At 59.8% G+C, this 56896-nt stretch carries 50 protein-coding genes (1 of these 50 cut by a window edge); 30 read left to right on the top strand and 20 right to left on the bottom strand.

Annotation, left to right across the window (positions count from 1 at the left end; genetic code table 11):
- Positions 1-138 precede the first annotated feature (138 nt).
- Complete coding sequence (locus AC1RPZ_RS03125) at positions 139-2394, top strand: Orn/Lys/Arg family decarboxylase (RefSeq protein WP_493134725.1); 2256 nt, start codon at positions 139-141, stop codon at positions 2392-2394.
- A gap of 14 nt (positions 2395-2408) precedes the next feature.
- Entirely contained in the window at positions 2409-3023 is a 615-nt protein-coding gene (locus tag AC1RPZ_RS03120; protein WP_493134723.1) for a GNAT family N-acetyltransferase, read from the top strand.
- On the opposite strand, the gene AC1RPZ_RS03115 is transcribed toward AC1RPZ_RS03120, so the two are convergent.
- A complete protein-coding gene (locus tag AC1RPZ_RS03115) occupies positions 2989-3882 on the bottom strand; it encodes a LysR substrate-binding domain-containing protein (RefSeq protein ID WP_493134721.1) in 894 nt (297 codons plus the stop codon). The two genes, AC1RPZ_RS03120 and AC1RPZ_RS03115, sit on opposite strands and share 35 nt — an antisense overlap.
- A gap of 88 nt (positions 3883-3970) precedes the next feature.
- Positions 3971-4207, bottom strand: coding sequence for a hypothetical protein (locus AC1RPZ_RS03110; protein ID WP_493134719.1), 237 nt, complete (start codon positions 4205-4207; stop codon positions 3971-3973).
- A 183-nt stretch (positions 4208-4390) separates the two neighbouring features.
- Here AC1RPZ_RS03110 and AC1RPZ_RS03105 point away from each other — a divergent pair, with 183 nt between their 5' ends.
- The 3 genes from AC1RPZ_RS03105 (at position 4391) to AC1RPZ_RS03095 (ending at position 6607) form a co-directional block, all read left to right on the top strand.
- On the top strand, positions 4391-4948 hold the full coding sequence (locus tag AC1RPZ_RS03105) for an NADPH-dependent FMN reductase (protein WP_493134717.1): 558 nt from the start codon (positions 4391-4393) through the stop codon (positions 4946-4948).
- 99 nt (positions 4949-5047) lie between these two features.
- A complete protein-coding gene (locus AC1RPZ_RS03100; RefSeq protein ID WP_493134715.1) occupies positions 5048-5212 on the top strand; it encodes a hypothetical protein in 165 nt (54 codons plus the stop codon).
- Between the two features lie 111 nt (positions 5213-5323).
- Positions 5324-6607 carry an arsenic transporter gene (locus AC1RPZ_RS03095; RefSeq protein WP_493134713.1) on the top strand — a complete coding sequence of 428 codons (1284 nt, stop codon included), beginning with the start codon at positions 5324-5326 and terminating at the stop codon, positions 6605-6607.
- A 118-nt stretch (positions 6608-6725) separates the two neighbouring features.
- Here the strand turns inward: AC1RPZ_RS03095 and AC1RPZ_RS03090 are convergent, their stop codons facing one another.
- Positions 6726-7676 carry a DUF1853 family protein gene (locus AC1RPZ_RS03090; RefSeq protein WP_493134712.1) on the bottom strand — a complete coding sequence of 317 codons (951 nt, stop codon included), beginning with the start codon at positions 7674-7676 and terminating at the stop codon, positions 6726-6728.
- Positions 7677-7779: 103 nt separating this feature from the next.
- Between AC1RPZ_RS03090 and AC1RPZ_RS03085 the strand changes: the two genes are divergently transcribed.
- The 15 genes from AC1RPZ_RS03085 (at position 7780) to AC1RPZ_RS03015 (ending at position 21448) form a co-directional block, all read left to right on the top strand.
- On the top strand, positions 7780-8670 hold the full coding sequence (locus tag AC1RPZ_RS03085; RefSeq protein WP_095077121.1) for an NAD(+) kinase: 891 nt from the start codon (positions 7780-7782) through the stop codon (positions 8668-8670).
- The gene (locus AC1RPZ_RS03080) at positions 8667-9641 is read left to right on the top strand and encodes a metallophosphoesterase (RefSeq protein WP_493134811.1); all 975 of its coding nucleotides are present in this window, start codon (positions 8667-8669) and stop codon (positions 9639-9641) included. Before AC1RPZ_RS03085 ends, AC1RPZ_RS03080 begins: the two co-directional genes overlap by 4 nt.
- A complete protein-coding gene (locus tag AC1RPZ_RS03075; protein WP_493134709.1) occupies positions 9638-10513 on the top strand; it encodes a rhomboid family intramembrane serine protease in 876 nt (291 codons plus the stop codon). The genes AC1RPZ_RS03080 and AC1RPZ_RS03075 overlap by 4 nt, the downstream gene beginning before the upstream one ends.
- A gap of 44 nt (positions 10514-10557) precedes the next feature.
- Positions 10558-10818 carry a YeaC family protein gene (locus AC1RPZ_RS03070; RefSeq protein WP_019690610.1) on the top strand — a complete coding sequence of 87 codons (261 nt, stop codon included), beginning with the start codon at positions 10558-10560 and terminating at the stop codon, positions 10816-10818.
- A complete protein-coding gene (locus AC1RPZ_RS03065; RefSeq protein WP_493134706.1) occupies positions 10815-11645 on the top strand; it encodes a DUF2797 domain-containing protein in 831 nt (276 codons plus the stop codon). The genes AC1RPZ_RS03070 and AC1RPZ_RS03065 overlap by 4 nt, the downstream gene beginning before the upstream one ends.
- Before the next feature lie 12 nt (positions 11646-11657).
- Positions 11658-14315, top strand: a complete 2658-nt coding sequence (gene pepN, locus AC1RPZ_RS03060) for an aminopeptidase N (RefSeq protein ID WP_493134704.1) — start codon at positions 11658-11660, stop codon at positions 14313-14315.
- A 402-nt stretch (positions 14316-14717) separates the two neighbouring features.
- A complete protein-coding gene (locus AC1RPZ_RS03055) occupies positions 14718-14999 on the top strand; it encodes a hypothetical protein (protein WP_493134702.1) in 282 nt (93 codons plus the stop codon).
- Positions 15000-15127: 128 nt separating this feature from the next.
- Positions 15128-16180, top strand: a complete 1053-nt coding sequence (locus AC1RPZ_RS03050; protein WP_493134700.1) for a WD40/YVTN/BNR-like repeat-containing protein — start codon at positions 15128-15130, stop codon at positions 16178-16180.
- 23 nt (positions 16181-16203) lie between these two features.
- Positions 16204-18579 carry an efflux RND transporter permease subunit gene (locus AC1RPZ_RS03045; protein ID WP_493134698.1) on the top strand — a complete coding sequence of 792 codons (2376 nt, stop codon included), beginning with the start codon at positions 16204-16206 and terminating at the stop codon, positions 18577-18579.
- Between the two features lie 158 nt (positions 18580-18737).
- Positions 18738-19028 (top strand): DUF5629 family protein, encoded by a 291-nt coding sequence (locus tag AC1RPZ_RS03040; protein ID WP_493134696.1) that lies wholly within the window; start codon positions 18738-18740, stop codon positions 19026-19028.
- On the top strand, positions 19015-20190 hold the full coding sequence (locus AC1RPZ_RS03035; RefSeq protein ID WP_493134694.1) for a lactonase family protein: 1176 nt from the start codon (positions 19015-19017) through the stop codon (positions 20188-20190). Before AC1RPZ_RS03040 ends, AC1RPZ_RS03035 begins: the two co-directional genes overlap by 14 nt.
- A 158-nt stretch (positions 20191-20348) precedes the next feature.
- Complete coding sequence (locus AC1RPZ_RS03030) at positions 20349-20528, top strand: hypothetical protein (RefSeq protein WP_493134692.1); 180 nt, start codon at positions 20349-20351, stop codon at positions 20526-20528.
- 211 nt (positions 20529-20739) lie between these two features.
- Positions 20740-20865: a hypothetical protein gene (locus AC1RPZ_RS03025; protein WP_493134690.1), complete on the top strand. Its 126-nt coding sequence runs from the start codon at positions 20740-20742 to the stop codon at positions 20863-20865.
- 116 nt (positions 20866-20981) lie between these two features.
- The gene (locus AC1RPZ_RS03020) at positions 20982-21194 is read left to right on the top strand and encodes a hypothetical protein (RefSeq protein WP_493134688.1); all 213 of its coding nucleotides are present in this window, start codon (positions 20982-20984) and stop codon (positions 21192-21194) included.
- On the top strand, positions 21191-21448 hold the full coding sequence (locus AC1RPZ_RS03015; protein WP_493134686.1) for a hypothetical protein: 258 nt from the start codon (positions 21191-21193) through the stop codon (positions 21446-21448). The genes AC1RPZ_RS03020 and AC1RPZ_RS03015 overlap by 4 nt, the downstream gene beginning before the upstream one ends.
- A gap of 65 nt (positions 21449-21513) precedes the next feature.
- Here AC1RPZ_RS03015 and AC1RPZ_RS03010 read toward each other — a convergent pair whose 3' ends face one another.
- From AC1RPZ_RS03010 to AC1RPZ_RS02965, 10 genes are all read right to left on the bottom strand, one after another.
- Positions 21514-22149, bottom strand: a complete 636-nt coding sequence (locus AC1RPZ_RS03010) for a glutathione S-transferase (RefSeq protein ID WP_493134684.1) — start codon at positions 22147-22149, stop codon at positions 21514-21516.
- Positions 22146-25787, bottom strand: a complete 3642-nt coding sequence (locus AC1RPZ_RS03005) for an AAA family ATPase (RefSeq protein WP_493134681.1) — start codon at positions 25785-25787, stop codon at positions 22146-22148. The genes AC1RPZ_RS03010 and AC1RPZ_RS03005 overlap by 4 nt, the downstream gene beginning before the upstream one ends.
- On the bottom strand, positions 25784-27028 hold the full coding sequence (locus AC1RPZ_RS03000) for an exonuclease SbcCD subunit D C-terminal domain-containing protein (protein WP_493134679.1): 1245 nt from the start codon (positions 27026-27028) through the stop codon (positions 25784-25786). The genes AC1RPZ_RS03005 and AC1RPZ_RS03000 overlap by 4 nt, the downstream gene beginning before the upstream one ends.
- 181 nt (positions 27029-27209) lie before the next feature.
- Complete coding sequence (locus AC1RPZ_RS02995) at positions 27210-28850, bottom strand: BatD family protein (RefSeq protein ID WP_493134676.1); 1641 nt, start codon at positions 28848-28850, stop codon at positions 27210-27212.
- Positions 28847-30598, bottom strand: a complete 1752-nt coding sequence (locus AC1RPZ_RS02990; protein ID WP_493134674.1) for a vWA domain-containing protein — start codon at positions 30596-30598, stop codon at positions 28847-28849. The genes AC1RPZ_RS02995 and AC1RPZ_RS02990 overlap by 4 nt, the downstream gene beginning before the upstream one ends.
- A complete protein-coding gene (locus AC1RPZ_RS02985) occupies positions 30595-31671 on the bottom strand; it encodes a vWA domain-containing protein (RefSeq protein ID WP_493134672.1) in 1077 nt (358 codons plus the stop codon). The genes AC1RPZ_RS02990 and AC1RPZ_RS02985 overlap by 4 nt, the downstream gene beginning before the upstream one ends.
- Positions 31664-32158 carry a DUF4381 domain-containing protein gene (locus AC1RPZ_RS02980; protein ID WP_493134670.1) on the bottom strand — a complete coding sequence of 165 codons (495 nt, stop codon included), beginning with the start codon at positions 32156-32158 and terminating at the stop codon, positions 31664-31666. The genes AC1RPZ_RS02985 and AC1RPZ_RS02980 overlap by 8 nt, the downstream gene beginning before the upstream one ends.
- Complete coding sequence (locus AC1RPZ_RS02975; RefSeq protein WP_493134668.1) at positions 32155-33099, bottom strand: DUF58 domain-containing protein; 945 nt, start codon at positions 33097-33099, stop codon at positions 32155-32157. The genes AC1RPZ_RS02980 and AC1RPZ_RS02975 overlap by 4 nt, the downstream gene beginning before the upstream one ends.
- Before the next feature lie 5 nt (positions 33100-33104).
- Entirely contained in the window at positions 33105-34064 is a 960-nt protein-coding gene (locus AC1RPZ_RS02970) for an AAA family ATPase (RefSeq protein ID WP_493134666.1), read from the bottom strand.
- 300 nt (positions 34065-34364) lie between these two features.
- Positions 34365-34718, bottom strand: coding sequence for a hypothetical protein (locus tag AC1RPZ_RS02965; protein ID WP_493134664.1), 354 nt, complete (start codon positions 34716-34718; stop codon positions 34365-34367).
- Between the two features lie 504 nt (positions 34719-35222).
- Between AC1RPZ_RS02965 and AC1RPZ_RS02960 the strand changes: the two genes are divergently transcribed.
- A complete protein-coding gene (locus AC1RPZ_RS02960) occupies positions 35223-40127 on the top strand; it encodes an NAD-glutamate dehydrogenase (protein ID WP_493134661.1) in 4905 nt (1634 codons plus the stop codon).
- Between the two features lie 146 nt (positions 40128-40273).
- Here the strand turns inward: AC1RPZ_RS02960 and AC1RPZ_RS02955 are convergent, their stop codons facing one another.
- Both AC1RPZ_RS02955 and AC1RPZ_RS02950 read right to left on the bottom strand, forming a co-directional pair.
- Positions 40274-40981, bottom strand: coding sequence for an ATPase (locus AC1RPZ_RS02955; protein WP_493134659.1), 708 nt, complete (start codon positions 40979-40981; stop codon positions 40274-40276).
- Positions 40982-41249: 268 nt separating this feature from the next.
- A complete protein-coding gene (locus AC1RPZ_RS02950; protein WP_493134657.1) occupies positions 41250-41543 on the bottom strand; it encodes a putative quinol monooxygenase in 294 nt (97 codons plus the stop codon).
- 238 nt (positions 41544-41781) lie between these two features.
- On the opposite strand from AC1RPZ_RS02950, the gene AC1RPZ_RS02945 reads away from it, so the two are divergent.
- Positions 41782-42303, top strand: a complete 522-nt coding sequence (locus AC1RPZ_RS02945) for a GNAT family N-acetyltransferase (protein WP_493134655.1) — start codon at positions 41782-41784, stop codon at positions 42301-42303.
- Between the two features lies 1 nt (position 42304).
- On the opposite strand, the gene AC1RPZ_RS02940 is transcribed toward AC1RPZ_RS02945, so the two are convergent.
- Positions 42305-42997, bottom strand: coding sequence for an aspartate/glutamate racemase family protein (locus AC1RPZ_RS02940; protein WP_493134653.1), 693 nt, complete (start codon positions 42995-42997; stop codon positions 42305-42307).
- Positions 42998-43076: 79 nt separating this feature from the next.
- Between AC1RPZ_RS02940 and AC1RPZ_RS02935 the strand changes: the two genes are divergently transcribed.
- A complete protein-coding gene (locus AC1RPZ_RS02935) occupies positions 43077-43847 on the top strand; it encodes a helix-turn-helix domain-containing protein (protein WP_493134651.1) in 771 nt (256 codons plus the stop codon).
- 70 nt (positions 43848-43917) lie between these two features.
- Positions 43918-44412: a hypothetical protein gene (locus AC1RPZ_RS02930; RefSeq protein ID WP_493134649.1), complete on the top strand. Its 495-nt coding sequence runs from the start codon at positions 43918-43920 to the stop codon at positions 44410-44412.
- Between the two features lie 146 nt (positions 44413-44558).
- Here the strand turns inward: AC1RPZ_RS02930 and AC1RPZ_RS02925 are convergent, their stop codons facing one another.
- Positions 44559-44780 carry a cbb3-type cytochrome c oxidase subunit 3 gene (locus AC1RPZ_RS02925; protein ID WP_493134647.1) on the bottom strand — a complete coding sequence of 74 codons (222 nt, stop codon included), beginning with the start codon at positions 44778-44780 and terminating at the stop codon, positions 44559-44561.
- 58 nt (positions 44781-44838) lie between these two features.
- A complete protein-coding gene (gene ccoN, locus AC1RPZ_RS02920; protein ID WP_493134645.1) occupies positions 44839-46266 on the bottom strand; it encodes a cytochrome-c oxidase, cbb3-type subunit I in 1428 nt (475 codons plus the stop codon).
- Between the two features lie 263 nt (positions 46267-46529).
- On the opposite strand from ccoN, the gene AC1RPZ_RS02915 reads away from it, so the two are divergent.
- Entirely contained in the window at positions 46530-48203 is a 1674-nt protein-coding gene (locus AC1RPZ_RS02915) for a nitrite/sulfite reductase (RefSeq protein WP_493134643.1), read from the top strand.
- Positions 48200-48694, top strand: coding sequence for a DUF934 domain-containing protein (locus AC1RPZ_RS02910; protein ID WP_493134641.1), 495 nt, complete (start codon positions 48200-48202; stop codon positions 48692-48694). Before AC1RPZ_RS02915 ends, AC1RPZ_RS02910 begins: the two co-directional genes overlap by 4 nt.
- Positions 48695-48748: 54 nt before the next feature.
- Here AC1RPZ_RS02910 and AC1RPZ_RS02905 read toward each other — a convergent pair whose 3' ends face one another.
- Positions 48749-49249 (bottom strand): peptidase associated/transthyretin-like domain-containing protein, encoded by a 501-nt coding sequence (locus AC1RPZ_RS02905; RefSeq protein WP_493134639.1) that lies wholly within the window; start codon positions 49247-49249, stop codon positions 48749-48751.
- A gap of 398 nt (positions 49250-49647) precedes the next feature.
- A complete protein-coding gene (locus AC1RPZ_RS02900) occupies positions 49648-51048 on the bottom strand; it encodes a DUF1254 domain-containing protein (protein ID WP_493134638.1) in 1401 nt (466 codons plus the stop codon).
- Between the two features lie 191 nt (positions 51049-51239).
- Between AC1RPZ_RS02900 and AC1RPZ_RS02895 the strand changes: the two genes are divergently transcribed.
- From AC1RPZ_RS02895 to AC1RPZ_RS02880, 4 genes are all read left to right on the top strand, one after another.
- A complete protein-coding gene (locus tag AC1RPZ_RS02895; RefSeq protein WP_493134636.1) occupies positions 51240-51683 on the top strand; it encodes an SRPBCC family protein in 444 nt (147 codons plus the stop codon).
- A gap of 174 nt (positions 51684-51857) precedes the next feature.
- Complete coding sequence (tpx, locus tag AC1RPZ_RS02890; RefSeq protein ID WP_008030203.1) at positions 51858-52358, top strand: thiol peroxidase; 501 nt, start codon at positions 51858-51860, stop codon at positions 52356-52358.
- Between the two features lie 179 nt (positions 52359-52537).
- Positions 52538-53866: an MdtA/MuxA family multidrug efflux RND transporter periplasmic adaptor subunit gene (locus AC1RPZ_RS02885; protein ID WP_493134634.1), complete on the top strand. Its 1329-nt coding sequence runs from the start codon at positions 52538-52540 to the stop codon at positions 53864-53866.
- Positions 53863-56896, top strand: partial view of an MdtB/MuxB family multidrug efflux RND transporter permease subunit gene (locus tag AC1RPZ_RS02880; protein ID WP_493134632.1) — the 5' portion only. The gene runs 71 nt beyond the window's last position; only the first 3034 of its 3105 coding nucleotides appear in the window; it begins with the start codon at positions 53863-53865; its stop codon lies beyond the right edge, outside the window. The genes AC1RPZ_RS02885 and AC1RPZ_RS02880 overlap by 4 nt, the downstream gene beginning before the upstream one ends.

The raw sequence follows: 56896 nt of genomic DNA, 5'->3' as shown, positions 1-56896 counted from the left end.
GATCAAAAGATCGCAGGCTTCGCCAGCTCCTACGCAGTGTGTGTCCTTGATAATTTGCTCGCTCGCCACATGGGCCTCAACCCTCTACCCTGAGTGTATTGGCAGACCCCGGTCTGCCGCCTCAGGACGCCGAGCCCCATGTATAAAGACTTGAAGTTCCCGGTCCTTATTGTCCACCGCGACATCAAGGCCGACACGGTCGCCGGTGATCGTGTGCGCGGCATTGCCACGGAGCTTGCACAGGAAGGCTTCAGCATTCTGTCGGCGGTGGATTACGCCGAAGGGCGACTAGTCGCCTCAACTCACCACGGCCTCGCCTGCATGTTGATCGCTGCCGAAGGCGCCGGGGAAAACACCCATCTTTTACAGAACATGGTCGAGCTGATTCGCGTGGCCCGTGCCCGTGCACCGAACTTGCCGATCTTCGCCCTGGGCGAGCAAGTGACCCTGGAAAACGCCCCGGCCGATGCCATGAGCGAATTGAACCAGTTACGCGGCATTCTTTATCTGTTCGAAGACACCGTGCCGTTTCTCGCGCGTCAGGTCGCCCGGGCGGCGCGTAACTACCTCGATGGCTTGCTGCCACCGTTTTTCAAGGCATTGGTGCAACACACCGCCGACTCCAACTATTCCTGGCACACCCCAGGGCACGGCGGCGGCGTGGCTTACCACAAAAGTCCGGTAGGGCAGGCGTTTCACCAGTTTTTTGGAGAAAACACCCTGCGTTCGGACTTGTCGGTCTCAGTGCCGGAACTCGGTTCGTTGCTGGACCACACCGGGCCACTGGCGGAAGCCGAGGCGCGTGCGGCGCGTAATTTCGGCGCCGATCACACGTTTTTCGTGATCAATGGCACCTCGACCGCCAACAAGATCGTCTGGCAGGCCATGGTCGCGCGTGACGATCTGGTGCTGGTCGACCGCAACTGCCACAAATCGGTGTTGCACTCGATCATCATGACCGGGGCGATCCCCTTGTACCTGTGTCCGGAGCGTAATGAGCTGGGGATCATCGGCCCGATTCCGCTGAGCGAGTTCAGCCGCGAATCGATCAAGGCCAAGATCGATGCGAGCCCGCTGACCCAGGGCCGAGAGCCAAAGGTCAAGCTGGCGGTGGTGACCAATTCCACCTACGATGGCCTCTGCTACAACGCCGAGCTGATCAAGCAAACGTTGGGCAACAGCGTCGAAGTCTTGCACTTCGACGAAGCCTGGTACGCCTATGCGGCGTTTCACGAGTTCTTTGCCGGTCGCTACGGCATGGGCACCTCGCAGACTGAAGACAGCCCGCTGGTGTTCACCACCCATTCCACCCACAAACTGCTGGCGGCTTTCAGTCAGGCGTCGATGATTCACGTGCAGGAGGGTGGGGTACGGCAACTGGACCGCGACCGCTTCAATGAAGCGTTCATGATGCACATCTCCACGTCACCGCAGTACAGCATCATCGCGTCGCTGGATGTGGCGTCGGCGATGATGGAAGGCCCCGCCGGTCGTTCGCTTTTGCAGGAAATGTTCGATGAGGCGCTGAGCTTTCGCCGAGCACTGGCCAACCTGCGCCAGCACATCGCCGCCGATGACTGGTGGTTCTCGATCTGGCAGCCGCCGCTGGTGGAGGGGATCGACAAGGTGACGACTTCGGACTGGCTGTTGCAGCCCGAAGCCGACTGGCACGGCTTTGGTGACATCGCCGAGGATTACGTGTTGCTGGACCCGATCAAAGTGACGCTGGTGATGCCGGGGCTGACGGCCGGTGGCGCACTGAGCGAGCGGGGGATTCCGGCGGCGGTGGTCAGCAAGTTCCTCTGGGAACGTGGGCTGGTGGTGGAGAAGACCGGCCTGTATTCATTCCTGGTGCTGTTTTCCATGGGCATCACCAAGGGCAAATGGAGCACTTTGCTCACCGAGTTGCTCGAATTCAAACGCAGCTACGACGCCAACATCAGCCTGGCGGCGTGTCTGCCGTGTATCGCGCTACGAGATGTGGCGCGTTATCAGGGCCTGGGGCTGCGCGACCTATGCGATCAATTGCACGCCTGCTACCGCAGCAACGCCACCGCCAAGCACCTCAAACGCATGTACACCGTGCTCCCGGAGATCACCATGAAACCGGCCGACGCCTATGATCAATTGGTCCGTGGCGAGGTTGAGGCGGTGCCTATCGACCAGTTGCAGGGGCGCATCGCTGCGGTGATGCTGGTGCCTTATCCACCGGGGATTCCACTGATCATGCCTGGCGAGCGCTTTACCGGGTCGACTCACTCGATCATCGATTATCTGGCGTTCGCTCGCGCTTTCAACAGCAGCTTTCCGGGTTTCGTCGCCGATGTGCACGGCCTGCAGCATGAAGACGAGGGCAATGGGCGGTGTTACACCGTCGATTGCATCAAGCTTTGAGGACCTTTCCGAGTATGCAACCGGTCATCAACCCCAAGCATCCGGGTCTGGCGGTACGTGTCGCGGATCAGGGATTCGCAGCGTATATCTGGGGCAGTGACTTCAGTTTTGAGGTCAGGGCTTACGCCGCCGCAGAGATCAATAAGCCGGTGGATCAGTGGTCGCTGGAAACCATTACGCCCTACCGCAAGTGCTATGGCATTGACCCGGAGGAGTTCGCCAGTTACCGGAACGCGGTCGACAGTGCGATTTTCATGGCGTTTCTTGACGATCTCCCGGTGGGGCACATCGTGATCAGCACTAACTGGAACGGCTTTGCCCATATCGATGAGCTGGCAGTGCACGCCCCGGCGCGTCGCCACGGGGTGGCCAAGGCGTTGCTGGATGTCGCGCAGTTCTGGAGTCGCAAGAAGAAACTGCCGGGCATCATGCTGGAAACCCAGAACAACAACCTGGGAGCCTGCCGGCTGTATGAGCGTTGCGGTTATGTGATCGGTGGCATCGATCATCTGCGCTATCGCGGCATCGACCCGCAAACGGCGGAGGTGGCGTTGTTCTGGTATCGGCTGTTCGACAATCCGTTGGAAAACCCTATCAACTCGCCAGCATCGCCTCGGCTTGTTCCTTGATGATGTCCAGTAAGGCCTGAATCGCGGGAGAGGGGGCGACGTTGTTCAGGGTCAAGGCATAAAGACTGATCGGAACCGCCGGTGACAGCGGGCAAACGTCCAGTCCACTGGCCTTGGCGCCGATCGCGGTAAACGGATCGACGATCGCCAGGCCTTCGCCGGCCTCGACCATGCTGCGCATCATCTGATGGGTCTGGACCCGGGTTTGCACCACCGGTGCCGGGCGCAAGGCCTGCAGTTTGCTCTCGAACATCACGCTGAGCGGGTCGTGACCTTCGAGCCCGACCATCGACTGGCCGGCCAGGTCTTGCACGGAAATGTACTTTTGCTTGGGTTGCAGCCAGCCGTGAGGCGCCAGGAGCTGGAGTTTGCCTTGGGCAATGATCTGGCACTGAATGTCGGGGTGGTCGGGGTCGTGCAGGCTCAAGCCGAGATCGCTATCACGCAGCAGCAGGCTTCTGACGATTTCACGTGTGGGCTGGCTGAGCAGCGAGCAGGGCGCATCCGGAAAACGTCGACGCAGGGTGGCGATACCCTGTGGCAATAACTGTTGCGCCAAAGGCGGCGTGCAAATGATCCGCAACGGGGGCGCCAGGTACTGTTTGAGACTGTTGGCCAACCGTTGCACCGGTTCAAGCGCGTCAAAGACGTGAGCGATCTCGACCTGCAACTCCCGCGCCTCGCGGGTGGCCTGCAATCGCCCGCGTACGCTGGCAAACAGCATGAAGCCGAGTTGATCCTCGGCCTCGCGCAAAATCCCCTCGACCCCGGCCACCGGCAATTGCAGCATCTCGGCAGCGGTGCCCAGATGACCGGTTTGCAGGAGCGCCTGGATCACTTCGATATGACGTAAACGCATGCGTGAAGTCCATGTTCAGCAGGTGAGGGGGTCAGTAACTGAATCCTAACCCAAGTCCGTGCCTATGACTTCAGCTCATAACGGTGACTTACGAGGCGACTTTTGTTTCAGGCTCGCGGGTGATGGTGACGCCCGATTGCACCAATACAAATTCGTTGTCATCGAGTTTGTTCACGCGATCACCAATAGCCAGCTTATAGGTGGTGACAGGTGCAGGGCCGGCGAGACCGTCCTGCGACGGGGTGGATTCCTGAAACTCATGCACTGAATAAATACGGCCTTCCGCATCTCTTGCATGAAATTGTCCGACGAGTACTGCTGCCATCTGCTTAGAACCTCTGGAGATAAGTCACTCAATTTGCGGTTCTGTAGACCGTCGATAAGCTTGGTAAGTTTTCCTACAGGAAAAAAATAGTATTGAACCGCTATTCCGCGACACGGAGCACGTGAAGTCCGCCGAATCATCTATAACTACAGGCTCCTTTAGCCAGATAGTCGGGAGTTCCCTATGAGCAAGGTCTACACGATTGCCGTCCTGGTTGGCAGCCTGAGAAAACAGTCGATCAACCGCAAAGTCGCGCTGGCGCTGGCTGAACTGGCGCCGGCGAACCTCAGGTTGAACATCATCGAGATTGGCGATCTGCCGCTCTACAACGAAGACATCGACGTAACCCCGCCGGCAGCCTACAGCACTTTCCGAGATCAGGTGAGCTCATCCGACGCGGTGCTGTTTGTGACACCGGAATATAACCGCTCGGTGCCGGCACCCTTGAAGAATGCGATCGACGTCGGTTCCCGGCCTTACGGCAAGAGTTCCTGGGCCGGTAAACCGGGGGCGGTGATCAGCGCTTCGCCCGGTGCGATCGGTGGTTTTGGCGCCAACCACCATTTGCGTCAATCCATGGTGTTTCTCAATGTGCCCTGCATGCAGCAACCGGAAGCCTACCTGAGTAACGCCGGTTCGGCGTTCGACGACTCGGGCAAGGTGTCCGAGTCGGTCCGGCCGATCTTGCAGAAATTCATCAATGCCTACGCTGAGTGGGTCGAGCAACATAAGAAGGCTTGATCGGTTGGGTGCCAGTGTTTCCGCGCAGGAAGCACTGGCCAGTCGCCTGTTGATGGCACCATTCGAGAGTGGATAGCTACGCGACAAGGCGTCTGAACAATGCAAAGCCTGGGCACGGTCACACGGCTGATCACACGTAAAAACGCCATCGACCAGTTACTGAGAGTGGTTGAGAATGATGGACTTGGAGCGGCACAAACGGTTATTTCACGGCTGTTTCATGGGCAGATCGCGCCGATCGAGGGGCATGTGATCCGTTTGTAAGGTGCTACAACCCGCAGTCGCTGCGACTAATCGTCCAGATATCAAATGCCCGTTTTACCCTCTATTAGAAATTCCATATAGTTGCGCCTCGTTTGTTCAAGGCTGTTTCGCATGCTCATTGCGTCATTGATTTTTCTCCAGACCATCACCCTGGTGATCTGGCAACCCAAAGGCCTCAGCGTTGGTTGGAGTGCAGTGCTGGGGGCGGTGCTGGCGCTACTCACTGGCGTAGTACACGTCAGCGATATCCCGCTCGTGTGGGAGATCATCTGGAACGCCACCGGGACGTTTGTCGCGCTGATCATCATCAGCCTGTTGCTGGACGAGGCGGGTTTCTTTGCCTGGGCGGCGTTGCATGTGGCTCGTTGGGGGCAGGGTAACGGGCGCAGGCTATTTGCTTATATGGTGCTGCTCGGGGCGCTGGTATCGGCCTTGTTCGCCAACGACGGCGCGGCGTTGATCCTCACGCCTATCGTGATTTCGATGCTGCTGGCGTTGCGATTCTCTCCGGCAGCGACGCTGGCGTTCGTCATGGGCGCCGGGTTTATCGCCGATACCGCGAGCCTGCCGCTGGTGGTGTCGAACCTGGTGAATATTGTCTCCGCGGACTTCTTTCACATCGGGTTCAACCGCTACGCGGCGGTCATGGTGCCGGTCAACCTGGTGGCCGTCGCGGCGACGTTGGCGGTGTTGCTGTGGTTCTTCCGGCGGGACATTCCGGCTGATTACGATCCGCAGCAGCTGGAAGACCCGAAGACTGCCATTCACGACAAGGCCACCTTCTTTGCCGGTTGGTGTGTGCTGGTGATTTTGCTGCTCGGCTGTTTTGCCCTGGAACCGTTGGGGATTCCCATCAGCGCGATATCAGCGGTGTGCGCGGCATTGCTGCTGGCCATCGCCGCCCGTGGACATAAGATATCAACGCGCAAGGTGATGAAAGAAGCACCGTGGCACATCGTGATTTTCTCCCTGGGCATGTACCTGGTGGTCTACGGCATGCGTAACGCCGGGCTGACCGCGCACCTGGCCGGTTGGCTGGACGTGTTCGGGGATTACGGCGTATGGGGCGCCGCCATGGGTACCGGGCTGCTGACTGCGCTGTTGTCGTCGATCATGAACAACCTGCCGACGGTGCTGATCGGTGCGTTGTCGATCGATGCCAGCCAGGCCACCGGGGTGGTCAAAGAAGCCATGATCTACGCCAACGTGATCGGCAGCGATCTGGGGCCGAAAATCACCCCGATCGGTAGTCTGGCGACGTTGCTTTGGCTGCATGTGCTGGAGCGCAAGAATATTCAGATTGGCTGGGGGTATTACTTCAAGGTCGGGGTCGTGCTGACGGTGCCGGTATTGCTGGTGACCCTGGCGGCGCTGGCGTTGCGCCTGTCTATCTAGACCGTGCCGGCCTCATCGTCGGATCGCCGCCCGGACCAAGCTCGCTCCCACATTTGGAACGCGTACCCCTGTGGGAGCGAGCTTGCTCGCGATGAGGCCGGTTCAGACGCCACAAGGCTTAACTCTGACCCGGCACGTTCGGCCACAGATCCGCCACCAGAAACAGCCGCTCGACCTCTTCCCAGTCACCGCCGCCGTTTTCCGTCAGGCGTACCAGCAACTGCGCAGGAGCCTGAGGGGCGAGCGCTGTCAGCCAGGTCTCCATTTGCGTGCCATCCCAGGTGTCTTCGGCAAGGTAATGAGCGGGCGCGAGCCAGGCGTGGCGTGGCAGCGGTTGCCAACGACCGGGCGAACTCTGGGCGATGAAGTGCGCCCAGTCCCGTTGATGTAGCCAGCGTCCTTTGAGGTGCTGCGGATGGGCACAGTCGGGTGACTGAGTCTGACCGGGCCACGGATACAGCAGATAGCCGCCCAGCCACAGGTGTGCGCTGAACTTAAGGATGTCCAGCGCTGCCAATGCTTCGCGGCTTTCGGGGCGAGCGGAGATCGGCAGCTGGTGGTGGGTCAGATGCGCCAGTTTGCGATCCAGTCGGTCGTGACAGCCCGGGCCAAGCCACTGGGCGGTGTTTTGGCCGTTGCCATTCTGTGGTCCCAGGTACAATTTGATCGCCAGTTCCAGGTGATGCACGCCGTCGCGGTCACGTAGCAGCATGTCCAGCTCACCCAGGGTATGGCCTTCGCGGCGGATCGGCAGGTTGGCGGCAATCAACTGGATACCCGGTGCGTGCTGCACGGCAAACTGCCAGAGGCGTTCGTAATACAAGCCCAGCCGACGAGTCGCGCCAAGCGCCAGCCAACGCTGTAATTCACGGCTGTCCTGATCCAGCTGACGCAGCCAGTGCTCCAGCCGTTCGGGGTCTTGCACCCAGTCGCTGCCGGCCAGTGGATGGCGTTGTGGCCAGGGTGTTTCGCTGAGCATCGGTGGCGCGAGGATGACCCAGGCCAGGTCGCGCACTTCAGGATGGCGCAACTGGCGGGGAAGGCTGAGCAAGTCTGGAAATAAGATCATCTTGCGAGCATAGCCCTTTGGTTTGCGGCTGAAAGAATTTTGTCTACGGCCCGCTTTCGCCCATAATCGTGGTTTTCGCGTCTCAGAGCCTCGCAGGAGCCCCATGGAGCAATTTCGCAATATCGGCATCATCGGTCGCCTGGGCAGTTCGCAGGTGCTGGATACCGTTCGCCGACTGAAGAGATTCCTGCTTGACCGGCACTTGCATGTGATTCTCGAAGACACCATCGCCGAAGTCCTGCCCGGCCATGGCCTGCAAACCTCGTCACGCAAGATGCTCGGCGAAGTCTGTGACATGGTGATTGTCGTTGGCGGTGACGGCAGCCTGCTGGGAGCCGCTCGGGCATTGGCCCGGCACAATATTCCGGTGCTGGGGATCAACCGCGGCAACCTGGGCTTTCTGACCGACATCCGTCCGGATGAACTGGAAACCAAAGTCGCCGAAGTGCTCGACGGGCACTACCTGGTCGAAAACCGCTTTCTGTTGCAGGCCGAAGTTCGCCGTCACGCCGAGGCGATTGGCCAGGGCGATGCATTGAACGACGTGGTGCTGCACCCCGGCAAGTCGACGCGGATGATCGAGTTCGAGCTGTACATCGACGGCCAGTTCGTATGCAGCCAAAAGGCCGACGGCCTGATCGTTGCTACTCCCACGGGTTCGACTGCTTATGCGCTGTCGGCAGGTGGTCCGATCATGCATCCCAAGCTCGACGCCATTGTGATTGTGCCGATGTACCCCCATACCTTGTCAGGAAGACCGATTGTGGTCGATGGCAACAGCGAGCTGAAAATCGTCGTGTCGAAGGATATGCAGATTTACCCGCAAGTCTCCTGTGACGGGCAGAACCACTTCACTTGCGCCCCCGGTGACACCATAACCGTGAGCAAAAAAGCGCAGAAACTGCGGCTGATTCATCCGCTGGATCACAACTACTACGAAGTCTGCCGGACCAAGCTTGGCTGGGGCAGCCGGTTGGGTGGTGGAGGCGACTGATGCTCGATCCCGCGCGTAGCTACGACCTGATCGGTGACGTGCACGGTTGCGCTCATACCCTTGAGCATTTGCTGGACCGACTCGGGTACCACAAATTGGCTGGCGTCTGGCGCCATCCGTCACGCATGGCCGTGTTTCTCGGGGATGTCATCGACCGCGGCCCGCGGATTCGCGAAGCGCTGCACATCGTTCACGACATGGTCGAGGCCGGTCAGGCGCTGTGCATCATGGGCAACCATGAATTCAACGCCCTCGGCTGGAGCACCCCGGCACCGCCCGGCAGCGGCAAGCAGTACGTGCGTGATCACACGCCACGGCATGCGCGGCTGATCGACGAAACCCTGACCCAGTTTGCCAATCACCCGGCGGACTGGCATGACTTTCTCGCGTGGTTCTACGAGATGCCGCTGTTCGTCGACGCCGGACGCTTCCGGGTGGTTCACGCCTGTTGGGATGGTGGCCTGATTGAGGTGCTGCGCGCGCAACATCCCGATGGCCGCATCGATGAGCATTTCGTTCAGGCGGCGGCGGTTTCCGGCAGTTTCGCCTGCATGGCATTCGACCGCTTGCTGCGTGGCACCGACATGCGCCTGCCGCATGGTTTGACCATGACCAGCGGCGACGGTCTGACGCGCTCGTTCTTCCGCACCAAATTCTGGGAAGACAACCCGCAAACCTACGGCGACATTGTGTTCCAGCCGGACGCCTTGCCCGAGCCGGTGGCCCGCACGCCGCTGTCGTCAGTCGAAAAAGACACCCTGCTGCGCTACGGCATCGACGAGCCGCTGTTGTTTGTCGGGCATTACTGGCGCAGCGGCAAACCGGCGCCGATCCGCCCGAACCTGGCCTGCCTGGATTACAGCGCCGTGCTGTACGGTAAATTGGTTGCCTATCGGCTGGACCAGGAAACCCGCCTTGATCCACGCAAATTTGTCTGGGTCGATGTCGAACGGCCAGAGGAGCTGCAATGAGTGCTGTTGCTGTATTACGTCTGCCGCTGGCGGTGGATCTAAGTGGTTTCGTCAAATTGCTGCAACGCATGCACGTACCGCATCGGGTCAGCGAAGAAGCCGGTGAACAGGTGCTGTGGGTGCCGGACGCGATCAGCGAAGACGTGCGTTCGCTGTATGAACGGTTTCCAGCAGGCGATCCCGAGCATCAACTTGATATCCCGGCTGCCCAAGCGAATATCCAGCGTCCGGGGTTCGTCGAGCAACTGCGCCACAGCCCGGTGACGGCGCTGATTCTGCTGTTGAGCATGATCGTCGGCGCTGTGACCTTGCTCGGCGAGAACCTCGATACGATGCACTGGCTGACGTTCCTCGAATTTCGGGTGGTGGGCGAATACATCCACTTCACGCCGTTGGCCGACAGCCTGGCGGCGGGGCAGTGGTGGCGTCTGGTGACGCCGATGCTCATTCACTTCGGTGTTCTCCACCTGGCCATGAACGGCATGTGGTACTGGGAACTGGGGCGGCGCATCGAGTCGCGTCAGGGCAGTATCAATCTGCTGGGGCTGACGTTGCTGTTCAGCCTGGTGTCGAACTATGCCCAATATTATTACGGCGGCCCGACCTTGTTCGGCGGCCTGTCCGGGGTGCTTTACGGCCTGCTCGGGCATTGCTGGATCTACCAGTCGCTGTCGCCGAACCCGGCGTATCGTCTGCCTCGCGGGGTGTTGGTGATGATGCTGGTGTGGCTGCTGCTGTGTATGTCGGGGCTGATCTCGATGATCGGCTTCGGCGAAATTGCCAATGCGGCGCATGTCGGCGGGTTACTCGTCGGATGCCTCACCGGTTTGTTGGGCGGCTTGTACAGTCGCCGTAGACGCTCTGTCCAATAAATCGCCGTCTAAATTGCTATGTGAATAACCAGCGCGGAGACCTGATGTCCTCTTTTAACGAAATGATCAAAAACATCACCCCCGAGATCTACCAGAGCCTGAAACTGGCGGTAGAAATCGGCAAGTGGTCCGACGGCGGAAAGCTGACCGCCGAGCAGCGTGAACTGTCGTTGCAGGCGATGATCGCCTGGGAAGTGCAGAACCTGCCCGAAGAGCAGCGCACCGGCTACATGGGTCCGCAGGAATGCAGTTCGAAGTCGATCACTGTGCCGAATATCCTGTTCAAGTCGGATGCCATCCATTGATCGAGATTGGCCGCGGTGCAATCAGCAAGATGTCGGCGCGTCTCGAAGCGTCGACTGTGCAATACGCTTTTCGCCTGGGCGATACCGAGGTGCCGGTCAACCCCATGATTGGCAGCACGGTTCGCCTGGAATACCTGGGTGCGATTCACTGCATCCATTGCGGACGCAAAACCAAAACCAGTTTCAGCCAGGGTTACTGCTACCCGTGCATGACCAAACTGGCGCAATGCGACGTCTGCATCATGAGCCCGGAGCGTTGCCACTATGACGCCGGGACCTGCCGTGAGCCGGCCTGGGGCGAGCAGTTCTGCATGACCGACCACGTGGTGTATCTGGCCAACTCGTCGGGCGTCAAAGTCGGGATCACCCGCGCCACTCAGCTGCCAACCCGTTGGCTCGATCAGGGCGCCAGCCAGGCACTGCCGATCATGCGCGTGTCGACCCGTCAGCAATCCGGCTTCGTCGAAGACCTGTTCCGCAGTCAGGTGGCCGACAAGACCAACTGGCGCGCCTTGCTCAAGGGCGATGCGCCACCGGTTGACCTGAAACAGATTCGTGATCAACTGTTCGCAAGCTGTGCCGAGGGTGTGCAAGGACTGCAGGAGCGCTTCGGTTTACAAGCGATTCAACCGGTGTTTGATGTCGAACCGATTGAAATCCGTTACCCGGTCGAGCAGTACCCGGCCAAGATTGTCAGCTTCAATCTGGACAAGAATCCGATTGCCGAAGGCACGCTGATGGGGATCAAGGGCCAATACCTGATCTTCGATACCGGCGTCATCAATATTCGTAAATACACGGCCTACCAGCTCGCCGTGCATCAGTAGAAGGACTCCAGCATGCGCACCGAACAACCGAAGATGATCTACCTGAAGGACTATCAGGCACCTGAGTACCTGATCGACGAGACGCACCTGACCTTCGAGTTGTTCGAGGACCACAGCCTGGTCCATGCGCAACTGGTGATGCGCCGCAATCCTGCTCGCGGTGCGGGTTTGCCACCGCTGGTGCTCGATGGCCAGCAGCTGGAACTGCTGTCGGTCAGCCTGGGCGATATTGAACTGAGCGCCGGCGATTATCAGCTGACGGACAACCATCTGACCCTGCACCCGACCAGCACCCGTTTCACGGTCGACACCAGCGTCAGGATTCACCCGGAAACCAACACCGCGCTGGAAGGCCTGTACAAATCCAGCGGCATGTTCTGCACCCAGTGCGAGGCCGAAGGCTTTCGCAAGATCACCTATTACCTCGACCGCCCGGACGTAATGAGCAAGTTCACCACCACGGTGGTCGCCGAGCAGCACAGCTACCCGGTGCTGCTGTCCAACGGCAACCCGATTGCCTCAGGTCCCGGTGAAGACGGTCGGCACTGGGCAACCTGGGAAGATCCGTTCATGAAACCGGCCTACCTGTTCGCGCTGGTAGCCGGTGACTTGTGGTGCGTCGAAGACACCTTCACCACCATGACCCAGCGCAGTGTGGCGCTGCGCATTTATGTCGAGCCGGAAAACATCGACAAATGCCAGCACGCCATGAACAGCCTGAAGAAGTCCATGCGCTGGGACGAAGAAGTCTATGGTCGCGAGTACGACCTGGACATCTTCATGATCGTTGCGGTCAACGACTTCAACATGGGCGCCATGGAGAACAAGGGCCTCAATATCTTCAACTCCAGCTGCGTGCTCGCCCGTGCCGAAACCGCGACCGACGCTGCGCACCAGCGGGTCGAGGCGGTGGTTGCCCACGAATACTTCCACAACTGGTCGGGCAACCGCGTGACCTGCCGCGACTGGTTCCAGCTGTCGCTCAAGGAAGGTTTCACGGTGTTCCGTGATGCCGAGTTCTCCGCCGACATGCACTCGCGCACCGTCAAGCGTATCGAGGACGTGGCCTACCTGCGCACGCACCAGTTCGCCGAAGACGCCGGCCCGATGGCTCATGCGGTGCGCCCGGATGCGTTCATCGAGATTTCCAACTTCTACACCTTGACCGTTTACGAGAAAGGTTCGGAAGTGGTGCGCATGATCCGCACCTTGCTCGATGCCGAAGGTTTCCGCAAAGGCAGTGACCTGTATTTCGAACGTCATGACGGCCAGGCGGTCACCTGCGACGATTTCATCAAGGCCATGGAAGATGCCAACGGCGTCGACCTGACCCAGTTCAAACGCTGGTACAGCCAGGCCGGAACACCGCGTCTGGCGGTAAGCGAGTCTTACGACGCAGCGGCTAAAACCTACAGCCTGACCTTCCGTCAGAGCTGCCCGGCGACCCCGGATAAGGTTGAAAAACGGCCGTTCGTGATTCCGGTCGAACTGGGCCTGCTGGATAGCCAAGGCACGGCGATCGCCCTGCGTCTTGCCGGTGAAGCCGCCGCTGGCGGGACCTCCCGTGTGTTGTCGGTGACTGAAGCCGAGCAGACCTTCACCTTCGTCGACATCGCTGAACAACCCTTGCCATCGCTGCTGCGTGGTTTCTCGGCGCCGGTGAAACTGAGCTTCCCGTACAGCCGCGATCAGCTGATGTTCCTGATGCAACACGACAGCGACGGCTTCAACCGTTGGGAGGCCGGTCAGCAGTTGTCGGTGCAGGTGTTGCAGGAACTGATCGCTCAGCATCAAGCGGGTCAAGCGTTGGTGCTGGATCAGCGACTGATCGGCGCGTTGCGTAGCGTGTTGGCAGACGACAGCCTGGATCAGGCGATGGTCGCGGAAATGCTCTCGCTACCCAGCGAGGCGTACCTGACTGAAATCAGCGAAGTGGCGGACGTCGATGCGATTCACGCGGCGCGAGAGTTTGCCCGCAAACAACTGGCGGACAACCTGTTCGACGCACTGTGGTTGCGTTATCAGGCCAATCGCGAGCTGTCGAAGCAAACCCCTTACGTTGCAGAAGCCGAGCACTTCGCCCGTCGTAGCCTGCAAAACATCGCGTTGTCCTACCTGATGCTCAGTGGCAAGCCGCAAGTGCTGGCGTCGACCCTTGAGCAGTTCGATGCCTGCGATAACATGACCGAGCGTCTGACGTCGTTGGCGGTGCTGGTGAATTCACCGTTCGAAGCCGAGAAGGCCAAGGCGCTGGCGAGTTTTGCCGAGCAGTTCAAGGACAATCCGCTGGTCATGGACCAATGGTTCAGCGTGCAGGCCGGCAGCGGTTTGCCAGGTGGCTTGCAGCGGGTTCGTCAGTTGATGGAACACCCGGCGTTCAATATCAAGAACCCGAACAAGGTGCGGGCGCTGGTCGGTGCGTTTGCCGGGCAGAACCTGATCAACTTCCATGCTGCCGATGGTTCGGGTTATCGCTTCCTCGCGGATCTGGTGATCGAGTTGAACGGTTTCAACCCGCAGATCGCCTCTCGCCAACTGGCGCCGCTGACGCGCTGGCGTAAATACGACAGCGCTCGCCAGGCGCTGATGAAGGCCGAGCTGGAGCGCATTCGCGCTTCGGGTCAGCTGTCCAACGATGTATTTGAAGTGGTCAGCAAAAGTCTGGCGTAAGCCCATCATCGCTCCCACAGGTGTTCACTAGAACCCTGTGGGAGCGGGCTTGCTCGCGAAGGCGGCCTGACAGCCGACCCATCTTCCGCAGATGTATATCAATCAAAACTGTGGGAGCTGGCTTGCTCGCGATAGCGGCCTGACAGCCGACCAATCTCTTGCAGGTGTACATATCCATTCCTGCGGTAACGGCCGCTTAGGGTTTCGCCCTTACGGCGAGTCACTTTTGACAAGCGACTCAAAAGTAACCAAAAGGTCTCGCCCCAAGCGTACGGCTCGTCGCTAAAGCTCCGAGTTCCCTCGCTCCGGCATTCATCAGGGGGCATCGCCTCCGGTCGGCTTCGCTTCGACCTCCTCTCGATGTGTCCGGCTTCGCCGAACGGCGCTGCGCGCCTACCCCTGATGAACGCCTCCACTCGGCCTGCCGAAGGGGCGGGTGGATCAAAAGCCAGATCAAGATCAAAAGCCAAAGCCAAAGCCAAAGCCAAAGCCAAAGCCAAAGCCAAAGCCAAAGCCAAAGCCAAAGCCAAAGCTCAAACCTTTGTGTCGGAAGTTTCCGCTCAATCGCTGGTTTCTAATCATTCGTCCGAATGCCCCGCCATTCAGCGACCGTCCTTAATCCTCCAGTTAACAAAACATAACGTGGCGTTGATTGTCAGACCTTTCGAAAGCTGGATAGGATAGGCCAGCTTCCGAAGGGGCTCTAGATTGCGCGTTTCAGGACTATGTTCCAAAACTGTCAATCGCGACGAGCAGCCCTGCGGCGCCCTGAAAGGTTGAACGACCTAACAATAATAATGGGGGAAAGGTCTATGAGTGAGCCTGTCATGGGTGTGGTTTTTTGCCGCCCGCCGGCGTTACGCAGATTCGCGTTGCTGGCTACAGCGCTCTCGCTGCTGGGCTCTGCCGCGCTGTCGGCACCCGTTCTGGCCGCAGATGCGCCAGTGTCCAATACGGTCTATTCGATTGAATCCGCCAAGTCCGCCAAAGGCCTGATGCTTGATATCGCCCACGCAGGCAAACGCCTGGTGGCGGTCGGCGATCGTGGCCACATTCTGTATTCCGATGACCAGGGCCAGACCTGGACCCAGGCCAAAGTGCCAAGCCGGGCGCTGCTGACCTCGGTCTATTTCGTCGATGACAAGCACGGCTGGGCAGTCGGCCATGACGCGCAAATCCTCGCCAGCGAAGACGGCGGTGTTACCTGGACCAAACAATTCGAAGATTTGAAGCGCGAAGCACCGCTGCTCGCTGTCTGGTTCAAGGACGTCAGCACAGGTTTTGCCGTGGGCGCTTACGGCGCGCTGCTGGAAACCACCGACGGCGGCAAGCACTGGGAAGACGCCAGCGACCGCCTCGATAACCCGGATCAGTACCACCTCAACGCCATCGCCGCAGTCAAGGACTCCGGGCTGTTCATCGTCGGCGAGCAGGGCAGCATGTTCCGTTCCCCCGACTGGGGCCAGACCTGGGAACGCCTGAAAGGACCGTACCAGGGTTCGCTGTTCGGGGTGATCGGCACCGCCAAACCGGGCACATTGTTGGCCTACGGTCTTCGCGGCAACCTGTTCCGTTCCACTGACTTTGGCAGCACCTGGGAGCCGATCGAGCTCAAGGCTGCCCGTGGTGCGCTGGAGTTCGGTTTGTCCGGTGCGACCTTGCTCGATGACGGCAGTATCGTGATCGTTGGCAACGGCGGCAGTGTGGTGCGCAGCAGCGACGATGGCGTGACCTTCAGTGTGTTCAACCGTTCCGACCGCATTTCTGTTTCAGCGGTCACCGCGGCAGGCAATGGCAACTTGATTCTGGTAGGACAGGGCGGCGTTCGCGCTACTTCGCCAATCGGCGCCGAGCTTGGCAAATAATAAGAGGCGGAGATATGACATCCATGAGTAGTCATCATCAGGACAAGGCGACGTTTCTCGAGCGCCTGATTTTCAACAACCGTCCGGCAGTGATCGTCATCTGCCTGTTGGTGAGCATTTTCCTGTTCTGGCAGGCAACGCTGATCCAGCCGTCCACCAGCTTCGAAAAAATGATCCCGCTCAAGCATCCTTTCATTGAAAAGATGATGGAGCATCGCAACGACCTGGCCAACCTCGGCAATACCGTGCGTATTTCCGTGGAAGCCACCAATGGCGACATTTTCTCCAAGGAGTACATGGAGACCTTGCGGCAGATCAACGACGAGGTGTTCTACATCTCCGGCGTTGACCGTTCCGGCTTGAAGTCGCTGTGGAGTCCGAGCGTGCGCTGGACCGAAGTGACCGAGGAAGGTTTTGCCGGCGGTGAAGTGATTCCGCAGAGCTACAACGGCTCGGTCGACAGCCTCGAGTTGCTGCGCAATAACGTGCTCAAGTCCGGTCAGGTCGGTCGGTTGGTGTCCAACGACTTCAAGTCGAGCATCGTCGATATTCCGCTGCTGGAGTCCTACCCGGACCCGCAGGACCAGGGCAAGTTGCTGGCACTGGACTACCAGAAGTTCTCCCACGAACTTGAAGACAAGATCCGCAACAAGTTCGAAAAACAGAACCCCAATGTGCAGATCCACATCGTCGGTTTCGCCAAGAAGGTCGGTGACCTGATTGACGGCCTGATCATGGTGGTGATGTTCTTCGGCGTGGCGTTCGTCATCACCCTGATCCTGTTGTTGTGGTTCACCAATTGCCTGCGCAGCACCGTGGCGGTATTGAGCACCACCCTGGTGGCGGTGGTCTGGCAGCTCGGGCTGATGCATGCCTTCGGCTTTGGTCTGGACCCGTACTCGATGCTGGTGCCGTTCCTGATTTTTGCTATCGGTATTTCCCACGGCGTGCAGAAGATCAACGGCATTGCCTTGCAATCCAGTGACGCGGACAACGCCTTGACGGCCGCCCGGCGCACGTTCCGTCAGCTGTTCCTGCCGGGGATGATTGCGATCCTCGCGGACGCGGTGGGCTTCATTACCTTGCTGATCATCGATATCGGGGTTATTCGCGAGCTGGCCATCGGTGCGTCCATCGGCGTGGCGGTGATCGTGTTCACTAACCTGATCCTGCTGCCAGTAGCGATTTCCTACGTTGGCATCAGTAAACGTGCGGTCGAGCGCAGCAAGAAAGATGCAATCCGTGAGCATCCGTTCTGGCGCCTGCTGTCGAACTTTGCCAGCTCGAAAGTCGCCCCGGTTTCGATCCTCCTGGCGCTGATCGCCTTTGGTGGCGGTCTCTGGTACAGCCAGAACCTGAAAATCGGTGACCTTGACCAAGGTGCGCCGGAGCTGCGCCCGGATTCGCGCTACAACCAGGACAACAACTTCATCATCAACAACTACTCCACCAGCTCCGATGTGCTGGTGGTGATGGTCAAGACCAAGGCTGAAGGCTGCTCGCGTTACGAAGCCATGGCGCCGATCGATGAACTGATGTGGAAGATGCAGAACACCGAGGGCGTGCAGTCGGCGATTTCCCTGGTGACGGTCTCCAAGCAGATGATCAAGGGCATGAACGAGGGCAACCTGAAATGGGAAACCCTGTCGCGTAATCCGGACGTGCTGAACAACTCCATCGCCCGTGCCGATGGCCTGTACAACAACAGCTGCTCGCTGGCGCCGGTGCTGGTGTTCCTCAACGACCACAAGGCCGAAACCCTCGACCGCGCGGTGCATGCGGTGCAGGACTTTGCCAAGGAAAACAACAAGGACGGCCTGGAGTTTATCCTTGCCGCCGGTAACGCCGGGATCGAGGCGGCCACCAACGAGGTGATCAAGGAATCGGAACTGACCATCCTGGTCCTGGTGTACATCTGCGTGGCCACCATGTGCATGATCACCTTCCGTTCCTGGGCAGCGACCTTGTGCATCGTGTTGCCGTTGGTGCTGACCTCGGTGCTGGGCAACGCATTGATGGCGTTCATGGGCATCGGCGTGAAAGTCGCGACCTTGCCGGTGGTGGCGCTCGGGGTGGGGATTGGCGTGGACTACGGCATCTACATCTACAGCCGCCTGGAAAGTTTCCTGCGTGCCGGTCTGCCGTTGCAAGAGGCCTACTACCAGACGCTCAAGTCCACCGGTAAAGCGGTGCTGTTCACCGGCCTGTGCCTGGCCATCGGCGTGTGCACCTGGATCTTCTCGGCGATCAAGTTCCAGGCTGACATGGGGCTGATGCTGACCTTCATGCTGCTCTGGAACATGTTCGGTGCGCTGTGGCTGTTGCCGGCACTGGCACGTTTCCTGATCAAACCGGAAAAACTCGCCGGGCAGAAGGGCAACTCGCTGTTCGCCCACTGATCGAGGTCGAAAATAACAAAGCCGCAACCTTTGGGTTGCGGCTTTGTTATTTTCGAGTTTCACACGACTCCCTGTGGGAGCGAGCAAGCTCGCTCCCACAGGGTTTGCGACAACAATGAGCTATCATTGCCGGTTTCCCCCTGAAAGACATGATTGCCATGACTGCCGAAACCCTTCTCAACGCCCTCGAACACTGCGACATGGTCGAAATCGACGGCTTGCACGCCTTCGAATTCGCTCTCGACGAAGACGACAATCTGCACATCGAATGCATGGACGGCCGAGCGGCCAAACATTGGGAGTTCAGCCCGGCTCAGGTGCAGGCGGCGGTATTCGATCAAACCCTGCAGAGCTGGACCATCACTGGTAATTCCGGCGAGCACCGACTGGTGTGCCTGAGCGCCTTCGGCGGTAGCGACGATGAAGACGAAACCAATGAAGATGCGTAAATTCTGGTCGCTGCTGATGGCGGGCAGTGTCGGCGCGATGGGGGTGCAGGCCGCCCCCGCCGATATCCATGAGCTGTTGATCGGCACCTACACCCAGGGCCAGAGCCAGGGGATCTACCGGCTCAAATTCGACAGCAAAAACGGTCAGCTCGATGCCACTCCGTTGCAAGTGGTCAAGAGCGCCAACCCGTCGTGGTTGACGCTTTCCAGCGACCAGCGTCGACTGTTTGTGGCCAACGAAAACGGTCCAGGGCAAGTCGACCCGGTAGGGCGCGTCAGCAGCTTTGCCGTCGAGCCGAAAACCCACGCATTGAGCCTGATCAGTCAGGTGCAGAGTCTCGGCAACGAACCGACCCATTCCAGTCTGAGCGCTGACGGCAAGCACCTGTTTGTCAGCAATTACTCGGTGGCCGAAGACCCGGGCGGCAGCCTCGCGGTATTAACGGTCAACGCCGATGGCAAACTGGCGCCGCCGATCCAGCTGAGCAGTCATCCGTCGAGCCGGGTCAATCCCGAGCGGCAGTTGTCGGCTCACGTTCATTCGGCAGTGTCCTCGCCGGACGGCCAGTTTGTATTCAGCAATGACCTGGGGGCGGACAAGATCTTTGTCTACCGCTATGACCCCAAGGCCAATCCGGAGCGACCGCTGACCGCCGCCACGCCACCATCGGTTCAGTTGCCACCCGGCAGCGGGCCGCGGCATTTGCTGTTCAGTGGCGATGGCAAGCACGCTTACCTGACCATGGAAATGAGCGCGCAAGTCGCGGTGTTCGATTATCAGGCCGGCAAGTTGACCCAGCGCCAGATGGTCGACCTGGCGGCGGGTCAACCCCAGGCGCAGAAGGCTGCCGCGGCGCTGCATGCCTCGGCGGATGGCAAGTTCCTCTACGTCAGCAACCGTGGCACCGCTAACGAGATACTGGTGTTCGCCATCGATCCGGCCAGTGGTGAGCTCAAGGCGCTTCAGCGTCGCTCGGTGGAGGGTGATCACCCGCGTGAATTCAGCCTCGACCCGAGCGGCAAGTTTGTGCTGATTGCGAACCAGAAGAGCAACCAGATCGTCATCATCGAACGTGATGTGAAGACCGGTCTGTTGGGCAAAGCCGTACAAAAACTGCCGTTCGACTCACCCAGCGATATCAAATTCTTCCTGCGTCAATAAGCCGCAGGCCCCATGCACCGGGGCCTGCGCGGTTCTATTAATCTGAGTGATATCCGCTACTGCTACAAAAGATTTCAAGCGCGTCAACCCTCGGGCGTAAGTTTGCTTCACGGCCTACACAGGCAAGCAAGCCAACTGAATCTACGAGGGTTACCGCCATGAACTTCAATCTCTTCTCGGTTATCGCCGCTTCCGCTATCTCCGCCACCGTTGCTCTGCCAGCCAGTGCCAGCGTCGAGATCAGCGATAAAAAATCCGGCACTCACACCTATACCCAGAAATACCTGCAACAAAGCGCCAACTTCTACGCCGCGCTGGATCACAAGATCCAACACTGAGACTCAAGCCCTGCCGACTTTATGCAGGAGCGAAGTCACTTGATCCGATTGGCGATCTAATCGCTGAAAAGACAAAAGTGATGTCGCTCCTGCATAAAGCATTTGCGACCCCGCACCTCAATCAGCACAAATACCGCGTGTAATATCACATGGCCATGTGTTTAAATTTGACGCTAATTTATTGACTCAATCTTTTCCAAGGATCGACGACATGGCGATGCGTCTGGCTGTGGTGCTGCTGTTTCTCTATTCCACTCCAATTCTCTCGGCGACCCAGCCGGTCGACGGCGAGCCTGAAGCCGCGCGCGAGCGCTTGATGAGCTTGTTGCAGGAATGAAAAAACGTCGGATTTTCGATCAATTAAACTGATAGCTACTATGCATAAAGGTCGCTATTCATAGCCGGTTATTTGATTGATTCTGTGGGCACTGAAACATGCCCACGGAGAATCCCATGGCCAGCGCAATCCTTTCTTCTGCCAAACACGGCGCTTACGTTGCCATCGGTTTATACGTCGCCATGGTGCTCGTGGTCAGCCTCTCGGCACAATCGCAACACATCGTTGAAGCGCCGATCCAGGTCGCCTATCCCGCCATCCAGTTTGAGCATCGCGCACAGAACTTCGGCGTTGAACACTCAGATGTCGCCGGAGTAGTGGGAGCATGAAAGGGCGCAGACTTTGGGTGATTGCCTTCCTGGCATTCATGACCAACGGATCTTCACTGCTCGGTATCGGTCAGGGCTCGGCGGGTTCGCTGGCACGGGCCATCGAGTGCAATCACAACATCACTCACAATATCCAGACCGCCACGGCGCTGGCTTTGTTGGCGGGTAATCCGCCAGCGAAACCCAAAGCCGTGGTTCTGGGGCCGTTCGAGATTGATTGCTCGGCGCTGCAAATGTGCAGTGTGCTGGCGTAATCAAATGTGGGAGCGAGCTTGCTCGCGATAGCGGTATGACAGTCGATATCAATGTTGAATGTCAGTCAGTCATCGCGAGCAAGCTCGCTCCCACACTGGGCCTTCGCCATGACCGCGGTAAAAAGATCTGACTCCAGAATCCCTTGAAGCCACGCTTGCAGATGCTGGTATGGCGTCTGCGCAAACCACTCGCGGTCGACATGGGCGAACTGGCGTATGAACGGCGCCAGGGCGATGTCCGCCAGGCTCAGATGATCAGCCACCAGATAAGTCCGCTGTTGCAGCAACTCATCCAGTTCGCGCAAAAACACTTCGCCTTCTGCGCGGTAATGCTCCATGGGTTGTTCCGGGTAGCGCTCGGCGTACTTGTAGCGATTGAGGTGCAGTTTGAACACCTGATCGTTTGCTTCGATCAGCGCCGCGCTTCGTTGTTGCGCCGCAGGATCGTTCTTGAGCAGCCAGTCTTGTGGGTCGTTCTGTTCCAGCGCCCACTGCATGATTTCCAGGCTTTCCTCTATGACCCGACCTTCAAGGCTCAGCACCGGCACGGTGCCCTTGCTCGATAGCGCGAGCATTTCCGGCGGCTTGGCCTTGAGGCTGACTTCGACAATGTTCAGCGTCACAGCGCTGTAACGCAGCGCCATGCGTGCGCGCATGGCGTAGGGGCAACGTCGAAAGGAGTAAAGCGTCGGCGTGGTCATTTGACCTCCAGCGTGCTCAGGCCATTGCCTTGGCGACGAACCTGGATCTGCACCGGGATTCGCTCGTGCATCTCTTGTACGTGGGAGATCACCCCGACTTTGCGCCCTTGCGCTTGCAACCCGTCGAGGGCGTCCATCGCCAATTGCAGCGACTCCGGGTCGAGGCTGCCGAAGCCTTCATCGATGAACAACGATTCGATTTTCAGCGTGCTTGAGGCCATCGAGGCCAGGCCCAGCGCCAGTGCCAGCGATACCAGGAAGGTTTCGCCGCCTGACAGTGAATGCACCGAACGCAGTTCGTCGCCCATTTCCGTGTCCATCACCAGCAGACCGAGCATGCTGCCGCCGCGCTTGAGCCGGTAGCGGCGCACCAGTTGCCGTAACTGGGCGTTGGCGTGATGCACCAGCAAATCGAGGTTGTAGGCCTGGGCGATCTTGCGGAAAGTGTCACCGGTGGCCGAGCCGATCAGGGCATTGAGCCGCGCCCAGCGCTGCCACTCGTTGTAGGCCTCGCCAATGCGTTGTGCCAGCGCCTGATTGGCGTCCTGACGGCGTTGATCTTCGGCTTGTTGCGCACGCAATTCGGCGCAGAGCTGTTCGCTGATACCGAACTGGCTTTGCAGCTCGCTGAGGGCGCTGGCCAGTTGTTCGGCGTCGAGGTTGCCGTTGTGTTGCGCCTGATGGCTGTGCAGGCGCTGTTCACGCTCATGCAACAGCACTTTGGCTTGCTCGATGGCTTTTTCGCTCAGTTGGAGCTGTTGGCGCAGTTGACTGACCTGCTCGTCGCTGAACGCCAGTAACTGCTCCAGACCGCCATCGTCCAGTTCTGGATGAAGGGCACGCCATTCGGCAATCTTGCCGCTCAGCTCATGACTTTCCGTTTCCAGGGCGTGCTGGCGTTGTTGCTCGGCCTTGAGCTCGGCGGCCAGTTGAATCTGCTGGCTGCGGACCTCTTGCAGCGCTTGACTGGCCGTTGCTTCAGCCTGTCGGGCCTGCGCCACGGCCTGATCCAGTTGCTGTTGCCACTGCTCGGCACTCGGCTGGTCGCCCAGCAGTTCGGCGAGTTTCTGTTGGGCGGCGTGCTGCTGTTCGGCAAGCGCGGTGAATTGCTGTTGCGCGGCTTCCCATTGCTGCACGCGTGTCAGCTGTCGGTCCTGTTCTTTCTCAAGGTTTTGCTGGCGTTGCTGTTGTTCGCTGAGTTCTTCGCGTTGCCGCTCCAATTGTTCCAGGCGCTGGGCAACGTGCTGATCGAGTTGCATGAAGGTCGCGGCGGGCTCATTGCGCAAACCTTCGAGCGTTGCAGCCGGGAGCAGGCTGCTGAACGCTGCGAGTTCTTCTTCAAGACGCTGACTGTCGTTGCTCAACTCACGCTGCTGAATGGCGAGTTGCTGGGCGGCCTGTTGGCTGGCCTGGTCGGCGGCTTGCAGCTGTTGCTGAAGACGTGCGGCGTCTTGCTGCAAGGTGAGCAGGGCGCTTTGTCGCTGTTCGTCCTGAGCGATGCTCTGATTCAACTGAACACTTTGCTGAGTCAGCCAGGCGTCACGTTTGCCAGCGTCTTGCGCCTGTAGTTGGGCGGCCAATGGATGCGCTTCAAGGCTCGGTGTCAGGCTTTGCTGCTGAGCTGCCAGCTGTTCCTGTTGTTGCAGCCATTCCTTTTGCTGAGCTATCAGCCCGCCGACGTCAGTGCGCAGATCCGCGAGTTTTTCCTTGAGCAGGTCAACGGCTTTCTGTGCGTTGGCCTGTTCGCTTTCATCGTGCCGACCAAGGCTTTGCAGCAACGCTTCAGGCTGATGATAGGGATGCTCGACGCTGCCGCAGACCGGGCACGGTTGATCGTCCCGCAACTGCCCGCGCAATTCTTCGACGCTGGCACTGCGCGCCAGACGCTGACGCTCCAGCAATTCCTGGGTGACTTTCAGGGTTTGTTCGGCGACGGTCAGTTCGGCTTTGGCCTGGACGCCTTCGCGGGTCAGGCGTTCGCGTTCAATTTGAGCGGTCTGCAGGCGTTGTTGCAGTGCCTGCGCGCGCTTGTCCAACTCCTGCTGACTGGCCCACAACCGCGCCAGCTCTTCGATGGCGCGTTGCTGCTTGCGGTTGTCTTGCAGCAGGCTGGCGAGGATCTGAATCTGCTCGGCAACGGCTTGCGGTTCGGCCCCGGCTTCGCTGAACAGCAGTTCCAGGCTTTGGCGTTGTGCGCTGAGTTGGGCGGCAGTGTCGGCAGCCCGTTGTTCCAGTTCGAGCAGCTCGGTCTGGCCTTTTTTCAGGCGATTGCCCACCAGCATCAGTTGCTGCAATCGCTCGCGGTAGGCATTCCACGCATCACTGACCGGCGCCAGTTGAATACTCTGTTCCAGTTGCACAGCAATGGTTGCCAGACGTTCGGCGACCCGTTGTTGCTGCTCAAGCATTCGTGCGATGGCTTGCTGGCCTTCGGTGTTGGCTTGCTCGGCACTGTGTTTGAGTTCGACCGAAGTGCTGATGGCTTGCGTCAGGCGCGCAAGGTTGCTCTGTTCTTCAAACGCCTGACGCAGCAGCGGGGCGTTGCTGCTGTGTTGGTTTTGGGCCTGGCTCAGCGCGTTTTTTGCGGACTCCAGGCTGTGTTCGAGTTGCACCTGACGGTTGTGCAGCTCGCTTTGCTGTTGGCCGTGTTGCTGAATCAGCGCGGCCAACGGGCTCAGTTGCGCGCTCAGCTCGGTTTGCCGGGCAAACTGATGCCGTTGCGGTGCCAGTTGTTCCAGGCGTACCAGGTTCAGCCGCTCGCCAGCCTGGGTGTCCCACGACTGTTGAGCGTGTTGCAACTGTTCAGCGGCGGCCAGTTGCTGGTCCTGCAACTGGTGCAATTCCTTGAGCCAGGTGTGTTGCAACTCCAACTGCTTGAGCTGCGCTTGCCGGGTTTTGAGTTGTTGCTGGGCGTCGTTGAAGCGCTGATCGAGCTCGGCGCGGGCTTCGGGCTCAAGCGGTGTGACGCCCGTCGCCTGATCTTGCAGCAGCTTGTGGGCTTCGCGGGTTTCTTTGCTTTTGTCGAAAGCGCGCTTGCCCAGGCGCGTGTAGAGCGCGGTGTCGGTGAGTTTTTCCAGCAGTTCGCTGCGATCGTTGTCATCGGCCTTGAGGAACGCACTGAACTCGCTTTGAGCCAGCATCACGGCACGGGTGAACTGTTCGAAGTTCAGGCCCAACACGGCTTCAAGCTGAGTCTTGTATTCGCCTTTCTGACTGGCCAGTAGCTGATCGGTGTCGAGGTCGCGCAGGCTTTGGCGGCTGGCTTGCAGCTTGCCGTTGGCTTTTTCGCGGGCGCGATTGGCTTCCCAGCGCGCACGGTAGCGACGTCCGTCGATGCCCACAAAGTCGACCTCGGCGAAGCCATCACCGGTACCGCGTCGCAGCAGGGTGCGCGGGTCGCCGGTGGCGATCTCGCCGTCCGCATCCGGCACCTTGGCGTCACGTCCAGTGTTGTTGAGGCGTGGCACCGCACCAAACAGCGCCAGGCACAGCGCATCGAGCAAGGTGCTTTTGCCGGCACCGGTCGGCCCGGTAATCGCGAACAGACCGGCGCTGGCCAGTGGTTCGACGGTGAAATCGATTTCAAACGGCCCCGCCAGCGAGGCGAGGTTCTTCAGGCGGATCGCGAGAATTTTCATGGCTGTTCGCTCTCCTGCTGAACGTCTTGCAGCAGCAGGGAAAAGTCCTTCAGCGTCTGTTCGTCGACGGCGCTGCCGTAGTTGTCCTGCCAGGCGCGGCTGAACAATTCCTGTGGGGTGAGCTGATCCAGTTCTATCAACTGGCCATTGTCATCAGCGCCGTCTCGACTGCCGGAGCCTGCATATTCGGCGGCGATCCGTACCAGGCGCACGGCTTTTCCTTGCAGCGCGGTTTCGATCTGTTGACGCAGGTCCGGCTGCGGTTCGTCGAGGCGTACGCGGACTTCGAGCCATGGCTGGCGCTGGAGGTCGGCCAACAGGTCGATGTTTGGCAGGTCCGCCAGTTGGCTGAGGATATCGGCCAAAGGCGCTGGCCCTGAGCGTTGCAGGTGAACTGAACGAGGGATAAGGCGCGGCTCGACACTGATAAGGGTTTCACCGTCGAGTTTGATATCGAGGATTTGGTGCGGGTAATTGATCTCGGAAAACGACAGCGGAATCGGCGAGCCGCTGTAGCGAATGCGTTCCTCGCCGTTGACCTTCTGCGGTTTGTGCAAGTGACCGAGGGCGACGTAGCTGATGCTCGGCCCGAACAGGCTGGCGGGCAAGGCTTCGGCGTTGCCGATGATCAGGCTGCGTTCGGAGTCCTCGGACACCGAACCACCGGCCATGTGCGCGTGGCTGATAGCGATCAGCGCCTGACCGGGTTGGCGCTTGGCATTGGCCGCTTCAATCAGCCACTCATGCACCTGACCGATGCCGCGCAGGTAGTTGTCGCCCAGATGGGCGCCGGTGACTTCGGCAGGACGCAGAAACGGCAGCGCCAGGCACCAGCCGGCGATTTTGCCTGAAGCATTGGGCAACGGAATCAGCAGGCGTTCTGCGTCCAGTTGCCCGTCATCGAGCCACAACACCCGGCCCAGCGCGTGAGTGCGCAAACGCCGCATCAGCGGCGCAGGCAATTCGATCCGCGAGCCGGAGTCGTGGTTGCCGGCGATCATTACGATGGTCAGCGACGGCTGCTGCTCGTGCGCGCTGACGATGAAGTCGTAGAGACGTTCCTGGGCTTTGACCGGCGGATTGACCGTGTCGAAGATGTCACCGGCGATCAGCAGCACATCGGGCTTTTCCAGCCCTAGCTGACGCAATAGCCAGTCGAGGAAACAGCCGTGTTCAAAATCGCGCTCCTGGCCATGCAGGTTCTGCCCAAGGTGCCAGTCGGAGGTGTGGAACAGACGCAAGGCGTACTCCGCTAAAAATAAGGTGATGGCCGCGTGGGAAATGATGGCGGCTAAAGGGGAGGGAGTTTACTGGCAAAAGGTCGGGAATGCAGAAAGGCAGAAAAGATCGCAGCCTTCGGCAGCTCCTACGGGATGTACACCATTCCCCCGTAGGAGCTGCCGAAGGCTGCGATCTTTTGCTCTACTTCGGATATAACGGCGGTAAACCACTGTCGCCGACCGGGTCGTGGACCCGGTCGGCGATCGGGATGGCGCGGATCGCGCGCCAGAGTTCTTCGCCTTGCCAGGACTGCCCGGTTTCGCTGTACAGCGCGCCGTTCAGGCCGTCCAGCGCGTCGGAAAGCGGCACGAAGCGGGCGGCCATGTCGGCCAGGGTTTCTGGCTGTTGGCGAGCCCAGGCGTCGAGTGCCTGGCGGGTGGCTTGAGGGTCGTTGGCCTGGCTGGCACGCTTGAGGTCGTCCAGCAGGGTGCGCGGGCTCGGACCGGTTTGCGCGGCGCGTAGAAGCGCTGGCTGCCAACGTGCGCGCCACCACAGGCCGAAGCCGAGCAGGGTGGTGCAGGCCAGGATCAAGCTGCTGAGTTTCCAGTACCAGAGCTCTTCGTTGCTGGCCGCTACCATGGCCGGCGAGTTGCCGGCGGGGGTGTCGACCACCAGGCTCGGGTTGTTGACCACGTGCAGGGTTCTGGCCGGCAGACTGCTGCGTTCCAGATGATCTTCATGGGTGTTCCACCAGATCACTTCCACGGGGGATAACTCGATTTGCCCGATGCGGGTCGGCACCAGTGCCTCACGGTCTTCGCGGCTGCCGATCAGCCCGCGTTCGCTGTGCTGATTGCTCAGTTGCGGCTGGTCGGGGTAACGGCGCAGGCCGTTGGCGTCAGTGATGGGCAGAGGGGGCAGTTGTGAACTGGCCAGGCCTTCGGCTTTCAGGGTCAGGCTACGGGTCAGAGAGTCGCCGACCTGAATCCGGTCCGGCTCCGGGCTCCAGCTTTCGCTGAGGCTCAGGCTGCGCGCGGGTAGCCAGGGAATGTCGGCCGGGTAGTCGGCCGGTTTGGCATTGACGGTCAGGGTCATTTCGGAGGAACTCACGCGCATCAGCTTGCCCTGTTTCGGGCTTTGGGGCGCGGGCGCCTGCGTGGGTTGTGCGTCCACCAGCGTGGCGCTGAACACCTGCGCGGGGATCGTCAGCACGCCGCTGTGTTGCGGGTAGATCGCATATCGCAGCTCAATCACGCCGTGGCGCAGACCATTGATGACTTTCTCGTACGTGCGTGGTTCGCCCAGCTGTTCGACGCGCGCATCGGGGATTGGCAGCGGCGTGACGTTGCTGTCGTCATACAGCGGCACCGAGTGATAGACGCGCAAGGTCAGAATAGCCTGGGCCTGCACGTACACCGTGTCCTGATCGAGACTGGACTCGATGAACACGGGCGCCAATGTGTTCGGGCTGTTTTGAGTAGCGCTTTCGACCACCTGCAGGCTGATCGGCTGGCTTTTGTAATCACCGAGCTGCAAGGGCGGGATGACGACCGTGCCGTTCTGCCGGGGCAGCAAGGTAATGATCCAGCGGGTGGTGGCGCGGTTGTCGCCGCCCAGGGTCGTGAACTGGTTGACCTGGCGGGTGCCGCGAACCTCGAACAGCGGCTCCAGTGCGCTCAGGTCCGGTTTACCGAACTGGGTGACATCGCTGGATTCGAGCGTCAGCTCGACCGTCTCGCCGGAGTTCACGCGGCTGCGATCGACGCTGGCAACCAACCCTTCAGCCTGGGCGCCAACGGTCCAGAGCAAAAGGCTGAGCAATAAGGCGGTGAAGCGGGTCATCGAGTTTTTCCCTGATCCTGATGTTGTTGCTGCTCGTACCAGAATTTACGTCTAAGCAGTTCGCCCGGCTCATCCGGGATTGTACGCAGCCATTGCTCCAGGGCCTGGCGGTGCTCGCCGTCGAAGTTGGCGTCGGCGCTGCGGATCGGCGGTGTGGTGCGTTGTTCGTCGCCCAACTCACTGCCGGGCACTTCATTATTGCCCGGTTGCGGCGGGCCGTCGGCATTGCTTTCGCTGTTGGCTTCGTTGCTCGATTGCGCGGTTTGAGTGTCGGTCTTCTGCTCGTCGCTGGTCGAGGGCTGTGTCGCCGCACTCGGCGGCGGGGTCTGTTGAGTCTGCGGGCTCTCTTCGCCGTCGGTCTTTTCCGGTTCGCTGGGCGGTGTGGGGGCCTTCTGTTTGATCAGGGCTTCTACCAGTGCTTTGTTGGTCAGCGCCGGGCGTAAATCAGGTTGCAGTTCAAGGGCCTGCTCATAGGCGTCGACGGCAGCTTCCAGCTCACCGCTTTTAGCCAGGGCGTTGCCACGATTGTAGTGCGCGCGGGCGTCGTTGCCTTCGGCGAAGCGCTCGGCGGCAGCGGTGTACTCACCGGCTTCATAGAGCGCGATCCCTTGCCACTGCGGGTCCTTGAAATGCTTTGCGGCGTCGGCGGGCTGGTGCTGCTTGAGCAACTGCTGACCTTGTTGGTCCGGGCGCAGCCAAAGATCGCTGAACTCGAAGGCGTAACCCGGTTGCGGCAGCATGAACAGCAATGGCAGGCAGAGCAGCCAGCCACGGCGTCCCGCGCAGGCCGTCAGCAGCAACAGCGGCAGCAACAGCCAGTAGCCCTGATCGGCCCAGGTATCCAGGCGCAGGGTCTGGCCATCGTTGCGCACGCCATGCGGGCTGTCGAGCAGCCCTAGGTCGCGCAGGTCGCTGTCGTCCAGGCGTGCTTGTCGGTAACGTCCGTCCATGTCGCTGGCAAAGGCTTTCAGGCTCGGCCCGTCGAGACGCGGCACGAGAATCGCACCCTGCGCGTCCTTGAGGAAACTGCCGTGCTGGTCAGTGACCGGGGCGCCTTGCGGGGTGCCGATGCCGAGCATCAACCATTCCGGTGCCTGACCACTGAGGGCCTGACGAATACCCTGGCGCTCCTGTTCGGTGAGGGACGAACCGATCAGCAGAATCCGTCCCTGGCCGAGGGCGCCACGGTCGAGCAATGTCAGCGCCTTGGTCACGGCCAGATCGGCGCGATGACCCGCCTGAGGCATGATCGACGGTTTGAGCGCTTCCAGCAGGTTACGGCTGGTGGACAGGTCGTCGGAGAGCGGCACCAGAGTGTGCGCGCTGCCGGCATAGACCACGATCGCGGTTTGCGCATCGCTGCGGGCTTGCAACAGATCGAGCAGTTTGCGTCGGGCCTGCTCAAGGCGAGTCGGCAGCACGTCGGTGGCGAGCATTTCCGGGGTCAGTTCAAGGAGAACCACCAACGGGTCGGCGGGTTTCTGCGCGAACTGTTCAACCCGTTCCCAGCCAGGCCCCAGCAGGGCCAATAGCGCCAGAGCCCAGGCCAGGCCCAGGGCGATCCATGGCAACTTGCTTTCACGGCCGCTGCCACCACTGAGCAGTGCGGCATGGAAGGCCGGTGGCAGGATCATCTGCCAGCGACCCGCACGTTTTTGCCGGTGCCAGAGTTGCCACAGCAACCAGCCCAATAGCGGCAACAGCAGTAACCACCAGGGACGGAACCAATGCGGCCAGAGCTCGATCATCGACGCCTCCGCAGACGCAGGCGTTTCAGTCGCTGGCGCCAGTCAGGGTGCTGTTGCAGAAAATGCGACTGGGTGAAAAAACGTTGCAGCGGGTTGTCTGGCCAGCGCGCGCGGATGACCAGCAACAGGCTCATCAGCAACGCGGCGGCCAGCGGCCAACTGTATAGCGCTTGTGCCGGGCGAGCCTGGGTCGGTTGTTGAGTCACGGGTTCCAGTTGATCGAGGGTCTGCTTGATCGCCTGCAACTCTGCCCCGTCGCGGGCTCGGAAGTAACGTCCACCCGTGGCTTGCGCGATGGCCTTCAAGGCCGGCTCGTCGAGGTCCAGGCTCGGATTGACGCCCAGGAACCCCAGGGTGCCGCTTTGCTCCGGGTCGGCGCCGATACCGATCGGGTAGATTTTCACCCCTTCTTCGGCGGCCAGTCGCGCGGCGGTCAGTGGATCGATTTCACCGCCATTGTTGGCGCCGTCGGTGACCAGGATCAGCACGCGGCTTTGTGCCGGACGTTGACGCAAGCGTTTCAGGGCCAGGCCGATGGCGTCGCCTATGGCGGTGTTCTTGCCGGCGATGCCAATCCGCGCTTCGTCGAGCCAGATACGCACGGTGCGCCGGTCGAAGGTCAGCGGGGCTTGCAGATAAGCCTGGCTGCCGAACAGGATCAGGCCGACGCGATCGCCATCGCGTTTTTCGAGGAAGTCACCGAGCAAGTGCTTGACCAGCGTCAGGCGGCTGACGTCTTCGTCCTGCCATTGCATGTCGGGGAAGTCCATAGAGCCGGATACGTCGACGGCCACCAGCAGGTCGCGTCCACTGGCGGCAATCGGCAGCGGTTCGCCGAGCCATTGCGGGCGCGCGGCGGCGATCAACAGCAGCAGCCAGAGCAGGATAAGCGGTGCTTGCTGGCGCCAGGCCGGCAGGTTGGCGCGGGCGCGACGCCGGGCCAGGCCTTCAAGGTCGCTCAGGAAGCTGACGTTGAGCGCCGGCTCGCCGCTGTCGGCGGCCGGTAGCACAATCCGCATCAGCCAAGGCAGCGGCAGCAGGGCGAAGATCCACGGCCAGGCGAACTCAAACATGCTTGCGAATCCAGGTGTCGACAGCTTGTGTCAGGCCGGCGATGGCCTTGTCGTCGAGTTTGCATTCCGGCTTGTAGGCGCCTTCAACCAAAATCATCCAACGAGTCAGGCCAGCAGCCGGACAGCGGTTGTCGAGAAACGCCAGCCATTTACGACCATTAAGGGTGTGGCTCTGGCTGTAGGGGTAATGGTTGCGGCACAGGCGTTTGAGCAACCCGTTGAGTTGCTGCAACCAGGCGCCGGCCGGTGCGCCGTCATACGGCTTGGGCATTTGCGCCAGTTCGGCCAGTGCAGCCAATCGCACCGGATCCAGCGGCTGTTCGGTGCGCACGGTGGAACGTTTGGCGGGAATAAAGCGGCGCAACTGCCACAGGCCGAAACCGATCAATGGCAACAGCGCCAATAGCAGCCACCAGCCCAGTGCCGGGGGCCAGAACTCGATAGGCGGTGGGCTCATCAGCGGTTGCAGTTGATCGAGGCTGCTCATTGGCTTTTCCCCGGTCGTTTCGGGTTCAGGTATTCGCGCAGTTGCTCGACCATCTCGCTTTGAGTGCTCAGGGGCATTAACAGGACGCGCAGTTTCTGCGCCAGCAATTCCCAGCGGGCGATGCGGGCTTCGGCCTGGGCGCGATAGCTTTGGCGCAGGTCAACGTTCAGCGTATCGAGTTCAAGTTGTGCCCCTCGCTCGGCGAAACGCAGTAAACCGGCAGCGGGCAGGGCGTGGTCCAAGGGATCGGAAAGTGGCAGCAACAGCAAGTCGCAGTGTCGCGACAGCAGGCTCAGTTGCTGCTCGGCGCCCTCGGACAAGGCGCGCTCGTCGCAGATCACAATCACCAGGCTCCCTGGGCGCAGCACTTCACGAGCGCGGCGCAGGGCCATGCCCAAGTCATCACGATCGGTCTCGCCTTCGGTGTTGAGGGTCTGGTTGACGCGCACCAAACGGTTGAGCAATTGCAGCAGGCTTTGCTTGCTGCGCCGTGGTTTGATTTCGTAGTGCTGGTTGTCACCGTACACCAGCCCGCCAACACGGTCGTTATGCCCCAGCGCGGCCCAGCCAATCAGGCTCGCGGCTTGCGCAGCCAACACTGATTTGAACATCAGCCCCGAGCCGAAAAACAAGCGGCGACTTTGCTCGACCATGATAAAAATCGGCCGCTCGCGCTCTTCGTGAAACAGCTTGGTGTGCGGCTCCTGGGTGCGTGCGGTGACGCGCCAGTCGATGGTCCGCACATCGTCGCCAGCCTGATAGACCCGCACCTGATCGAAGTCGACGCCACGCCCGCGCAGCTTGGAATGGTGCAGGCCAATCAATGGGCTGCGCTGGCTCGGCGTGGAAAACAACTGCACTTCGCGCACGCGATGGCGCATCTCGATCAGCTCGGAGAGACTGACGCGGATACCCGGTTCGGGCGCAAGCGGTGTGCTCATGAGGGTCAAGCGACAGCTACGACGTCGAGAATCCGCTGGACCACGCGGTCCTGGTCAATGCCTGCGGCTTCGGCTTCGAAGGAAAGAATGATGCGATGGCGCAAGACGTCGAACAGCACGGCTTGAATGTCTTCGGGGCTGACAAAGTCGCGACCGGCCAGCCAGGCGTGAGCGCGCGCGCAGCGATCGAGGGCAATGGAGCCCCGCGGGCTGGCGCCATAGGCAATCCACTCGGCCATTTCCGGGTCGAACTTGCCCGGTGTGCGGGTCGCCATGACCAACTGCACCAGGTATTCCTCCACGGCGTCGGCCATGTACAAACCGAGGATTTCCTTGCGTGCGGCAAAAATCGCTTGCTGGCTGACTCGGCGCTCGGGCTTGGTTTCGCCGTTCAGCGCTTCACCGCGGGCCTGTTGCAGAATGCGCCGCTCGACGGCGGCGTCCGGGAAGCCGATTTTGACGTGCATCAGGAAGCGGTCGAGCTGGGCCTCGGGCAGCGGATAGGTGCCTTCCTGCTCAATCGGGTTCTGGGTGGCCATGACCAGAAACAGCGGCGACAGCTCGTACGTGCTGCGCCCGACGCTGACCTGCCGCTCGCCCATGGCTTCGAGCAAGGCCGACTGGACCTTGGCCGGCGCCCGGTTGATTTCGTCGGCCAGCACCAGGTTATGGAAGATCGGGCCTTGCTGGAACACGAAACTGCCGGTTTCCGGGCGATAGATCTCGGTGCCGGTGATGTCGGCAGGCAACAGGTCGGGGGTGAACTGGATGCGATGGAATTGCGCTTCGATGCCTTCGGCAAGCTCTTTGATGGCCTTGGTCTTGGCCAGGCCTGGGGCGCCTTCGACCAGCATGTGGCCGTCAGCAAGTAGCGCGATGAGCAACCGCTCGATGAGTTTTTCCTGGCCGAGAATCTGCGTTGAAAGAAAGGTTCGCAGCGCAAGCAGCGCTTCACGATGTTCCATCGATGACTGTTCCTGGAAAGGGTGAGCAAAGGCGTTCGACTAACACCAGGGCTGGGGGCGTTACTTTAATCCATCGCAGGGGGTAGCGACTAACGGCATTTTACGCAAAGTGCGGGAATTGATTGGCGATTGTTGGAAATTTTCAGGGCCGCGCAATGGCGGTGTTCATTCGGGCCCCATCGCGAGCAAGCTCGCTCCCACAGTGGATTTTGGGGGATGCAAATTTTGCAACCCGCGGAGATATCTGTGGGAGCGAGCCTGCTCGCGATGGCGTCGGCACAGGCGCAAAAAATCTGAAGCTCAGAGCTGGCTGATATAGGTGCCGGTGCCCTTGAGGATGTTCTGCAGGGTTTCTTCGACTTCAGCCAGGTCGGCCGCCGCAGTGTTGTGAATAATTTCCAAAGAGTCATCGCCATTCAGCGCATCAGCATCTGCGGCGGCAATTTCGATCAGCAGGCGGGTAGGGCTGAGGGTGACTTTTACCCCGTCGAGGGTGGACGGCTCGCCATCGAGGGTGATTTCCAGCTCGTCCTCGTCCGGGTAGCGAGTCATCAAAAACATGTCGCCCTGATTGCTGTGGCAGCAGAGCATGGCCATGTTGTCTTCTTCGTCGTCGCACGGGTTGGCGATCAGGTGGGCGGTGGTCATTTGCATGGGGAATTCCTGGCTCGGCGAGCGTGGTGAAGGCAACAAAAGGCGATTCTGCCAGCCCGAGGGAATTTCTGCTCGCCTGACTGTCAGAGGATGTGTCGAGAGCATCCCGGGTGTTGCTGGTCATTTCTGGTACGAAGGTGCCGTAAAACCGGGCATAAACCGCCCGTTTTTCCGTGTGACTGCTAGTGTTGTTCGATGCATTGCCGATGAGTTACGTGCCGATGACCGAATATGTCGCAGCATCGCAAGCAGGCAGGTTGTCGCACCCGATAAGCTGCGCAACCAATGGATACCCGTAAAGACAGTGCGCAATCGATCGCGCAGTCGCTTTTGCAGATGCCCATTATTGGAAGGTGAATGTGACCTGAGTGTCTCGTCCAGCTTCACCCACCTGTCACCCTGTCAACCTCTGCCCGAGATTCAGGAACAGGGTGACGGATCGCCCCGATAGGGGTTTTGCACGCGACGCTTCCATCAATAACAAGCCCAAGCGGAGTACCACAGATGGCATTCTTCACCGCAGCCAGCAAAGCCGACTTCCAGCACCAACTGCAAGCGGCACTGGCGCAGCACATCAGTGAACAGGCACAGCCACAAGTGGCGCTGTTCGCTGAACAATTCTTCGGCATTATTTCCCTCGATGAGCTGACCCAGCGCCGGTTGTCCGACCTCGCCGGCTGCACCCTTTCTGCCTGGCGCCTGCTTGAGCGCTTTGACCACGTACAACCGCAAGTGCGCGTTTACAACCCTGATTACGAACGCCACGGCTGGCAGTCGACCCACACTGCGGTCGAAGTGCTGCACCACGACCTGCCATTTCTCGTGGACTCGGTGCGCACCGAGCTGAACCGTCGCGGTTACAGCATCCATACCTTGCAAACCACCGTGCTGAGCGTGCGTCGCGGCGCCAAGGGCGAGCTGCTGGAAATCCTGCCTAAAGGCACCCAGGGTGATGGCATTCAGCAAGAATCGCTGATGTACCTTGAGATCGATCGTTGCGCCCATACCGCCGAACTCAACGTATTGAGCAAGGAACTGGAACAGGTTCTCGGTGAAGTCCGCGTTGCAGTCGCCGATTTCGAACCGATGAAAGCCAAGGTCCAGGAGCTGATCGACGGCATCGACAAAAGCAAATTTGCCATTGATGCCGAAGAAAAGAGCGAGATCAAGGGTTTCCTCGAATGGCTGGTGGGTAACCACTTCACGTTCCTGGGTTACGAAGAGTTCGTGGTTCGTGACGACAAGGATGGCGGCTATATCGAGTACGACCAGAACTCGTTCCTGGGCCTGACCCGATTGCTGCGCGCCGGCCTGACGGCCGAAGACCTGCGTATCGAAGACTACGCCGTGAACTACCTGCGCGAGCCGACTCCGCTGTCGTTCGCCAAGGCTGCGCACCCGAGCCGTGTACACCGTCCGGCTTACCCGGACTACGTGTCGATCCGCCAGATCGATGCCAGCGGTAAAGTCATCAAGGAATGCCGTTTCATGGGCCTGTACACCTCGTCGGTGTATGGCGAAAGCGTGCGGGTCATTCCGTACATCCGTCGCAAGGTCGATGTTATCGAGCAGCGTTCCGGCTTCCAGGCCAAGGCGCACCTGGGCAAGGAACTGGCCCAGGTACTCGAAGTGCTGCCACGTGACGATCTGTTCCAGACGCCGGTGGACGAGCTGTTCAGCACCGTGATGTCGATCGTGCAAATCCAGGAACGCAACAAGATTCGCGTGTTCCTGCGCAAAGACCCGTACGGCCGTTTCTGCTACTGCCTGGCCTACGTGCCACGCGACATCTACTCCACCGAAGTGCGTCAGAAGATCCAGCAAGTGCTGATGGATCGCCTGAAAGCCAGCGATTGCGAGTTCTGGACCTTCTTCTCCGAGTCCGTGCTGGCCCGTGTGCAACTGATTCTGCGGGTCGACCCGAAGAACCGTCTGGACATCGACCCGCTGCTGCTGGAAAAAGAAGTGGTTCAGGCCTGCCGCAGCTGGCAGGACGACTACGCAAGCCTGGTGGTCGAAAGCTTCGGCGAAGCCCAGGGCACCAATGTGCTGGCAGACTTTCCGAAAGGCTTCCCGGCCGGCTACCGCGAGCGCTTCGCTGCGCATTCGGCGGTGGTCGACATGCAGCATTTGCTGAGCCTGAGCGAAACCAATCCGCTGGTCATGAGCTTCTATCAGCCGCTGCTGGGGCAAACCGCCGGTCAGCAACAGCTGCATTGCAAGCTGTACCATGCCGATACCCCGCTGGCACTGTCCGACGTGCTGCCGATCCTGGAAAACCTCGGCCTGCGCGTGCTCGGCGAGTTCCCGTATCGCCTGCGTCACAGCAACGGTCGCGAGTTCTGGATTCACGACTTCGCGTTCACTGCCGCTGAAGGCCTGAACCTCGACATCCAGCAGCTCAACGACACGTTGCAGGACGCTTTCGTCCACATCGTGCGTGGCGATGCCGAGAACGATGGATTCAACCGCCTCGTACTGACTGCCGGCCTGCCGTGGCGCGACGTGGCGCTGCTGCGTGCTTACGCCCGTTACCTGAAGCAGATTCGTCTGGGCTTCGACCTGGGCTACATCGCCAGCACCCTGAACAACCACACCGACATCGCTCGCGAGTTGACCCGGTTGTTCAAAACCCGTTTCTACCTGGCCCGCAAGCTGACCGGCGACGACCTCGACGACAAACAGTTGCGTCTGGAACACGCGATCCTGGCTGCGCTGGACGACGTTCAAGTACTGAACGAAGACCGCATCCTGCGTCGTTACCTGGACCTGATCAAGGCGACGCTGCGGACCAACTTCTACCAGACCGATGCCAACGGTCAGAACAAGTCCTACTTCAGCTTCAAGTTCAACCCGCACCTGATTCCAGAACTGCCAAAGCCTGTACCGAAGTTTGAAATCTTCGTTTACTCGCCACGGGTTGAAGGCGTGCACCTGCGCTTCGGCAACGTTGCTCGCGGTGGTCTGCGCTGGTCCGACCGTGAAGAAGACTACCGCACCGAAGTCCTGGGCCTGGTAAAAGCCCAGCAAGTGAAGAACTCGGTCATCGTGCCGGTAGGCGCCAAAGGTGGCTTCCTGCCGCGTCGTCTGCCACTGGGTGGCAGCCGTGATGAAATCGCAGCAGAAGGCATCGCCTGCTACCGCATCTTCATTTCCGGTCTGTTGGACATCACCGACAACCTGAAAGAGGGCAGCCTGGTGCCTCCGGCCAACGTCGTGCGTCATGACGGCGATGACCCGTACCTGGTGGTTGCCGCGGACAAGGGCACTGCGACTTTCTCCGACATCGCCAACGGCATTGCGATCGACTACGGCTTCTGGCTCGGTGACGCCTTCGCATCCGGCGGCTCGGCCGGTTATGACCACAAGAAAATGGGCATCACCGCCAAAGGCGCGTGGGTTGGCGTTCAACGTCACTTCCGCGAGCGCGGCATCAACGTCCAGGAAGACAGCATCACTGTCGTCGGTGTCGGCGACATGGCCGGTGACGTGTTCGGTAACGGCTTGCTGATGTCCGAGAAGCTGCAATTGGTCGCTGCCTTCAACCACCTGCACATCTTCATCGACCCGAACCCTGAGCCTGGCAACAGCTTCGCTGAGCGTCAGCGTCTGTTCGACCTGCCGCGTTCGGCGTGGTCCGATTACGACACCAGCATCATGTCCGAAGGCGGCGGGATCTTCTCCCGTAGCGCGAAAAGCATCGCGATTTCCCCGCAGATGAAAGAGCGCTTCGACATTCAGGCCGATAAGCTGACCCCGACCGAACTGCTGAATGCCTTGCTCAAGGCGCCAGTGGATCTGCTGTGGAACGGCGGTATCGGTACGTACGTCAAAGCCAGCACCGAAAGCCACGCCGATGTCGGCGACAAGGCCAACGATGCACTGCGCGTGAACGGTAACGAACTGCGCTGCAAAGTCGTGGGCGAGGGCGGTAACCTCGGTATGACCCAACTGGGTCGTGTCGAATTCAACCTCAATGGCGGCGGCTCCAACACCGACTTCATCGACAACGCCGGTGGTGTGGACTGCTCCGACCACGAAGTCAACATCAAGATCCTGCTCAACGAAGTGGTTCATGCCGGTGACATGACCGAGAAGCAACGTAACCAGTTGCTCGGCAGCATGACTGACGAAGTCGGCGGCCTGGTCCTCGGCAACAACTACAAGCAGACCCAGGCTCTGTCCCTGGCGGCCCGTCGCGCCTACGTGCGGATTGCCGAGTACAAGCGTCTGATGAACGACCTGGAAGGCCGTGGCAAGCTGGACCGTGCCATCGAGTTCCTGCCGTCGGAAGATCAACTCAACGAGCGCGTTGCGGCAGGCCAGGGCCTGACCCGTGCCGAGCTGTCGGTGCTGATCTCCTACAGCAAGATCGACCTCAAAGAGCAGTTGCTCAACTCCCTGGTACCGGACGACGATTACCTGACCCGCGACATGGAAACCGCTTTCCCGCCGATGCTGGTGAGCAAGTTCTCCGAGGCCATGCGTCGTCACCGTCTGAAGCGTGAGATCGTCAGCACCCAGATCGCCAACGACCTGGTCAACCACATGGGCATCACCTTCGTTCAGCGACTCAAAGAGTCGACCGGCATGAGCCCGGCGAACGTGGCTGGCGCTTATGTGATCGTGCGTGACATTTTCCACCTCCCGCACTGGTTCCGTCAGATTGAAGCCCTGGATTACCAGGTCTCGGCCGACATACAACTGGAGCTGATGGATGAGCTGATGCGTCTGGGCCGTCGTGCCACTCGCTGGTTCCTGCGCAGCCGTCGCAACGAGCAGAATGCAGCGCGAGACGTCGCACACTTCGGTCCACATCTGGCAGCGCTGGGCCTCAAGCTCGACGAACTGCTGGAAGGCCCGACCCGCGAAGGCTGGCAGACCCGCTATCAGGCTTACGTCGCCGCTGGTGTACCTGAGTTGCTGGCGCGCATGGTTGCAGGCACCACTCACCTGTACACCTTGTTGCCGATCATCGAAGCGTCGGACGTGACCGGTCAGAATGCAGCAGACGTGGCCAAGGCCTACTTCGCCGTGGGCAGCGCGCTGGACCTGACCTGGTACCTGCAACAGATCAGCGCTCTGTCGGTGGAAAACAACTGGCAAGCACTGGCCCGTGAAGCGTTCCGTGATGACATCGACTGGCAACAACGGGCGATCACCATCTCGGTCCTGCAAATGGGTAACGGCGAGCAGGACGTGGAAACACGTCTGGCCTTGTGGATGGACCAGAACCAGACCATGGTCGAGCGCTGGCGCGCCATGCTGGTGGACATCCGTGCCGCCAGCGGCACCGACTACGCCATGTACGCGGTGGCCAACCGCGAACTGCTGGACCTGGCGTTGAGCGGGCAAGCAGTGGTGCCTGTCACGACCACTGCAATTGCTGAACTGGAGCCTGCTGCCTGATCATCAGGCGCTGAATAAAAAAGCCCCGCATTGAGAGATGCGGGGCTTTTTTCGTTGTGATGTTTATCGGTTGTCTGCTCTGGTGCTTTCGTTGGTTTGGCAGTGATGAGGACTTTTATACCGCGTTGAAACTTCAGGGTGCGTGCTTACTTGATGACGGTCGTGGCAGTGGTGTTTAACGAAAGTTTATCTGACGGTTTGGTCAGTAAATTATTGAGCGACTGGTCAAACTTTTTCAAAGCGCGAACTTGAATGTTCTGTTGTTCATTGATATCGGCAACTATCTCGTTTGTCGGTTTGAAATCCGCCCACACCGGGCTCAGGTTTTTTGCATCGTGACCTTGAGCGGTTCCGATGTGGTTGAACCTGGCGTCATAGAAGTTCGCCGTGACGTCGGCCTGCACATCGGAACTGCGTGAAGTGATCAGCTGGCTGTGGGTGTCGATGATCGCCACCACATCCGGTTTTGCAGCCTTGAGACTTTGCATATCCGGGTAAACCGTCACCGAGCCGAACTGCCGTTGCAGGGATGCCTTGACCCAATTTACCGCCATGTCCGGTTGGGACGTGGAAACATAGGCGTCGTGGATCGGCTGCACCAGCAGGCTCTGGCCGAAACCGGTGCCGGCGTTGGCCTGGTAGTACTTGAGGTAGGTCCGGCTGTTCTGGGTGTTCTGGCTATAGACAATACCCAGCGACACATTCGGGCCGTTAGGAACAAGGGGGGTGGTGGAGCGCATGACCGGTTCGCTGAAGTAACTGCTCAGCACGGCTTGCTCTTGCGGAGCCGTGGGCACCGAACAACCGGTTAATAAGGCGGTGAGGCTTACGCTGGTTACCAGAATCAGTTTCATGGTGTGCCTCCAGTGAAACACGTTCAGTCGGGAAGTTTAAGTTGCCGAGTAGTGTCGGCGTAGTTCAAGACTAAACCTGTGGGCTGGAAATAAAATAGCCAATGGCTCCGTTGGTCAGGTTGGAAATTTATTAGGGATTTAAAAGTGTGGTGGTGATTTCTTTAGGAAATAAACAGGGCCTGAATATAAAGTTCAGGTCCTGTTACTTATGGCTGGGGGCGCGGGCATTAGCGTTTCAATGAAGTCAGTTGTTCATGGCGTTGACGCTTTAAACGATCGGAAAACTGTTGAAGTCGACGCTGCTGGCCAGTTGGCTGTCGATCAAGCTGATGAAACCTTGCACTTGCGGGCAGTAAAAGTGCGATCGCATGGCGGCTTCGGACTGCCAGTGGGCGCTGACCGTCCATCGATTGTCATCCTCCGGGCAGCGGTCGACCATGTAGGAGTCGCAACCCGGGAGCTCACGCAAGGTGTCGACGATCTTCTGCAATTGCTTGCCCAGTTCATCCGAGCAGCCAGCCGCGGCCTGCACCTGGACCGTATTGATTACTTCGCTGGGCATCGCACACGCTCCTTTATCAGCCGGACGGGTCTTGCTCATGGTGGGATCACGCCAGTGCAGAATAGGCTTGTACCCGGATTCGGCCAACAGCCAATTGGCAGTAAAAGCAGCAGTCCAATAGACCACAGCAGACATGCTGCAAAATGTCGCGCAGACGGTCCAGGGCGATAGGCTGTCGTCACCAGGCTGATGATCCGTTTAGACTCACTGGCCACGCTACTGTCAAGGACGAATCACCATGCATGCCACCGATCCCATCATCACCATTGAGCGTTTCAACGAAGCCCACATCGAGGGCATCACCGCGCTTTACAACGATCCGGCGGTCGCTCGCCAGGTGCTGCAAATGCCGTTTCAGTCCACTGAAGTCTGGCGCAAGCGTCTGGCGCCGGAGAACGAGCGGGTGGTGCAACTGGTGGCGTTGCACCAGGGGCAGGTCATTGGCAATGTCGGCCTGGAGCAGGTTTCGCGAATTCGTCGCAGTCATTGCGCCAATATCGGCATGGGCGTGGCGGTCGCGTGGCAAGGCAAGGGCGTTGGCTCTCGGTTGCTCGCGGCGGTGCTTGACCTTGCCGATAACTGGATGAATGTGCAACGGGTTGAACTGTCGGTGTATGCGGATAATGAAGCGGCGATAGCGCTGTACCGCAAGTTTGGTTTCGACACGGAAGGGCTGTTTCGTGAGTATGCGGTGCGCGATGGCGTGCTGGTGGACGCCCTGAGCATGGCGCGCTTGCGCCGTCTGCTCAAGGCTTCCTGAATCAATCGCCGAGGGCGAAGGCCACCGCGGACCGTGCATGCAGCTCAGTGGTGTCGAACAGCGGCAGTTCGCTGTGTTCGGGTTTGATCAGCAAGGTGATTTCCGTGCAGCCGAGGATGATTGCCTGGGCGCCACGCGCGGCCAGCGCTTGAATCACTTGCTGGTAAACCTTGCGTGACGCTTCGCTGATCACCCCGACGCAGAGTTCGTCGTAGATGATCCGGTGCACGGCCTGCCGTTCGGCGGCATCCGGGACCAGTACGGTCAAACCCTTGGCCTTGAGCCGTTCCTTGAGGAACGCCTGTTCCATGGTGAAGGCTGTGCCCAGCAAGCCGACGGTCATCGCTCCCGCGTCCACGGCGGCTTGGCCTGCCGGGTCGGCGATGTGCAGAAACGGCACGCAAATCGCCGCCTGAATCTGTTCGGCTACCTTGTGCATGGTGTTGGTACACAGCGCCACGCACTCGGCACCGCCGGCTTCAAGCCTGCGCGCGGCGTCCGCCAGAATCAGCGCCGCGTCGTCCCAGCGCCCGGCATGCTGGGCCTGTTCGACAGGCCCGAAGTCGACGCTGTACATTAGCAATTTCGCCGAACGCAACGGCCCGAGCCGGTCACGAACCTGCTGGTTGATGAGGCGGTAGTACTCGGCGCTGGACTCCCAGCTCATGCCGCCAATAAGACCGATGGTGCGCATGGTGTGCTCCTGTGATGGCTGACTTTTGTACAAGCGAGTTTCCCGTGTCGCATTGGCTCGATCTATCAGGAAATTTCACATGCCCGGCCCGCTGAGTCAGAGATTGCTGGGCGGTAAACTCTGCCTGCAGCTCTTGCCGCGTGAGGCCTACAGTGCTCGCGATCCGGCCACTGGGCAAACCCTCGGTGTGACACTGGAGCGTCAGCAGGGCGTGCATGCCATCGATTCGGATCGTCGGGTGGATTTTGACACCTGGCCGGGTGTGCTGGCCTATACCCCGGCGGGCGTGGAAGTGTTTTCCGAGTCGGCGGTGGGCGGCGAATACCTGTTGGCGCGCTGGAGCGAGCCGTTGGCTGACGAGCCGAGATCCCTGTTTACCCGACGGATGCAGTCTGGCGGCCATGCTCAGGCACTGGCACTGGGGCGCGAAGCCCGACAGTTGCTGCTCGATCCACAGCCTGACCGGTTTGCGCTGGACGAGTGCGCCTTGACCTTCGCCGGTTTGCCGATCGTCGATAAACCTCAACGCCAAGCGCCGCACGCATTCTCGCGGGTGCTGGAGCAGATCGCCGAGCAGTTCGACCGACCGTTGACCCTGGCGCAATTGGCCGCCACCAGCGGCCAGACCGAACTGCGTTTGCTGCGTGACTTCACCCGGGCCATCGGCCTCACGCCTCACGCCTACCTGGTCGAAGTCCGGGTTCAGGCGGCGCGGCGGCTGATCGAGCGCAGCTCGCTGCCGCTGGCGGCAATCGCGCAGGACAGCGGTTTTGCCCATCAGTCGCACATGGGCAGTGCCTTTCGCAAACTGCTGGGAATGACCCCCAGTCAATACCGCTCACGCTTTTAGTCGTACGCCGGCAGCGTGCATCTGCCATGCTCAAAGTCCGCAGTACTGCTTCAACCAAAGGAACACAGCAATGGACGACGTACAGCAACTGGGTGAGATGCTTCGCCACTACGCAGAAAGCGAAGCACACAAGAAGCAGCTGTTTGAATCCCAATCGGCAGTGTGGGCGACGCGTATAGGCGAGTTGTTCGGGCAGATCGAACAGTGGCTGGAACCGGTCAAGGCCCCGCATTTGCTGGAGGTGAGCCGCGAAGCCTATGTGGCGTTCGGGGCGAATGTGCCGGTCGAGAGTTCGACCTTCAAGACTGAAAAACTGAGCATTCTGATTGCCGGAAAACCGGTGGAAATCGTGCCCGAAGTGATGGGTGCCGGTGGGCTGATTTCACTGGCGGTGATGGGCCTGACTGCTGCGCGTTACGGCAGTGTTTCGCTGGTGTGCCTGCCGCCTTCTACTGACTGGCAGTGGCGCAAGACCAACGGTCTGAAAGACCCGGACACCTTTGCCTTCGATGCGAATTTCCTCGCCCAGCAGTTGCAGCTCTTGATACCTCGCGATCGGGGTTGAGCAATACAGGTTTTGTGACCGACAAGTGACCCATGTGGGAGCGAGCCTGCTCGCGAAGTGGCCATAACATTCAGCATCAATGTCGAATGTAACGCCGCCATCGTCGGAACGCCGCCCGGAGCAAGCTCGCTCCCACATGGACTGCGTCAAATCTCCACGTTCCCCCAGCCCGGCTTTGCCTCTTCAGGCGCAACTGCTTTCACAGTCTTGCCGGTGGCCAACTCCACCCGCCGTGCCACTTCCGGGTCATCGGCAAACGGCATCAGACTGGCATCGTCCAGGCTCTCGGCGGACTGATGCCTCAAGCAATACTCCACCGATAAATACAGGCACGCCACGCCCAACAGATCCAACATGACTTCGATCATGACGAACTTTCCCTGAGATGAAAGACGCAAGCCTGTGAGGCTTGCGTCATGGGCCGGATCAAGCGATCTGCGCTTCGCTCCTGGCGAATTCCAGATCGGCGACCCGCACGGTGCGCCAGGTGTTGTAGGCCATCAGTAACATGCCGCTGAGGAAGAACACACCGCCGGCGAAACGCACGATGAAGCCCGGATGGCTGGCCACCAGGGTTTCGACGAAGGAATAGGTCAGCGTGCCGTCGTCGTTGATGGCGCGCCACATCAGGCCCTGGGTGATGCCGTTGACCCACATCGAGGCGATGTACAGCACCGTGCCGATGGTCGCGAGCCAGAAGTGCAGGTTGATCAATGGCGTGCTGTACATCTGCTCGCGGCCGAAGACTTTCGGGATCATGTGATACAGCGAACCGAAGGTGATCATCGCCACCCAGCCCAAAGCACCGGCGTGCACGTGGCCGATGGTCCAGTCGGTGTAGTGGGAGAGGGCGTTGACTGTCTTGATCGCCATCATCGGCCCTTCGAAGGTCGACATGCCGTAGAACGCCAGCGACAACACCAGAAAGCGCAGGATCGGGTCGGTGCGCAACTTATGCCAGGCGCCCGACAGGGTCATCATGCCGTTGATCATCCCGCCCCAGCTCGGCGCCAGCAGGATCAGCGACATGGCCATGCCCAGCGACTGCGCCCAGTCCGGCAGTGCGGTGTAGTGCAAGTGGTGCGGGCCGGCCCAGATGTACAGGGTGATCAGCGCCCAGAAGTGCACGATCGACAATCGATAGGAATACACCGGACGACCGACCTGTTTCGGCACAAAGTAATACATCATCCCGAGGAAGCCGGTGGTCAGGAAGAAGCCCACCGCGTTGTGCCCGTACCACCACTGCACCATGGCATCGGTGGCCCCGGAATACACTGGATAGGACTTGAACCAGCCCACCGGAATCGACAGGTGATTGACCACGTGCAGCATGGCGATCACCACAATGAACGCACCGAAGAACCAGTTGCCGACGTAGATGTGCCTGGTTTTGCGCTGCACCACGGTGGTGAAGAACACAATGGCGTAGGCGACCCAGACCACTGTCATCCACACTGCGCCGGAGAATTCGATCTCGGCGTATTCCTTGGTGGTGGTGTAGCCCAGCGGCAGGGTGATCAGCATGCTGACGATTACCGATTGCCAGCCCCAGAAGGTGAACGCGGCGAGTTTGTCGCTGTACAGTCGCACCTGGCAGGTGCGCTGCACCGCGTAGTAACTGGCGGCAAACTGCGCGCTGCCGGCAAAGCCGAAAATCACCAGGCTGGTGTGCAGCGGACGCAAGCGGCCGAAGGTGGTCCAGGGCAAGTCGAGGTTCGCCTCCGGCCACACCAGCTGCGAGGCGATCCACACGCCCATCGCCATCCCGATAACACCCCATACCACTGTTGCCACGACGAATTGGCGGACGACCTTGTAGTTATAGGCCTGTCCGATTGTTGCTGTGCTCATGGTCAATGCTTCCACGGTTGCAAAGTCTTGCCAGGCCACCCGGTCTGGCATGCGGTCAACTGTAGAAACCCTTGTCGAAACAAAACAGACTCAGAAAAACTGCATTAATACGGATCAGATGTAAGGCCTGCCTGCGGTGATCTGCCGCGCCCTGATATGGTTTTTTAGTCTTTAGCTGAATCTGTAACCACCTGAGCCGCTACTGCATAGTCACTCCCCCAGAAACGAGCCACAGAGCCCGATCACCCTGATGAGGTAGCGACATGTATCAGTACGATGACTACGACCGGGCCCTGGTCTTTGAACGGGTCGCGCAGTTTCGCGATCAGGTCGAACGGTTCATGGCCGGAGCCTTGAGTGAGGAAGAGTTTTTGCCGTTGCGCCTGCAGAACGGCCTGTACATGCAAAAACACGCCTACATGCTGCGGGTGGCCATTCCTTACGGCACCCTGAGCGCCCGGCAGATGCGTACGCTGGCGAGCATCGCCCGGGATTACGATCGGGGTTACGGGCACTTCACCACCCGACAGAACATGCAATTCAACTGGATCGAACTGGCCCAGGTGCCGGACATCCTCGAGCGCCTGGCCGAGGTCGAAATGCATGCGATCCAGACGTCCGGCAACTGCGTGCGCAATATCACGACCGAGGCCTTTGCCGGTGTCGCGGCAGACGAGCTGATTGATCCTCGGCCCTTGGCGGAAATCCTCCGGCAGTGGTCGACCATCAACCCGGAGTTCCTGTTTTTGCCGCGCAAATTCAAGATCGCTATCTGCTCGGCGAAACAGGACCGTGCGGCGATCATGATGCATGACATCGGCCTCTACCTTTACCGCGACGCGGCGGGGCAGATGCTGCTGCGGGTGATCGTCGGCGGCGGTCTGGGGCGCACGCCGATCCTCGGCTTGCAGATCCGTGAAGGGTTGCCGTGGCAGCATTTGCTGTCCTACGTCGAGGCGGTGTTGCGGGTCTACAACCGCCACGGTCGGCGTGACAACAAGTACAAGGCGCGGATCAAGATTCTGGTCAAGGCGCTGGGCATCGAGGCCTTCGCCCAGGAAGTCGAGCAGGAATGGCAACACCTCAAGGATGGCCCGGCGCAGTTGACCGACGTCGAATACCAGCGCGTCGCCAGCGCATTCGTGCCGCCCGCCTATGAGCAACTGGCCGACACTGACCTGGACTTCGGCACTCGCCTGACCGAGAACCCGGCGTTCGCGCGCTGGGTCGCCCGTAACGTGCAGCCGCACAAAGTACCCGGCTACACCAGCGTGGTGCTGTCGACCAAACCCGGCATGGCTTCGCCGCCCGGCGACGTCACGGACGCGCAGATGAATGCAGTGGCCGACTGGTCCGAGCAGTTCGGTTTCGGTGAAATCCGCATTGCCCATGAACAGAACATTGTCCTGCCGGATGTACCCAAGTCTGACCTGTACGCATTGTGGTGCCTGGCCTGCGAGCAAGGATTGGGTTGCGCCAATATCGGCTTGCTGACCGATATCATCGCTTGCCCCGGCGGCGATTTCTGCTCGCTGGCCAATGCCAAATCGATCCCCATCGCCCACGCGATCCAGGCACGTTTCGATGACCTGGATTACCTCCACGACCTGGGCGATATCAGCCTCAATATCTCTGGCTGCATGAACGCCTGTGGTCATCACCACATCGGCAATATCGGCATCCTCGGCGTCGATAAGAATGGCAGCGAGTGGTACCAGATCACCCTCGGCGGATCACAGGGCAAGAACAGCGCGTTGGGCAAGGTCATCGGCCCGTCGTTCAGCGCCGCCGAAGTACCGCAGGTGATCGAGCGGATCATCGCGACCTTTGTCCGTTACCGCGAGAGCGAAGAACTGTTTGTCGATACCTTGCAGCGCATCGGTCTGGAACCGTTCAAGGAGCGCATTTACCCCAAGAGTCTGGAGGTTGTCGCATGAACAATCTGCTGAGATTGCGCGAAGATGTTGCGCTAAAGGTCGACGACGATCCGTGGACGCTGGTCAGGGATCTGGAAAGCGAACTGCCAGCCGGGCCGCTGATCTTACCGCTGGCCCTGTGGCTGATGCGCCGTATCGAACATCATCCGTCGCGAGATGCGGTGTGGCTGGGACCGGATGACGAGGTCGAAAGTCTCAAGCCGTGGCTCAAGCTGATCCCCATGATCGCGCTGGAATTTCCAAGTTTTCGCGATGGCCGGGCCTACAGCCAGGCTTACCTGTTGCGCACGCGTTTGGGGTGGGCGGGGGAGTTGCGGGCGATTGGCGATGTGCTGCGCGACCAGCTCAGCCATATGCGCCAATGCGGTTTCGATGCTTTCGCGGTGCGTGAAGACAAATGCGCTGAAGATGCCCTCAAGGGGCTGGTGGGGATGAGTGTGCATTACGGTCGGTCGGTGATCGAGCCACGACCGTTATTTCGCCGGCGCTGAGTCAGCGCCGTGCGAGGGCGGCACATTCCGGCAAGCGAAATGTGCCGAGTGCAATCAGTTGATACGGATCAGTTTGGACCGATCGCTTGGCGCAACCTGGTCGATTTCCAGCAGGGTCAGGTCTTTGGGGGCCTGCGCTGTCAGTGGGCTGCCCAGATTACTGGTGGCTTCGGTCGGCAGTTTGTACATGGCGCCGGTCATCGGGTCGACGACGAGCATGCCGATAACGCCACCTAGCAGGAGGTTGCCCCAGTACCAGCCGCTCACGCTGGTTTCCAGCTTGGCGGTGCTATCGGTGTAACCGTCCTTCTTGAACGTGATGGTGTATTCCTCGCCCTTGAAGTAGCCACGGCCAGACGGCAGGGTCACGGTGTTAGGCGTGGCGCCGTTGTGCACCACGACGCCGTCTTTGTTCTTGATGGTGAAGCTGGCGCCGCTCGGTGTGCTGGTGACGCTCACAGGGTATTTGCTGTCGCCAACGATGCTCGCGCATCCTGAGGTCAGGATCAAAGTGGTCAGGGCGGTAACATTGAGCAGTGTGCGGATGGCTTTCATTGTTTTCCTTAGGATCAGGGAATTGCCGTCATTGGCCGAGATTCGCTTCGTGCGAACTCGCAGGGGAGTGGGTGTGCCTTGTTTTGAATGGCGCGCACTCTAGCACTGATGGCTCATGGCTATCACTAAAAATATTTGAAGAATGATGTTGGATGACGGTGGGACGACTACGCGCGCAGCATCGTTTGTCCCAGAGGCAGGACGCGCTTGGACAATGGTTGAATATTTCAATGAAAGGGGCGGCGGGGTAGCTGCTGGTCGTACTGCTGAGGTGAGGCAGTGCTTTCGGGCTGCCCATTACGCGAGCGGCCCGAATGCACGGTCATGAGGCAGTCCTTTGCGTGCATCGCTCCTTGAATACTGTAGGTCGCCCTACCGGGTTTAAGGGTTGATGGGGATCAACGTGGCGTCAGCGGCGGCAGTTTCCATTGGCCGTTGCCGACTTCTGGCTTGGGCAGGTACAGACGCAATACTGCATAGAACGGGCCGTGCGGCGCTGGCAGCCAGTTGCTTTTCTGATCCTTGAGCGGCTCGGAGTGCTGCACATAAAGAGTCAGGCCACCATCCGGGTCGCGCTTGAGCGTGGACAACATGCGCGAATTGATCAGGTAGCGTTTCATGTGGTTGGCCACCAGTAGCTTGGACTTGCCGTCGTACATGGTCAGCGACCAGAACGCATCAGCCGGTGGCAGTTGATCCTTGTCGAAGTGCAGGGTGTAGCTGTGTCTCGCGCCGTTGGCCGGTTTGCCCTGATTGTCGACAAGATAGCTGAAATGGGTCGATTCATCGGCGGAATTGCCAAAGATCCCCATATTGGCGCCAGCGTAGCGGTACAGGTAATTGTTGTTGAGGTGATCACGGGTGCCGAAGAAATCACCACGGGTCACCTCATGGGTATCGATCTTGTCTTTTTTGAATGCTGCGAACTCGGCCTTGGCATCGGCGATACCGTCGTCGAGGGCCTTGCGTTGTTCGGCGGTGAGGGTTTTGAGGTCGTACGGCTGGCCGCCAACAATGCCGATTTTCGCGAAGCGTGCCAGCAGGTCTTTTTCAACGTCTTGCGCCGGGGCGAAGCCGAGCATGAAGTTCAGGTAGCGGAACAACTCCGGGCTGTCGCTCATGGTCGAGGTTGGCTTTGGCCAGTCGATTTTTGGCGCTGCGGCCGGAGCCGGTTGTCCCAGGTATTGGCTCAGTGTCTGAACCTTGTAGCCGTGCTGGATTTTCTTGACCTTCTCCAGGTCTTTTTCATCGAACAGCTGCGTGCGGTACAGCGCATAGGCAATATTGCTTTCACTGCGCACCAGGCGATCGATCTTGAGCGGTTGCTGACCTTGCCATTCGGGACCGGCAATCATGAAGGTCCCGCCCTTGTTACCCGTGCTGCGGGTGCCCAGGTAAGCAAAGTTCTGGGTGTAGAGGTCGACCAGTTGTACCGAGTAGTAACGCTCTTCGGCGATCTGCGGCAGGGTCACAACCACGGGCTCTGCGCGCAGGTCCATCCAGAGAAATGAGCTGGGAGTGTCCGGGTTGGGGGTAACGAACGCGGTGTCCTTGGGGGTGAACGCCCTTGCCGTATTACCGATATGGTTGAGCGGTGCCTTGAAGTTCGGGCCGCTCCTGTCCACCGCCTGGGTGTACAGGGTCTTGTACATTTCCACCACCGGGAAGCCGTAGAGGTACGCGTCTTTGGCAATCCCCCGGGCTTCTTCGGGGCTGGCGGTGAAGTCTGCCCAGGCGCTTGCGCTCAGTAATAATGAGAGGCCGGCGAGCAACAGTCGGGTCGGTTTTTCGATGGTCATTGCACAGTCCTATGGATAAGCGCGATTCAGGTGTTATTGCACGGCGGTAATGTCGTCGAGTTTGCGGTTTTTGTCGAAACAAGTTTCCGTCAGCGAGCATTTTTACAGGCTTGTACAGTAGACGCACTGTAAGGCTTCAAGTGGCGAGTGCTAATCTGCCGGTATTCGCGCTCAAAGGAAGGTCGCCGCCAATGCCTGTTCTGGAACTCACCACGCTCATCAAAGGGCGTACACCCGCGCAAGTTCTCGATTTTTGCCTTGAGGGCAGCAACTTCCCGAAAATTTTTCCGGAACCGGTGACTCCGCTGGGGGACATCGACGTGAACGACTTGCGTATCGCTGCCGGTCGCGAGTTCAGTTTCCGTCACTGGATGTTCGGCTTCATTCCGGCGACCTGGACCGTGGCGATTCGCGAGGTCGGCGACAGCCATTTCATCGACGAAATGCTCAAGGGGCCGATGGCGGCATTTCGTCATGAACACCGGGTCGCGGTGGCGGAGGGTGGGACTCTGTACACCGATCGGGTGACCTACGCGGCCATTGGCGGTGCACCTTTGGAGTGGTTGATGGTCAATGCCTATATGCAGCGAATTTTCCGCGCCCGGCACCGCAATATGCTTCGATTATTGGGATAGTGCAGCGTCTATCCAATCCCTGTGGGAGCGGGTTTTGTGTTGATTGTTAGCGTTGTATCCAGTTTGGGCGACGACATATCACAATTTGTATCTGGCCGTAGGTCGCCGGACAATTTCGTGGTTAACTTCGGCCTCTTCAAAATTCTCCACAACAACGTCAGAAGGACTCCGTTCATGGCTCAAGTCACTCTCAAAGGCAATCCGGTTCAAGTCAACGGCCAACTGCCACAAGCCGGTTCCAAGGCGCCAGCCTTTTCCCTGGTTGCCGGCAATCTGTCCGACGTGACCCTGGCGAGCTTCGCCGGCAAGCGCAAAGTGCTGAACATCTTCCCAAGCGTCGACACCCCGACCTGCGCCACGTCGGTACGCAAGTTCAACGCCCAGGCCAACGACGTGGCCAACACCGTTGTTCTGTGCATCTCGGCTGACCTGCCGTTCGCCCAGGCACGTTTCTGCGGCGCTGAAGGCCTGGAAAACGTCCAGAACCTGTCGACCCTGCGTGGCGCCGAGTTCATCGAAAACTACGGCGTTGCCATTGCCGACGGTCCACTCAAAGGTCTGACCGCGCGTGCAGTCGTCGTACTCGACGAAAACGACAACGTACTGCACAGCGAACTGGTTAAGGAAATCGCAGAAGAGCCAAACTACGAAGCGGCGTTGGCCGTTCTGAAGTAACAGCTTTTACAAATTGTTAACGGCCTGGCTCTGTCCAGGCCGTTTTCATTTGTGCTTCAGTGGTTTAGCAAATACTCGCAAAAGCAGGTCGAAGGTAAATTGCCGGTAAAGGCGCTTTGCTTAAACCTCGTCAGTGCTTATCGTTCAGTCTTCCGTATAAAGATGCCCACACGCGCCCAATGGTTGATCACTCCATGCAATCCTCTGCTTCCCGTCATTCCCGTCGCTGGCTATTCGGCCTGTTGGTTCTGTTGGTCATTGCCGGCCTGTGCTGGAAGTTCTGGCCAAGCGGTGCGGCTCATAAAGCCGCCCCGGCAGAAAAAACAGCGGCCGGGCATGTCGGCAAGTCTGGCGGGATGCGTCCGGGTTTCGGCGGTGCCACAGGACCGGTCCCGGTTCGGGTCGCACCCGCTGTCGTGGGTGATTTCCCGCTGTACTACAAGGCCCTGGGCACGGTCACTGCGCTGAACACCATTAATGTGCGCAGCCGCGTGGGCGGCGAACTGGTGAAGATTGCGTTCGAAGAAGGGCAGATGGTCAAGGCCGGCGACCTGCTCGCCGAGATTGACCCGCGTCCTTACCAGAATGCCTTGCTCCAGGCCGAAGGCACGTTGCTGCAGAACCAGGCACAGTTGAAAAACGCATTGGTGGATGTGGAGCGCTATCGCGGCTTGTATGCGCAAGACAGTATCGCCAAGCAAACCCTCGACACCGCGGTAGCGCTGGTCGGCCAGTACCAGGGCACGGTCAAGACCAATCAGGCGGCGGTCAACGACGCCAAGCTCAATCTGGAATTCACTAAAATCCGCGCCCCGATCACCGGGCGCGTCGGTTTGCGACAGCTGGACGTCGGCAACCTGGTGGCCGCCAATGACACCACGTTCCTGGCCGTCATCACCCAGACCCAGCCGATCAGCGTGGTCTTCACCTTGCCGGAAAACAGTCTCGAAACCGTGCTGGCCCGTTACCACTCAGGCGCCAGGCTGCCGGTTGAGGCGTGGGATCGTGGCGACACCCAGTTGCAGGCCAGCGGTGTCTTGCAGAGCCTGGACAACCAGATCGACACCACCACCGGCACACTGAAGTTCAAGGCGCGCTACGACAACCGCGATCTGGCGCTGTTTCCGAATCAGTTCGTCAACGTCAGACTGCTGGCCGACACCCTCAAAGGCGTGGTGCTGGCGCCTTCGGCAGCCATTCAGTTTGGCACCAACGGCACCTTCGTCTACGCCCTGGACGGTGACAAGAAAGTCACCATTCGCCCGTTGAAAATCGGCGCCAGCGATGGCGACAACACGGTGATCAAGGAAGGCTTGAAAGCCGGCGATCGCGTGGTCCTGGAAGGCACTGACCGCCTCAAGGAGGGCAGTGAAGTCGAGGTGGTCAACGACAGCAGTAATGCCGTACCCGCGACCCCGACCCCGACCCCGACCGAAAGCCAGGGCCAATCGACAAATGCCGCCACCGATCCGAAAGCCACTGGCAAGGCGAAAAAGGGCGGCGCATGAATATCTCGCGGCTGTTCATCCTTCGCCCGGTAGCCACGACCCTGAGCATGCTGGCCATCGTTTTGGCCGGCCTGATCGCCTACAAGCTGCTGCCGGTCTCGGCACTGCCTCAGGTCGATTACCCGACCATCCGGGTCATGACCCTGTACCCGGGCGCCAGTCCGGATGTGATGACCAGCGCGGTCACCGCGCCACTTGAGCGCCAGTTCGGGCAAATGCCCGGCCTGACCCAAATGGCCTCGACCAGTTCCGGCGGGGCCTCGGTGCTGACCCTACGCTTCAACCTCGACATCAACATGGACGTTGCCGAGCAGCAGGTGCAGGCGGCGATCAATGCGGCGACCAATCTGTTGCCCAAGGACCTGCCGGCACCGCCGGTGTACAACAAGGTCAACCCGGCAGACACCCCGGTGCTGACCCTGGCGATCACTTCCAAAACCATGTTGCTGCCCAAACTCAATGATTTGGTCGACACGCGCATGGCGCAGAAAATCGCCCAGATCAGTGGCGTCGGGATGGTCAGCATCGCCGGTGGCCAGCGTCAGGCCGTGCGGATCAAGGTCAATCCGCAGGCCCTGGCGGCCAACGGTTTGAACCTGTCGGACGTGCGCACTTTGATCGCCGCGTCCAACGTCAACCAGCCCAAAGGCAATTTCGACGGTCCGACCCGGGTCTCGATGCTCGATGCCAACGATCAATTGACCGCGCCCAAGGACTACGCCGAACTGATCCTGGCCTACAAGAACGGCGCGCCGTTGCGACTCAAGGACGTCGCGCAGATCGTCGACGGTGCCGAAAACGAACGCCTCGCCGCGTGGGCCAATGAAAACCAGGCCGTACTGTTGAACATTCAGCGTCAGCCGGGTGCCAACGTGATCGAGGTGGTCGACCGGATCAAGGCCCTGTTGCCGAGCATCACCGATAACCTGCCGGCCGGCCTCGACGTTACGGTGCTGACCGACCGCACCCAGACCATCCGCGCTTCGGTAACCGACGTGCAGCACGAGCTGCTGATCGCCGTCGCCCTGGTGGTGATGGTGACGTTCCTGTTCTTGCGCCGTGCCAGTGCCACGCTCATTCCGTCGATTGCGGTGCCGTTGTCGTTGATCGGCACCTTTGGTGTGATGTACCTGGCCGGTTTCTCGGTCAACAACCTGACGTTGATGGCGTTGACCATTGCCACCGGTTTTGTGGTGGACGACGCGATCGTCATGCTGGAAAACATTTCGCGCTTCATCGAGGAGGGCGACAGCCCGTTGCAAGCGGCGCTCAAGGGTGCCAAGCAGATCGGCTTCACCCTGATCTCGCTGACCTTGTCGCTGATCGCGGTATTGATTCCGCTGTTGTTCATGGCCGATGTGGTCGGGCGGCTGTTCCGCGAGTTTGCGATTACCCTGGCGGTGGCGATCCTGATTTCCCTGGTGGTTTCCCTGACCCTGACGCCGATGATGTGCGCGCGGTTGCTCAAGCGTGAGCCCAAGGAGCAAGAGCAGGGCCGTTTCTACCGCGCCAGCGGTGCGTGGATCGACTGGCTGATCGCCGCCTACGGGCGCAAGTTGCAGTGGGTGCTCAAGCATCAGCCGTTGACCCTGCTGGTGGCCATCGCCACCCTGGGCCTGACAGTGTTCCTGTATATCGTAGTCCCCAAGGGCTTCTTCCCGGTGCAGGACACTGGGGTGATCCAGGGTATTTCCGAGGCGCCGCAGTCGATTTCCTTCGCCGCCATGAGCCAGCGTCAGCAGGAACTGGCCAAGGTCATTCTGGCCGACCCGGCGGTGCAAAGCCTGTCGTCCTACATTGGTGTCGACGGCGACAACGCCACCCTCAACAGTGGGCGCTTGCTGATCAACCTCAAGCCACACAAAGACCGCGACCTGAGCGCGGCCCAGGTGATCAACCGGTTGCAGCCGCAGCTGGACAAACTGGTGGGCATTCGTCTGTTCATGCAGCCGGTGCAGGACTTGACCATCGAAGACCGGGTCAGCCGCACACAGTACCAATTCAGCCTGTCGTCACCGGATGCCGACTTGCTCAGTCTGTGGAGCGGGCGACTGGTCGAGGCGCTGGGCAAGCAGCCAGAGCTGACCGACGTTGCCAGCGATTTGCAGGACAAGGGCTTGCAGGTCTATCTGGTGATCGACCGCGATGCGGCTTCGCGGATCGGGGTTTCGGTGTCGAACATCACCGACTCGCTGTACGACGCCTTTGGCCAGCGCCAGATCTCGACCATTTACACCCAGGCCAGCCAGTACCGCGTGGTGTTGCAGGCGCAGGACGGCGAGAAGATCGGCCTGCAGGCGCTGGAGCAGATTCACGTCAAGACCACCAATGGCGGTCAGGTGCGGTTGTCCAGCCTGGCCCACGTCGAAGAGCGTCAGGCGCAATTGGCGATTGCCCACATCGGCCAGTTCCCGGCGGTAATGATGTCCTTCAACCTCGCACCCGGCGTGGCGTTGGGCCAGGCCGTCGAGCTGATCAACAAGGTGCAGAAGGACATCGGCATGCCGCTCGGTGTGCAGACTCAGTTCCAGGGTGCGGCTCAGGCGTTCGAGGCTTCGTTGTCGAGCACCTTGCTGCTGATTCTGGCGGCGGTGGTGACCATGTACATCGTGCTCGGCGTGCTGTACGAGAGCTACATTCACCCGATCACCATTCTCTCGACACTACCATCAGCAGCGGTCGGGGCCTTGCTGGCGTTGATTCTCAGCGGCAATGACCTGGGCATGATCGCGATCATCGGCATCATCTTGCTGATCGGCATCGTCAAGAAGAACGCGATCATGATGATCGACTTCGCCCTCGACGCCGAGCGCAATCAGGGCATGGACCCGGCGACGGCGATCTATCAGGCGGCGCTGCTGCGTTTTCGGCCGATTCTGATGACCACCCTGGCCGCGTTGTTCGGCGCTGTGCCGCTGATGCTTGCCACGGGCTCCGGCGCCGAACTGCGCCAGCCATTGGGTCTGGTGATGGTCGGCGGTTTGTTGGTGAGTCAGGTGCTGACACTGTTTACCACGCCCGTTATCTATC

The sequence above is a fragment of the Pseudomonas sp. GW822-FHT02D10 genome (assembly GCF_058802345.1).
The sequence above is the reverse complement of the archived record's forward strand: the minus strand, read 5'-3'. Positions and strand labels throughout refer to the sequence as shown.

Coding starts and splice junctions, on each gene's coding strand:
- AC1RPZ_RS02980 (WP_493134670.1), bottom strand. CDS start 32,158: ATGAGCAGCCTCGATCAACTGCAACCGCTGATGAGCCCACCGCCTATC.
- AC1RPZ_RS03010 (WP_493134684.1), bottom strand. CDS start 22,149: ATGACCACGCCGACGCTTTACTCCTTTCGACGTTGCCCCTACGCCATG.
- AC1RPZ_RS03005 (WP_493134681.1), bottom strand. CDS start 25,787: ATGAAAATTCTCGCGATCCGCCTGAAGAACCTCGCCTCGCTGGCGGGG.
- AC1RPZ_RS02940 (WP_493134653.1), bottom strand. CDS start 42,997: ATGCGCACCATCGGTCTTATTGGCGGCATGAGCTGGGAGTCCAGCGCC.
- AC1RPZ_RS02965 (WP_493134664.1), bottom strand. CDS start 34,718: ATGCAAATGACCACCGCCCACCTGATCGCCAACCCGTGCGACGACGAA.
- tpx (WP_008030203.1), top strand. CDS start 51,858: ATGGCTCAAGTCACTCTCAAAGGCAATCCGGTTCAAGTCAACGGCCAA.
- AC1RPZ_RS03070 (WP_019690610.1), top strand. CDS start 10,558: ATGTCCTCTTTTAACGAAATGATCAAAAACATCACCCCCGAGATCTAC.
- AC1RPZ_RS02905 (WP_493134639.1), bottom strand. CDS start 49,249: ATGAAAGCCATCCGCACACTGCTCAATGTTACCGCCCTGACCACTTTG.
- AC1RPZ_RS03095 (WP_493134713.1), top strand. CDS start 5,324: ATGCTCATTGCGTCATTGATTTTTCTCCAGACCATCACCCTGGTGATC.
- ccoN (WP_493134645.1), bottom strand. CDS start 46,266: ATGAGCACAGCAACAATCGGACAGGCCTATAACTACAAGGTCGTCCGC.
- AC1RPZ_RS03125 (WP_493134725.1), top strand. CDS start 139: ATGTATAAAGACTTGAAGTTCCCGGTCCTTATTGTCCACCGCGACATC.
- AC1RPZ_RS02955 (WP_493134659.1), bottom strand. CDS start 40,981: ATGAAACTGATTCTGGTAACCAGCGTAAGCCTCACCGCCTTATTAACC.
- AC1RPZ_RS03015 (WP_493134686.1), top strand. CDS start 21,191: ATGAAAGGGCGCAGACTTTGGGTGATTGCCTTCCTGGCATTCATGACC.
- AC1RPZ_RS03090 (WP_493134712.1), bottom strand. CDS start 7,676: ATGATCTTATTTCCAGACTTGCTCAGCCTTCCCCGCCAGTTGCGCCAT.
- AC1RPZ_RS02900 (WP_493134638.1), bottom strand. CDS start 51,048: ATGACCATCGAAAAACCGACCCGACTGTTGCTCGCCGGCCTCTCATTA.
- AC1RPZ_RS03040 (WP_493134696.1), top strand. CDS start 18,738: ATGACTGCCGAAACCCTTCTCAACGCCCTCGAACACTGCGACATGGTC.
- AC1RPZ_RS02975 (WP_493134668.1), bottom strand. CDS start 33,099: ATGAGCACACCGCTTGCGCCCGAACCGGGTATCCGCGTCAGTCTCTCC.
- AC1RPZ_RS02895 (WP_493134636.1), top strand. CDS start 51,240: ATGCCTGTTCTGGAACTCACCACGCTCATCAAAGGGCGTACACCCGCG.
- pepN (WP_493134704.1), top strand. CDS start 11,658: ATGCGCACCGAACAACCGAAGATGATCTACCTGAAGGACTATCAGGCA.
- AC1RPZ_RS02910 (WP_493134641.1), top strand. CDS start 48,200: ATGAACAATCTGCTGAGATTGCGCGAAGATGTTGCGCTAAAGGTCGAC.
- AC1RPZ_RS02970 (WP_493134666.1), bottom strand. CDS start 34,064: ATGGAACATCGTGAAGCGCTGCTTGCGCTGCGAACCTTTCTTTCAACG.
- AC1RPZ_RS02885 (WP_493134634.1), top strand. CDS start 52,538: ATGGTTGATCACTCCATGCAATCCTCTGCTTCCCGTCATTCCCGTCGC.
- AC1RPZ_RS02915 (WP_493134643.1), top strand. CDS start 46,530: ATGTATCAGTACGATGACTACGACCGGGCCCTGGTCTTTGAACGGGTC.
- AC1RPZ_RS03110 (WP_493134719.1), bottom strand. CDS start 4,207: ATGGCAGCAGTACTCGTCGGACAATTTCATGCAAGAGATGCGGAAGGC.
- AC1RPZ_RS03035 (WP_493134694.1), top strand. CDS start 19,015: ATGAAGATGCGTAAATTCTGGTCGCTGCTGATGGCGGGCAGTGTCGGC.
- AC1RPZ_RS03025 (WP_493134690.1), top strand. CDS start 20,740: ATGGCGATGCGTCTGGCTGTGGTGCTGCTGTTTCTCTATTCCACTCCA.
- AC1RPZ_RS02990 (WP_493134674.1), bottom strand. CDS start 30,598: ATGATCGAGCTCTGGCCGCATTGGTTCCGTCCCTGGTGGTTACTGCTG.
- AC1RPZ_RS02985 (WP_493134672.1), bottom strand. CDS start 31,671: ATGTTTGAGTTCGCCTGGCCGTGGATCTTCGCCCTGCTGCCGCTGCCT.
- AC1RPZ_RS03050 (WP_493134700.1), top strand. CDS start 15,128: ATGAGTGAGCCTGTCATGGGTGTGGTTTTTTGCCGCCCGCCGGCGTTA.
- AC1RPZ_RS02930 (WP_493134649.1), top strand. CDS start 43,918: ATGGACGACGTACAGCAACTGGGTGAGATGCTTCGCCACTACGCAGAA.
- AC1RPZ_RS03020 (WP_493134688.1), top strand. CDS start 20,982: ATGGCCAGCGCAATCCTTTCTTCTGCCAAACACGGCGCTTACGTTGCC.
- AC1RPZ_RS03100 (WP_493134715.1), top strand. CDS start 5,048: ATGCAAAGCCTGGGCACGGTCACACGGCTGATCACACGTAAAAACGCC.
- AC1RPZ_RS03055 (WP_493134702.1), top strand. CDS start 14,718: ATGAACGCCTCCACTCGGCCTGCCGAAGGGGCGGGTGGATCAAAAGCC.
- AC1RPZ_RS03115 (WP_493134721.1), bottom strand. CDS start 3,882: ATGCGTTTACGTCATATCGAAGTGATCCAGGCGCTCCTGCAAACCGGT.
- AC1RPZ_RS02945 (WP_493134655.1), top strand. CDS start 41,782: ATGCATGCCACCGATCCCATCATCACCATTGAGCGTTTCAACGAAGCC.
- AC1RPZ_RS02960 (WP_493134661.1), top strand. CDS start 35,223: ATGGCATTCTTCACCGCAGCCAGCAAAGCCGACTTCCAGCACCAACTG.
- AC1RPZ_RS03105 (WP_493134717.1), top strand. CDS start 4,391: ATGAGCAAGGTCTACACGATTGCCGTCCTGGTTGGCAGCCTGAGAAAA.
- AC1RPZ_RS02995 (WP_493134676.1), bottom strand. CDS start 28,850: ATGACCCGCTTCACCGCCTTATTGCTCAGCCTTTTGCTCTGGACCGTT.
- AC1RPZ_RS03030 (WP_493134692.1), top strand. CDS start 20,349: ATGAACTTCAATCTCTTCTCGGTTATCGCCGCTTCCGCTATCTCCGCC.
- AC1RPZ_RS03085 (WP_095077121.1), top strand. CDS start 7,780: ATGGAGCAATTTCGCAATATCGGCATCATCGGTCGCCTGGGCAGTTCG.
- AC1RPZ_RS03120 (WP_493134723.1), top strand. CDS start 2,409: ATGCAACCGGTCATCAACCCCAAGCATCCGGGTCTGGCGGTACGTGTC.
- AC1RPZ_RS02935 (WP_493134651.1), top strand. CDS start 43,077: ATGCCCGGCCCGCTGAGTCAGAGATTGCTGGGCGGTAAACTCTGCCTG.
- AC1RPZ_RS03075 (WP_493134709.1), top strand. CDS start 9,638: ATGAGTGCTGTTGCTGTATTACGTCTGCCGCTGGCGGTGGATCTAAGT.
- AC1RPZ_RS02925 (WP_493134647.1), bottom strand. CDS start 44,780: ATGATCGAAGTCATGTTGGATCTGTTGGGCGTGGCGTGCCTGTATTTA.
- AC1RPZ_RS02950 (WP_493134657.1), bottom strand. CDS start 41,543: ATGCCCAGCGAAGTAATCAATACGGTCCAGGTGCAGGCCGCGGCTGGC.
- AC1RPZ_RS03045 (WP_493134698.1), top strand. CDS start 16,204: ATGAGTAGTCATCATCAGGACAAGGCGACGTTTCTCGAGCGCCTGATT.